Origin of the sequence: Rummeliibacillus pycnus (assembly GCF_044359855.1) — a bacterium.
Lineage (GTDB): Bacteria > Bacillota > Bacilli > Bacillales_A > Planococcaceae > Rummeliibacillus > Rummeliibacillus pycnus_A.
This window is the reverse complement of sequence record NZ_CP132291.1, coordinates 1,268,773-1,326,443: the sequence shown is the minus strand read 5'-3', so window position 1 is coordinate 1,326,443 and position 57,671 is coordinate 1,268,773. Positions and strand designations below refer to the sequence as shown.

Here is a 57,671-nt window from a genome sequence, read left to right as displayed (position 1 = left end):
AACAAAAAGGTATGCTTAATCGATACAGATATCGGTTTGCGTAACCTAGATGTAATTTTAGGTTTAGAAAACCGTATTATCTATGACTTAGTAGACACTGTTGAAGGGCGTTGTAAAGTCCAACAGGCTTTAGTGAAAGATAAACGATTTGATGATCTACTGTTCTTATTGCCTGCCGCTCAAACGTCTGATAAGAATGCTGTAACTCCACAGCAAATGGCAACGTTAGTTGAAGAATTAAAACTTGATTTTGACTATGTTTTAATTGATTGCCCTGCAGGAATTGAGCAAGGCTACAAAAACGCTGTTGCTGGTGCTGACAGAGCGATTGTTGTTACGACGCCTGAAATTTCAGCAGTACGTGATGCTGATCGTATTATTGGACTATTAGAACAGGAAGAAATCGAACCACCTAAATTAATTATCAATCGTATTCGTCCTCAATTGATGAAAAATGGGGATGCACTAGATGTAAATGAAATTACGACACATTTATCGATTGATTTATTGGGTATTATTCCAGACGATGAACAAGTAATTCGCTCTTCTAACAAAGGAGAACCGATTGTAATGGAGCCATCTACACAAGCTGCTATTGCATATCGTAATATAGTTCGTCGTATATTGGGTGAATCTGTACCACTTATGTCATTGGAAAATGAACATAAAGGTGTTTTCGCAAAAATTAAATCCTTGTTTGCTAAATAAATGTTTGGCTACATAGCAAAAGAGTCTCTAGAGAATTTTATCTCTAGGGACTCTTTTTTAGTAGGCTCTTTCATTATCCGTGGATTGATTAATATCCACGGTTTTTTGGATCATATCCGCGTTCTTGATTTGAGAGTGAAGCTGTCTAGATTATTGTACTGATTATTCTCCTTGCCTCATAAACTAATAGAAAATGGGATTTTGAGGTGGGTAGATAATGAATAAATGGAAATTGACTGTTGTAATTGCAGTACTGTTATTTACCGTTATAGTATTAGAAAAAAAGCAAATACTAAAGACTGATGTCACTGACTATGTGCTATCCAATGATGATTTACTTGTTCTCACAAATTGGACAAAGCAAGTATTTCACGAAGAAGAAAAGGTAGCCGTAATGGCACCTGTTGCTGACTCTCATATCGGAGAATATAATACCATGCAATCATTTTCGGACGGTGTGTTATTATCTTACGATGAGCCACTAACGATTTATGCAAAGCATGATGGTTTTGTTATTTTTACAGGGCATACAAAATCACTTGGTAAAACAATGACGATTACATATGATACAGGAGAACGTGTAACATATGGTTTTCTAAAATCTCTAGACTATTTACCATATACGTCTATAAAGGAAGGAGAACCTTTGGCTTCGATGAAGTCAGGTACATTCTATTTACAAGTAGAGCGAAAAGGTGGTATTTTAGATTCCGAATCATTAAAGGGCTGGCTTAAGTGATGGGGAAGTTGAAGCTTCATCCCACACTTTTACCATTGATTGTATGGTTAATCATCACAGGGCAGTTTTCTAATTATGCGCTACTATTCATTTCTTTATGCTGGCATGAATTTGGGCATTTAGTTGTAGCCAATATCCTTGGTGTAAAAGTGAAATCATGCATCATTATGCCATATGGTGGTGAAATTTTATATGAAACAAAATGGCAGATCACCAAAAGTCAACAATTCAAGATCGCTATTGCTGGGCCAATCGCGACATTATTGTTATTCGGTATAGCGGTTTTTTTTCCGGGAAATTTAAGTGGCCCATTACAAACTACTCAGGTTTTATTGCTACTGATCAATTTATTACCTATCTGGCCTTTAGATGGAGGAAGAATATTAGAAATAGTGTGGAGTGAGAAAAAGTCACTACAAGCTACTAAGACTTCTTTTTTACTATTATCTATGTCATGCTGTCTAACCTGTTTTATTTTTGCCATATGGTATATACCGCGTTCAATCTTCTTTATGTTAATTCTCATTTTACTTTTCTATCAGAATATCAAGGCTTTCCGCTACCGAAAATACGAACAAGCTTTTGAAAACGTTGTGTTAAATAGGTTGACGTCATAGTTTTAGTATGGTAATATTTCTAATGTTATGTAGCACCCGTGCTACAACCGCACTGAAAAGGTTATTAAGCATCTATGTGATCACCTATTGAGGGCGAGTCTGAGTCTAATTGAGGAGGTGCAGTTATGTACGCAATTATTGAAACTGGTGGTAAACAAGTTAAAGTAGAAGCTGGCCAAGCAATCTACGTTGAAAAAATCAACGCTGAAGCTGGTGAAACAGTTACTTTTGACAAAGTTCTTTTCGTTGGTGGCGAAGATGTTAAAGTTGGAGCTCCTTTCGTTGAAGGCGCAACAGTTACAGCTAAAGTTGAAAAACAAGGCCGTGCGAAAAAAGTTGTTGTTTTCAAATTAAAAGCTAAAAAGAACTACCGTCGTAAACAAGGTCACCGTCAACCATACACTAAAGTAGTTATTGAAGCTATCAACGCTTAATAGTGGGGTGATACTATGATCACTGTTGAAATTCAAAGCGATGAAAACCGCAAATCTTATGGATTTGAAATTTCAGGTCATGCCTATTCAGGAGACCCTGGTTACGATTTAGTATGTGCAGGCGCATCTGCCATTGCCTTTGGTACTGTCAATGCAATTGGACAAATTCTACAATTACAACCGGGTATCGAGCAGGGCGAGAACGGAGGATTTTTATCCTGTGTGATCGACCAAGCCGATCTTGACATTGAAACTGATGCAAAACTGCAAATTATTCTTCAAACAATGGTAACCCAGTATTATACGATGGTTGCTAGTTATGGAGATTTTATCGAATTAAAATATAAAATGATCTAGGAGGTGGAACATATGTTACTAGTATCTTTAGATTTACAATTCTTCTCTTCTAAAAAAGGTGTAGGTTCTACTAAGAACGGTCGTGACTCTCAAGCAAAACGTTTAGGTGCTAAACGTGCTGATGGTCAATTCGTAACTGGTGGCTCAATTTTATACCGTCAACGCGGTACTAAAATTTACCCAGGAGAAAACGTAGGTCGCGGTGGTGACGATACTTTATTCGCAAAAGTTGATGGCGTTGTTAAATTCGAACGCTACGGTCGCGATAAACGTAAAGTCAGCGTGTACCCAGTTGCTCAAGAAGCATAATGAAAAGTCAAAAGGACTGCATTCATTGCAGTCCTTTTTCTTTCTAAAGAATTCCTAAAATCATTTAGTAAGCTTAGTTCAAAATCGGCTTTCGCTACATTTTGCGGAAGCCGAATTTTTTCTAATAGAAGAAAAATTTTTTGAAAGTTGGTATACTGTAAGATGAACATCTCATCGAAGGAGAGTGAACCATGACGAACGATAAAACACTCACCGTAAATGAAGTGCTTCGTTTTGCAAACCATGATTTTTTAAATCAACTTCAACTAATTAAAATCAATCTTGATCTAGGTAGAACTGAAGCAGCAAAAGAATCTATTGAAGAAATTGCTGATCAATGTAAAACCTTTTTCAATATCAATAAATTAGGTTTACCTAAAACAATTGAATGGATCCATACATTAGGATGGCGTTGTCCAAACTTCAATGTTACGATTCAGAGTATGATTGAACATGAAGTGGATAAGGGATTAGATGAAGTGATTTATGATTATTTAGATCAATCTGTTTCGCATATCTATCCATCATTAGATCCGTTTGCTGAGCAGCAACTTTCATTGCAAATCTATTCAACAGAAAAGCAATTTGAGATTTCGTTTTATGCAAAAGGTCAGTGGAACCAAAAAGAAATTTTCGATCAATCAATGGAACATCCATTTTTAGCGATTGATGAGGATCAATATTCAGAACAAGAATGGCACTACGCCATTGTAAGTAAGAAGGAGGGTTTTTAATGTTTGTCGACCACGTAAAAGTTTATGTTAAAGGTGGAGATGGCGGCAATGGTATGGTAGCCTTCCGTCGTGAAAAATTCGTACCAAATGGTGGTCCAGCGGGTGGTGACGGTGGCCATGGCGGCGATGTAGTATTCGTAGTAGACGAAGGTTTACGTACACTGATGGATTTCCGTTATAAACGCCATTTCAAAGCTGAACGCGGTGAACATGGTATGAGTAAAAACCAACATGGTAAAAAAGCAGAACCTTTCTATGTTTCTGTGCCACCTGGTACGGTTGTGACCGAAGAAGAAACTGGCCGTGTCATTGCAGATTTAGTAGAACATGGTCAAAAAGCGGTCATCGCAAAAGGCGGTCGTGGAGGTCGTGGTAATTCGCGTTTTGCTACACCTGCAAATCCTGCGCCAGAACTTTCAGAAAAAGGGGAGCCAGGACAAGAACTTAATGTTATATTAGAATTAAAAGTATTAGCAGATGTAGGTCTAGTCGGATTCCCAAGTGTAGGGAAATCTACATTACTATCTGTTGTTACATCTGCAAAACCTAAGATTGGTGCCTATCACTTTACAACAATCGTACCAAATTTAGGGATGGTTCGTATTGATGATGGCCGAAGCTTTGCTATGGCTGACCTTCCAGGGCTTATTGAAGGCGCATCTGAAGGTGTTGGTCTAGGACATCAATTCCTACGTCATATCGAACGTACACGCGTAATTGTTCATGTGATTGATATGTCTGGTATGGAAGGTCGCGATCCATACGAAGATTATTTAACAATCAATAAAGAATTAGAACAATATAATATGCGACTTACAGAACGTCCGCAAATAATTGTAGCCAATAAAATGGACATGCCTGACGCTGAAGAGAACTTAAAAGTATTTAGAGACCAAATCAGTGAAGATGCTCAAATCTTCCCAATCTCAGCAATTTCACGTCAAGGTTTAAAAGAAATGCTATTTGCAGTTGCAGACTTATTGGAAGAAACACCAGAATTCCCACTTCATGAAATTGAAGATGAAGAAACAGATGCAACTGTTCTATATAAACATGAAGCAAAAGGTGAAGATTTTGTTATTAGTCGTGACGATGATGGTGCCTATGTATTATCAGGATATACAATCGAGCGTCTATTCAAAATGACGGACTTTAGCCGTGAAGAATCAGTTCGACGTTTCTCACGTCAATTACGTGGTATGGGTGTCGATGAAGCATTACGTGAACGAGGCGCCGAAAATGGTGATACCGTTCGTTTATTAGAATTTGAGTTTGATTTTGTAGAGTAGTATTCAGGGGGGAAAAAGATGAAAAATGTAGCAGATCAACGCTATTATTTAGTACGCGAAGATGTCTTAACAGATGCCATGCAAAAAACATTAGAAGCGAAGCACTTGTTGCAAACAGGTGCTGTCACTTCAATTTGGGATGCTGTTAAACAGGTCGATTTATCAAGAAGTGCGTTTTATAAGTATCGAGATGCTGTTTTCCCCTTTCACTCTATTGTACAAGAACGTATTTTAACAGTTTTTCTACAGCTGGAGGACCGCAAAGGGACACTAGCTCGACTTCTATCCACAGTTACAGATACACATTGTAATGTCTTGACAATCCATCAAACGATTCCGATTCAAGGCCGTGCCAATGTTACGCTTTCATTAGATGTTACAGCTATGGATGTGGAGTTGGACGAGTTAATTCAAAGTCTCAAAAAATTAGACTTCGTAGAATCAGCAGAGGTAATTAGTTCAGGCGCATTATAAGGGGGCTTTATCAAATTGGCATCCAAAGAATTGGAAAATCGAGTGGCTTTTTTAGGCCCAGAAGGTACATTTACACATGTAGCAGCACAAGAATTATTTCGGGATGAATGGATCATTCCGTATAAAACAATTCCAGAATGTATTGAAGCTGTGGCTGAAGGTCAAGTAGATTTAGCCATTGTTCCATTAGAAAACGCTTTAGAGGGCACTGTTCCACTAACTATTGACTATTTATTTCATGAGGTCAATTTATATGTCATAGGAGAAGTACTATCACCAATCGAGCAACATTTGATGGTACATAAAAAGCAAGTAGAGAATTGGGGGAACATCCAAGGTGTCTATTCGCATCCGCATGCTTTAGCACAATGTCATAAATACTTGTATTACCGTTTTAGAGGTATTCCATTACATCAAACAACATCTACTGCTGCAGCTGCACAGTTTGTTTTCGAGCATCCTGATGAGTGTATTGCGGCAATCGGTAACACGGCAGCAGCTAAAACCTATGACTTAGAAATTGTCCAACCCCAAATTCACGATTTCCATTTTAATCATACGCGTTTCTTCGTTCTTTCTAGAAGCAACCAACGTATTGATCTTGTAGAACGTGAAGAACAAATCAAAACAACGCTGATGGTAAAATTACCAAATGATCGCTCAGGTGCATTACATCAATTATTATCTGTTTTCGCTTGGCGTCAAATTAATTTAAGTAAAATTGAATCTCGGCCTTTAAAAACAGGTTTAGGTGATTATTTCTTTATATTGGATTTGTTAGAGGATGAAAATACGCCAATGATGAAAGGTGCAATGGAAGAACTTGCTGCATTAGGTTGCTCTGTGAAATCATTGGGAAGCTATTTTACATACAAGCAACATTCCAAGGAAGAAATAAAAAAAGTGTCCAAATGAGTTGGACACTTTTTTTTTTACTTAAAATTAATCCTTTTTAAGGAGGTACCCTTTTTCTATTAATAATTTTTCTGCTAAATCGAGTTGAGCTTCAGTTGGAGCCGAAATGGTGTGCAGATGTGCACCATCTGTTAAAGCCATCAATGGACTTGCGTTTGTTTCTTGCAACTTATTCATAAATTGTTGAACGTCATATCGATTTTTTACCATAATATTGGCTGTTATTTCGCCATAAACAGGGTGTTCGACGGTGACGTCTTTTACAGTAATTCCTGCATCTACCAATGTATTTAATTCCTCTTCTGTTTGATCTGATGTATGGTAAGCAGCAATTTGTCGTTCGAAAATTTGTACGCTGGCTTTTTGATTAAAATATATATAACCTTGACTCGTTGCAACAATCGGTTCATTTCGCGCTTTTAGTAAGGCAATATCATTGACGATTACTTGTCTAGAAACATTCGTTCTTTGTGCAAATTCAGTACCTGTAATGGCCTTACCTTCTGTTTTTAATAAATCTAATAAAAATGCTCTACGTTCTTCACCAAGTAATTTTTTCATAAATAACACCCCAAAATCCAAGCATAAATAGTACTTCTATATACATAGTGTAACATGAAAGGCGTAAACAAATAAGATTCGAGTGTCCAAATAACGATGCTTTTCATATTGTATAGAGACGGAAGGAGGAAAAGCTTGCGCGTTCATACTGTCAAAAAGGGCGAAACACTTTGGAAAATTGCAAGACAATATGGTATTTCTTTCGAGGATATGAAAAGATTAAACGCCCATTTAGCAAATCCTGATTACATCGTTCCAGGGATGGAATTATTTTTGCCTGATGCGCCAAAAAAGGAACAGCCTAAGAAAACACCAATAGAGCAGCATTTAGCGCATCCAAAAGAGCAACAGCCAGTTCATCAAGTACACCCTAAGGAACAGCCAGTACACCATGTGCAACCACAAGAACAACCGAGGATGGCACCAAAGGAGCATTCAAACACGCATCCAAATGAACACCATCAAATGGAGCATTCAAACACGCATTCAAAAGAACATCATCCGATGGAGCATTCAAACACGCATTCAAAAGAACATCATTCAATGGAGCATTCAAACACGCATTCAAAAGAACATCATCAAAAGGAGCATTCAAACGCACATTCAAAAGAACATCATCAAAAGGAGCATTCAAACATGCATCCAAAAGAACATCATTCAAAGGAGCATGCAATCACGCATCCAAAAGAACATCATCAAAAGGAGCATGCAATCACGCATCCAAAAGAACATCACCCAAAAGAGCACCCAATCGCACATCCCAAAGAGCAACCGAGGGTAATACCGAAGGAGCATCCAATTGCACATCCAAAAGAACAACCGAGGATAATACCGAAAGAGTACCCGATTGCACAACCGGTGCAGCCACCAGTAGCACCGCCTATCCCTGTCCCTATCCCAATTGTGCAACCAACGCCAATACCACATGTACATCCATTTGAAGAAGCCCGCCCCGTCAGAGCGAGAATTGAAATGATCGAACAACATGAGGAGGAATTCATTATTCAACCGCAAAAAGAATATCAACAACCTGCTTGCGCACCATGTCCACAGCCAATACCGATACCTATGCCAATACCGATGCCAATGCCAATGCCATGTCCATGTCCACAGGTTGTTTCACCAAAACAACATTGCGAATGCGGGGGACATCATATGGCACCAAAACACCATTGCGGATGCGGAGGACATCATATGGCACCAAAACACCATTGCGGATGCGGAGAACATCATATGGTACCAAAACACCATTGCAGATGCGGGGGACATCATATGGCACCGCAACACCATTGCGGATGCGGGGGGCATCATCATATGGTATCACCGTGGTTAGGACAAATGGCACCACAACATCATTGTGGATGCGGAGGCCACCATATGGTATCACCATGGTCAGGACAAATGGAGCCAATGCAAGAATCGTGGATGGGGCAAATGCCTGGGCCGATGATGGAGCCAATGCAAGAATCGTGGATGGGGCAAATGCCGGGGCAGATGATGGGACCAATGCCTGGGCCGATGATGGGGCCAATGCAAGAACCATGGATGGGGCAAATGCCTGGGCCGATGCCGGGACCAATGCAAGAGTCATGGATGGGCCAAATGCCTGGGCAAATGATGGAATCAATGACACCGCCACATTGGCAAATGCCAGAATCTACAAGAGAATGTGAATCATCATCTTTATATGAACATCAACCTCACCAAAATGTAGAGCCTTGGTATCATATGCCAGCAATGCAGCATCCACAGTTTAATGAACCACAATGGAATTATGGACCACAAATGCCCTTTATGCATCATCAAATGAAGGGGCCAGAACATTGTTGCTCATGCTCACCATTCCCACCAGCTCAACATTGGCCACAACCACAACCATACCCTATGCCGAACTTCCCGCAAGCAGGATGTGAGTCTTGTTAGGTGATCAATTTCGATTTAAAAAGGAAGATTAAATCGAATGTCTGGCATTGTCAGTTAAAAAAAGAAGAATTTGTAGTGAAAAAATATGATAATCCATTGGTTGCAAAAAAGGTTAAAGCAGTACATGAAAAACTTGCTGACATGCAATTCCCACATACGTTATCAAAAGTTACGTTAGAAGATCAAAATATACTTATACAACCATGGATAAAAAATGCTAGGTCGTTTAGTTATCAATCAAGAATGGACCGTACAAACTCCCTAGAACTTTTACATCAGCTACATCAAACTGGAAAAAAAGTAGACTGGTCAAAAGATGAATATCTTTTACCACCGTATGATTTGCGTCTAAAATGGCAAGAAAGGTTGCAAAAATTCATCATGCATTATGCACAAGTATCTGTATATCTTGGTGCAGACAACTGTAATCAGCTCATTCTATATGCACAGGAGGCATTAAAAGATTTTAATCAAATAGAACCTTTACAGAGTAAAAAGACATTACTTCATGGAGATGTAGTGCATCATAATTTTTTGAAAGACTCTAAAGGGAAGAATATTTTGATTGATTTTGACCTTGCTGCTTATGGACACCCAGAGGAAGAGTTTATTATGTGGATGCATCGAGTATTGCCACATGTGAATTATAACTTGAGTACCTTGCTGAATGAGCAACCTTTACTAAAACGAATACCACTTACTTATTTACAAACATTGCGTTTTCCTAATGAAATATTGCGTGAATGGATGTACGTAAAAACGGTTACTACTGAAAAACAGCAAGCGTTTGTGGAGGAATTAATACGCTTTACGGAAGTGGCACTCTCTTCTTGGTCAAAATTATGGTATGATTGTGGTAGGTGGAAATAGAATACATGTTTGCCTTTTGAGATAGGCCTCAATTATGGCCTATCTTTTTTCACTGTAATAGCAGGTTTGCATATCATCACTTATTTAAAATTATGCTATAATCGATAGCGTTGAACAAAAGGAGCAATGGTCATGTACGACTACATAATGGGAACTGTTACGCGTGTAACACCGGAATATATAGTGTTAGAGCAACAAGGGATTGGATGGCAATTATATACGCCAAATCCATTTGCTTTTCAGGTAAGTAAGGAACAAGTAAAAGTCTTTACACATTTACATGTACGTGAAGATGCAAATCTATTATTTGCCTTTAAAACATTAGAACAACGAGAATTATTTCGTAAGCTAATTCAAGTATCAGGGATTGGACCAAAAGGAGCACTAGCCATTTTAGCGAGTGGTAATCCAAGTCAAGTAATCTCTGCAATTGAGCAAGAGGATGAAAAATTCTTAGTGAAATTCCCTGGTGTCGGCAAAAAAACAGCGCGCCAAATGATTCTAGATTTAAAAGGAAAATTGGACAACTTACTTGAAAATATTGAATTACCAAGTGCAGAAGATGAATTACCACTATTTGGTGTGAATCCGAACAAGCATGAACTTGAAGAAGCCCTTTTGGCGCTTGCAGCACTTGGCTATTCTGAACGTGAATTGACAAAGATCCGTCCTCAATTGGATGAAAACGACCGTTTAATAACGACTGAGGATTATATGAAACAAGCGTTAAAGCTTTTATTAAAACAACAATAGTAGAAAGGAGGTAGTAGCTGTGGATGATCGTGTCGTATCAGGTGAGGCAACAAAGGATGATGATCAGTTTGAGCTATCATTAAGACCTCAAACCCTTATACAATATATAGGGCAACAAAAGGTTAAAGATAATTTAAAAATCTTCATCGAAGCAGCTAAAATGCGTGAGGAAAGCCTTGACCATGTTTTACTTTATGGTCCCCCTGGTCTTGGGAAAACGACGCTTGCAGCTGTTATCGCTAATGAAATGGGCGTCAATATACGTATGACAAGTGGTCCTGCAATCGAGCGCCCTGGTGATTTAGCTGCAATTGTTAGTTCACTAGAGCCTGGAGACGTCTTATTTATCGATGAAATACATCGATTACCTAGAGCTATTGAGGAAGTTCTTTATCCTGCAATGGAAGATTTCTGTTTAGATATTGTAGTAGGGAAAGGGCCACAAGCTCGTTCAGTCAGACTGGATTTACCTCCTTTTACATTAGTTGGTGCAACAACAAGAGCGGGAGCGCTATCTGCTCCACTAAGAGACCGTTTTGGTGTATTATTACGATTAGACTACTATGATGAATATTCATTGACTGAAATTGTTTGTAGAAGTGCAGAATTATTTGATGTCAGTACTGATAAAATTGCTGCAGGTGAAGTAGCTAGACGTTCTCGTGGAACACCGCGAATCGCCAATCGTCTGTTAAAACGGGTACGTGATTATGCACAAGTAATTGGAGATGGGGATATCACGCTAAAATTAGCCCAAGATGCTTTACAACTACTTCAAGTTGATCCACTGGGTTTAGATCATATCGATCATAAATTGATTGAGAATATGATTGAACGATTCCGTGGAGGTCCTGTAGGATTAGATACGATTGCTGCTAGTATAGGAGAAGAATCAATGACGATTGAAGATGTTTATGAGCCATACTTAATGCAAATAGGCTTTATCCAAAGAACTCCAAGAGGTCGTATTGTAACAGCACTTGCATATGAACATTTTGGTTATGCATATCCATCAGAATCATAAATAATAGGCTAAGTTACATTTGGATTGAAATGGAACTTTTCATTAACATAGCCAAATAATAAAAAGGAAGTTTACAATGAAATTAGAAGACTTTGATTACTATTTACCAGAAGAATTAATTGCACAAGTACCGCTTGAAGATCGTGCATCTAGTCGACTTATGGTATTAGATCGCGAAACTGGTGAAGTGTCACATCATCATTTCCGTGACATTTTAGGTGAAATACAAGAAGGTGACTGTTTAATTCTTAACAACACACGTGTATTACCAGCACGTTTAATTGGTGTTAAAGAAGAAACAGGCGCTCATGTTGAAGTATTATTATTAAAACAAACGAGTGATGATGAATGGGAAACACTTGTAAAACCAGCAAAACGTGTGAAAGTCGGTACTGAAATTACATTCGGTGATGGATTACTAAAAGCAACTTGTACTGGTGAATTAGAACATGGTGGCCGTATGTTCAAATTTAATTACGAAGGAATCTTCATTGAGATTCTAGAAAAACTTGGTACAATGCCATTACCACCGTATATTCATGAAAAACTAGATGACCAAGAACGCTATCAAACAGTGTATTCTAAAGAACTTGGTTCAGCTGCAGCCCCAACAGCTGGTCTTCACTTCACTGAAGAATTATTAGATCAAATCCGTGCAAAAGGCGTAAAAGTAGCATTCTTAACTTTACATGTTGGCATCGGTACATTCCGCCCAGTAAGTGTAGAGAATATCGAAGAACATGATATGCATGCTGAATTCTATAATTTATCGAAAGAAACTGCACAGATTATAAATGATACGAAAGCAAATGGTGGTCGTGTAATTTCGGTAGGTACAACTTCTACACGTACACTTGAAACAATTGCGCAACGCAATAACGGTCAAATCGTGGCAGAATCTGGTTGGACTACTATCTTTATCTATCCGGGTTTTGAATACCAAGCAATTGATGGTATGGTTACAAACTTCCATTTACCAAAATCAACACTAGTTATGATGATTAGTGCACTTGCAGGTCGTGAAAATGTTTTAAATGCATATAAAGTTGCTGTAGAAAACAAATATCGTTTCTTCAGTTTCGGCGATGCAATGTTCATCCGACCAAAAGCAAAGAAAGGAAACTAATACATGTCTCAAGCAATTCGATATGAGCTTATCAAGACAGATAAGCAAACAGGCGCAAGACTAGGAATCGTGCATACACCGCACGGTTCTTTCGAAACACCAGCTTTTATGCCAGTAGGCACACAAGCATCAGTCAAAACGATGGCCCCAGAAGAGGTAAAAGAAATGGGTGCCGGTATTATTTTAAGTAATACCTATCATTTATGGCTTCGTCCAGGTCACGAACTTATTCGTGAAGCAGGCGGATTACACAAATTTATGAACTGGGATCGTGCTATTTTAACTGATTCTGGTGGTTTCCAAGTTTTTAGTTTAAGTGATATTCGCCGAATTGAAGAAGAAGGCGTTCACTTCCGTAACCATTTAAATGGGGACAAGCTTTTCTTAAGCCCAGAAAAGGCAATGGAAATTCAAAACGCACTTGGATCAGACATCATGATGGCATTTGATGAATGTCCACCATTTCCAGCTACGTATGACTATATGAAAAATTCTGTAGAACGTACTTCACGCTGGGCTGAACGTTGTTTAGAAGCACATGCTCGTCCACAAGATCAAGGGCTATTCGGGATTGTACAAGGTGGGGAATTCGAAGCTCTTCGTAAACAATCTGCACAAGACTTAGTATCTTTAGACTTCCCTGGCTATGCAATTGGTGGTTTATCTGTAGGTGAGCCAAAGGATATTATGAATAGAATGCTCGAATATACAACACCTTTATTACCATCTAACAAACCACGTTACTTAATGGGAGTGGGTTCACCGGACTCATTAATTGATGGTGCAATCCGTGGTATTGATATGTTTGACTGTGTACTACCAACTCGTATTGCGCGTAATGGTACATGTATGACAAGCCAAGGACGATTAGTAGTGAAGAATGCAAAATTTGCTCGCGATTTCGGACCACTCGATCCAAACTGTGATTGCTATACATGTAAAAACTATTCACGTGCTTATATTCGCCACTTAATCAAAGCGGATGAAACATTTGGCATTCGATTAACTTCATATCATAATCTGTATTTCTTACAAGATTTAATGCGTAAAGTACGCCAAGCAATTCGCGAAGATCGTCTTGGTGATTTCCGTGAAGAATTCTTTGAACAATATGGATTCAACAAACCAAATGCAAAAAATTTCTGATTCTTGTATAATGAGTGCTAGAGATAGAAAGGGGGAGAACTAGATATGCCACAACAATTATCAGCAATTCTACCAATGATTGTTATTTTCGCTTTGATGTATTTTATGTTAATTCGTCCAGCACAAAAACAACGTAAAAACACTCAAAACATGCAAAGTAATTTAGCACGAGGCAATAAAATCGTGACTATTGGTGGTTTACACGGTGTAATCGATGCAATCGATGACTCATCAGTGCTAATCAAAGCTGAAGATGGTTCTAAATTACGTTTTGAACGTGCTGCTATAGGTAAAGTAGTAGAAGGAACAGAAACAGCAAAATAGTTTTAATTATAATTATTAGGCCTTGTTATATGATATTGTTGATTTTATTAATGCATCATGCTTGAGCGAAAGGCGGCGACTTCTGCAGGAAAGCGTACACCTGTAGCGAAACTGATGAAATATCAATAATATTGTTCTAAAGCCGATTATTAATAAAACGAGTAAATTTAGAATGAAATTTTTGCTATGGAAAATACTATCTAAACAAATTAAAGCCTTTATTTCGAATAGAAATAAAGGCTTTTTTGCGCTTTTGTAGAAATAATACAATGTTCATCTTGTTGAAAGGAAAACGATGGCGATGTCTAAAAAAAAACTGAATACAAAAAAGAAACTAGAGCAGTTAGGATATGACGATGATACCATCCATTCACGTTTAACAGCTAAACAACGAATGGCACAAAATCGAACGGGAAACAATCGCTTAAAAGTACATTCGAAGCCAAAATGGATTCGTTCCTTAGGCTACATTATTTTTATTCTACTCATGTGTGGTATAGCTGCTTTGGTAATTTACATTTTCTTGTAATGCATAATTTGTATAGTAACGACAAAGGCTAAAAATAAAAAAGGAGTCGTAATGTGAACGATTTATTAGTTATCGCTTTTCGTATGATCTTCCTATACTTTGTCATTTTAATTATCTTCAAACTTATGGGGAAACGTGAGGTTGGCGAATTAAGTGTTATGGACCTTGTCGTATTTGTATTGATTGCAGATGTAGCATCGTTTGCAGTTGATGAACCAGAACGAAACTTATTTGAGTCCATTTTACCTATGATCATCTTATTAATCATACAAGTAACAATTTCTTTTATTTCCTTAAAAAGTAAATCTATTCGTGATAAAATTGATGGTGATCCAACAACGATTATACGTGATGGCGTGCTTCTTGAAGATGAAATGAGAAAACAGCGTTATAATTTAGACGATTTGTTTCAACAACTAAGAGAGAAACAAATTGGGTCAATTCAAAAAGTGGCATACGCTTTTTTAGAACCATCAGGAAATCTTTCTATCTTCATGAAAGATAGTCTGCCCCCGATATTACCATTAGTGGTTGATGGCGATATTCAGAGAAGACACCTTCAATTAATTGATAAAGACGAACAATGGTTACTCGGAGAGCTAGCTAAAATTGGACATAAAGAAACTGACCGAATTTTCTATTGTTGTTATGAAGAGGGGAAAGTTCATGTCCAAATGAAATCATAATCTCTTTCTTAATGTCTTAGTCAAATAACGGAAATCAGTTATTCGAATTTGATCAGCAATCATAAGAATCACAAATAGCAAAGCAAGAGTAATGGATCCATTAATCCATATATTAAATTGCGACGTAGGTAAGATATACTGACGTACGATAACGACTAGAATGCAAACCCAGTATGGAATGATGAATAATTTAAAGCCAGTTTCAACGTATTTCTTTTTCCGAATCGTGGCAATATGCAAGAAAGAAGTTATCAAAACCCCAAAGCCGATTGCAATAACGGCACCTGTTTCAGCAATAAATGGCTGCGAAGCAAGAGCGAGCATGACCAGAAGTTTGCCAATCCCCCCATATACAGAATTCATCATTGCTGCCTTAGCTTCATCCAGTGCCTGAAGGATTGAGTTTAAGGGGCTTTGTATATAGTAAAAGAAGAAAATAGGAGCTAATAATTTCATGTACCCTCGATCTTCTGACAGATGGAAGAGTTTTGTGGCAAACTCGTCTCCGTATAAAAAAAAGAAAACGGCACTGAAACAACCGACGATTGTAGATAACCTTAGAGCGATATGGACACGTTCTCTTAAAAGAGCTTGCCTACCTCTCGCAACAGCGTCACTTACAGCGGGAATTAGTACTACAGCTAATGCATATGGGATAAATGAAGGGAAAAGTAGTAATGGAATATGAACACCTGATATGATCCCGTATTGTTTTGTTGCAGCTGCAGCAGTTAAACCAGCTAATGTTAACGCTTTTAAAAAAACAATTGGTTCTAAAAACCATGTAAAAGATCCAAATAAGCGACTGCCAGTAGAAGGTAAGGCAATATCTAAAATTGGCTTTGGAGAAGAATAACCTTTTGATGACAAAACAATCCCTTTACGTTTTGCATGTAAATATTTCCAGTATAAATAGGCTAGGGCTGCTATTTCGGCAAGACCTGTGATTACCATTGCGTATGTAGCTGTTGTAGCAGGGGAGTCTTGTACAACACCATAAGGCAATAACCAAGTAATCATGGCAATCCGTATAACTTGTTCAATTGTTTGTGACCAAGCCGTTTCTTCAATACGTGCAAGACCTTGGAATAATCCTTTTAATAAGGCGGAAGCCATAGATAAGGGTACAGTAAATAGTGAGACATATAGCAACATTCTAACCTGATTATCATGTAAAAGATTTTCAGCTAAATAAGGAATGAATAGTAATATTAAAGGGAAGAAAAGTAGGATAGATAGATAGCTTAATAGTCTCGAAGTGCGCATTACTTTACTAATTTCAACTCGTTTACCTTTTGCCTCTAATTCAGCGACGATTTTCGCTATGGCAATTGGTATACCTAGTTGAACAAGTGATAAAAAGAAGATAAATGCAGGGTAAGCTGTCATATAGACGCCTACAGCCTCTTCACCTGCAACGCGCATAAATTGCATTCGATATAAAAAACCTAATAATTTAGAGAGTAGAACAGCCCCCATTAACAAAAAGGTGCCATGGAAAAATGAAGTCATAAGGTCCCTTCTTTCTGTAAATACAATTTCTGTAAAATACTAAATCTTGTACGTTCAAAAAAGTGGAAAAGGACGTGAGTGAAGATGGTAATACAATATAAACAATTATTTACAAAAGTTTTACCTGTCCTAAAAATAAAAAAAGCAGATTTTAAAATGGAAGGTTTAAAAAGTATTACCGAACAGGATATTTGGCGCTTTTTAGTCGTGAAAAAATGGAAAAAGTTAAGTGAGGCCGAATTAGCTTTACATAAAGTGATCGCCGATATTTTTTCATTAACTGCTGCTCAGTATATGACTTTCACACAAGTAGAAGAACTAAAAAGTGCAAATTGGTTTGCTCCTATTAACGATGAAGAGTTACAAATTTTAATAGGAAATCAAAATTCACCTAAAATTCTTTCCTAAATAGTAAAAAAGTACATGGGATTGATTTGACAGCTTGGCAAACCTGTTTCATAATAAACGTGTTATGCAATTATAGTGACGAGATCGAATCAATAGAATATGAAACAATGGTATGAAAGAATTCTACTGCTTCATAAAGGCGATCAATGCTCGTGATTGAGAGATAGTTTTCTGGCTAGGACACCACTACAAAGTAGTGACAGGAGAACTAACTAGCACAGCGAACATCAAAATCGTCTACTGTCATTTAGTAATACAGTGGCATTTGTTTGAGGAGGAAGTTTTAATGAAATTAAAAAGCCGAATCGTCGCGTTTCTAATGATTGTCCTTGTAATTGGCGCACTCATGGGAACGACCGTAAAAGGCGTACTAAGTAACATTAACTTAGGCCTGGATCTACAAGGTGGCTTCGAAGTTCTTTATCAAGTTGAACCTTTAAAAGCTGGACAGAAAATTACCGAAAGTGATGTCAATGCAACGGCTGATGCCATTGGTAGACGTGTAAATGTTCTTGGTGTAAGCGAACCAAATATTCAAGTTGAAAGTGGTAACCGTATACGTGTTCAATTAGCAGGGGTTCAAGACCAAGAATCAGCACGTGATATCCTATCAAACCAAGCGAACCTTACATTCCGTGATGTCAATGACAAAGTGTTATTAGACGGTAAGGATCTACAACAAGGTGGAGCAAAAGCAGCTTTTGACCAACAAGGTCGTCCAATGGTTACACTTAAACTAAAGGACCCAAATAAATTTGCAAATGTAACAAGTAAAGTTGCTGCAATGGGGGCGCCAAATAATCTATTAGTTATTTGGTTAGACTTTAACGAAGGAAAAGACTCTTACAAAAAAGAAGTTTTGAAAACAAAACCTAAATTTGTTTCTAACCCGCAAGTTACTCAAACAATAAATTCAAAAGATGTCCAAATCACAGGTAACTTTACAGTTCAAGAAACAAAAGATTTAAAAGGTATTTTAAATGCTGGTGCACTTCCAGCGAAATTAACTGAAATATACTCAACTTCTGTTGGTGCACAATTCGGTGACCAAGCATTAAATAGTACAGTATTTGCTAGTATTGTTGGTGTAGCGTTAATTTTCATCTTCATGTTATTGGTATATCGCTTACCAGGTTTAGTGGCAGATATTACATTAACAATCTTTACATTTATTACGTTATTGATCTTTGACTGGATCCATGCTGTATTGACCCTACCGGGGATTGCCGCATTAGTGCTCGGGATAGGGATGGCAGTAGATGCCAACATCCTTATGTATGAGCGTATTAAAGAAGAATTGCGTGTAGGTAAATCTGTAAAAGCCGCATTTAAGTCGGGTTCTAAATCTTCATTTACTGCGATTTTCGATGCCAACATTACAACATTACTTGCAGCTGGTGTATTATTCTTATTAGGTCAAAGTTCTGTAAAAGGTTTCGCAACAACGTTAATCATTTCTATCTTAGTCAGCTTCTTAACTGCTGTTTGGGGTACTCGCGTACTTCTGGGATTACTTGTTAATAGTGGTTACTTGGATGGAAAAGTTGGATTATTCGGTGTGAAAAAATCTCGTGTTCACAAAATTGAAGAGGGGGTTGATACGCTTGATTTATCAACTCACTTCGATCGCTTCGATTTTGTTCACAACCGTAAAAAGTTCTTTGCACTATCGGCTGTCCTAATTATTGCTGGTATGATTATACTAGGTATCTTCAAATTGAATCTTGGAATAGACTTCACAAATGGTTCTCGTGTTGAAGTAACATCAAATCATGCGTTAACAAAAGAAGATGTAAAAACCTATGTTGATAAAATTGGTTTCTCTTCTGATGATATTGTTATTTCTGGAAATAAAAACGATCGAGCAGTCATCCGATATAAAGAAGACTTATCAAAAGATGATATCAAGAAGATAAAAACAGAGTTCAATAAAGAATATGGTCAAACACCATCAATTAGCACAGTTTCACCAACCGTTGGTAAAGAACTTGCTAGAAATGCGATTCAAGCGTTAATATATGCTTCAATTGGTATTATTATCTATGTTGCCTTCCGTTTTGAATGGCGCATGGGTGTTGGTGCAATCGTATCATTAATACATGACGTATTCTTCATGGTGGCGATTTTCAGTCTCTTCCGTATAGAAGTAGATATCACATTTATCGCAGCCGTATTAACAATCGTCGGATACTCAATTAATGACACTATTGTTACATTTGACCGTATTCGAGAAAATTTACATCGTGTTAATAAAATTAAAGACCCTGATGACTTAGCACATATTGTTAATAAATCACTTCGTCAAACATTAGGACGTTCTGTGAATACTGTAATGACAGTTATTATAGTAGTTGTTGCTTTATTAATCTTTGGTGCAAGCTCAATTTCAACCTTCTCACTTGCGTTATTAATTGGTTTAATAACAGGTATGTATTCTTCAATCTACATCGCTGCTCAAATCTGGTACGTATTGAAAGTACGAGAAATGAAGAAAAAAGGTCATGTAGATGTTGGCAAGAAGAAAAAACAATGGGGTTCAGACGAGCCTGTAGTTTAATCTATTCGGTTCATAGCAAAAAAGTGAAAATCCATTCTAAAGGTTTATTCCTTTAGAGTGGATTTTTTTTATAAATTCTTCCATACCAATGGTAGAAATTAAAAATTCTAAAAATTTTTATATAAGAAATCTAAAAAAGTAGCAAACTTATCAAAAAAGCATGATAAAATAATAGCGAATAAAGTAACGTTTAGGAGATGGATTTAAAGGTTATAAGTACTAGTTAATTAGAAAGTGTAAGGATTTAACTGGTGAGAAAGGAAAGTGCAAAAATATTTAGAAATTGGAGAAATAGAATGATGAACTATAAAAAATGGATGACTATACTTAGTACTACTTTTATCGCATCAATAACTTTTCCTTTTTTTGCTCATGCCACTAACAATCAATACGATGATGTGATGATTGTATATAAAAATAATGATGGTAAAGAACAGATCATGGAGCAAGCTGTTGATATCGAACATACATATGAAAATCTTAAAACAATTGAAGGAACTTTCACCCGTGAAAGCTTAACTGCTTTAAAAAGTTTACCTGATATAAAAGTAGTTGAAAAGAATCCAGGGATAGTAGAATCCTTAGATACAACTAGCTCTCAGTTAACTTCTCTTACTCAGAATTGGAGTTTGAATTCTATCAATATACAAAATGCGTGGTCTACAGGTCTCACAGGTGAGAATGTAAAAGTTGCAGTTGTTGATACTGGAGTAGCTTTAAATAATGCACTGCCAAATGTCAAACGATATTCTTTTGTAGATGATGATCCACGAACTCTGGTTGACGAAAGTACTCCCTATGATACGGATGGACACGGTACTTTTGTATCTGGAATAATAGCTGCAGGTGTTACGTCAAATAATCGCTATGGTAATATTACTGGAATTGCACCAGGTGTATCATTATACAGTCTTAAGGTGTTTCAAGAAGATGGTGCCACAATGGAGTCACTTTTAAAAGCTCTTGAATGGTCAATTAAGCATCATATAGATATTGTCAATATGTCTCTCGGTACTCCTGGCGATGATCCAATCCTAAGAAATGCGGTTGAAAAAGCATACAATGCCGGACTTATATTAGTCGCTGCAGCAGGTAATGATGGTATAGGAAAAGATGTAAGGTATCCTGCAAAATATGATCAAGTGATTGCAGTATCTTCTGTAGATCAAAATAATAAGATTTCCTATTTTTCAAATACCGGTTCAAAAGTAGAGTTCACTGCGCCAGGAAGTAATATCTATTCATTGGGATTACATAGTAACATTGTTCAAGATTCCGGAACTTCATTTTCGGCTCCACATGTTACAGGATTTCTAGCATTATTAAAACAACAATATCCTGACTACTCAAATGAACAGTTACGAAAGGTATTAAGAAATTATACAATTGATTTGGGTAGTAAAGGAAAAGATCCTTACTATGGATATGGCTTGGTTAATTATGTTCAAAGAACTCCAGATGACGTCAAAACACTTGTAGTAAATGATATTACAAAAACGTCTGCAATGATTTCTTACACACAAAGTGAAAATGCAGTTATACCAACTGAAAAATATTATATTTATGTAAATGATCATTTAATAGGCACGACAACTGATTTAAAATATTCCCTTTCTAATTTAAAAGGGGGTACTTCGTATAAAGTTCTGGTTGAAGCGGTAAGTGCAGAAAATGTTACAACGCAAGGAAAGGAAATTACCTTTAAAACAGTTCAACCTACTGAAGAAGAACAATATTTTGAAAGTAATTCATCTGCCATTGCAAGTTGGATGAATCTTTTGGATAAAGGAAAATTGCTAACATTTAAAACACAATTTGCACCATTATATTCGATATCTACCGGGTTAACAGCATCACAAAAAGCCACCATCACGAAATATAACAAGAAAATACATCTCGTAGCTATCTCAGCATCATCAACATCGAGTTATGTAAAGGCAACAAATTTAAACAGTATAAAGACAAAAAAATCAACGACTATAACATTCGGTACGGCGATCAAGCCTTCAACTCTAACTACTAGCAATGTCTATGTATTAAGTGCAGGTAAAAAAGTATCAGGATTTACTTTGAAGAAGGATTCAAAAGGTAAATCCATCAACATTTCAACGAGTAAAAACTTAGCAAAGGGAAACTATGTAATTTTCATAGATAATAAAGGTTTAAAAACTTCTAAAGGAAAAGCTGCTTCAAAACCGATAGCAATTGAATTTACAGTGAAATAGAAGAGAGGCCACAGTTTAGTTTGTAATCAACTGTGGTCTTTAAATTTGTTGGATTGAATTTAGCTGGTTAATATGATGGTGTTTTAAGTACTGTAATCATACTTTCGAGGTGCGTCTTTCTCATTGTTTATTGATTGTAGCGGAGGATTGCTCGACTCCCGCGGGAAAAGCGTGGCAGTTGAAACCCTGCACGTAGCGTTTAAGGAACGAAGTCTAAGAACGCCACGTCCTGTGGCAACGACTCCGTGACCAACATCCTGTTGCCCCGAAGCGGCTCAACGCACGCCCGCAGGAAAGCGAGCAATCCGTAGCGGGTAGCGGTTGATCATCTATTTACTATGGATAAAACTGGATATTAAACACGCGTGTTAATATAGTAAATTCCCTTCAATTTTTGTCCAACCCTTTTCAAAATTATACTTTTTACCATCCAATTCTAAATTACAAAAGTAACCTCATCCCCCCTTCAATAATCCCAATATTGTATTCTACTTTCAAAGTAACGCATATATTTTGTATAATGAAACTCATGAGGAAGTGACATAATGACAGCGACTGAAAAAAGATGGCGTATTAATCGCCCAGATGAACAGCTTGTTAAAGAACTACAAGATGGACTTAAAACTTCATCAATTACAGCTAAAATTTTAGTAGCACGTGGTTTCAATACAGTTGAGGCTGCTCGTGATTTTTTAACGATTGACGAAAATGCCATCCATGATCCATTTGAACTGCATGGCATGCAGGAAGCTGTTGAACGAATAAATAAAGCAATTCAAGATAAAGAAAAAATACTAGTATATGGTGATTACGACGCCGATGGTATTACTAGCACGACAGTCATGAAAACCGTTTTACAAGACATTGGTGCAGATGTATCTCATATGATTCCTAATCGTTTTACAGATGGCTATGGTCCAAGCGAACGACTTTTTAGACAGGCACATGATGAAGGTTTCCGACTCATTATTACAGTCGATAACGGTATTGCTGGTAATCATGAAGTTCAGGTTGCTAAAGATTTAGGAATGGACGTTATCATTACAGATCACCATGAACCAGGTGAAATATTACCTCCTGCAGATGTTATTATTCATCCGAGACACCCAGAAGGGCATTATCCATTTGGCGAATTAGCGGGCGTTGGAGTTGCCTTTAAAGTAGCACATGCATTATATGGTGAATTTCCTAAACATCTAGTGGAAATCGTTGCAATAGGTACGATTGCTGATTTAGTACCACTACTAGACGAAAATCGTTATCTTGTAAAAGCAGGAATTGAAGCATTACAACTTTCCACAAGACCTGCCGTTAAAGCATTATGTAAAGTATCTGGAACAAACCAACAAGAAATAAATGAAGAAACAATTGGCTTTGGCTTTGCGCCAAGACTAAATGCTCTAGGAAGACTTGGTGATGCAGCACCAGGTGTTGACTTCTTAATGGCTCAAGATACAAACGAAGCAATATCAATGGCGAATTACTTAAATGAACAGAATAAAGAACGCCAAGCCATCGTAACAGACATAACTGAACAAGCCATCGCTATGGTTGAAAATGATGAGGAAATTGGCAATTCACAAGTATTAGTCATTGCAGAAGAGGGTTGGAACCCAGGCGTAGTTGGAATTGTAGCATCGAGACTTGTAGAAAAATACTACCGCCCAACAATTATCCTTTCGATAGATGTAGAAAAGGGTACTGCAAAAGGATCTGCTCGTAGTATTGAAGGTTTTCACATGTACAAGGAACTTTCAAAAAACAAAGAGATTTTGCCAGCATTCGGGGGACATCCAATGGCTGCGGGGATGACACTTGCAATGGAAGATGTCGATGAATTGCGATATCGCTTGGATAAACAAGCCAGAGAGAGTTTAACAGAAGAAGATTTAATTCCTGTTTTAGAAGTTGATATTCCACTTACTATGGATGAAATTGATATCGAAGCAATCGAAGATGTTCGTACATTAGCTCCGTTTGGTACTAGTTTTGCAAAACCCATGTATGCTATTGAAGACGCCTCTGTTCAATCAATGCGCAAAATTGGAGCAAATGAGGATCATATTAAGCTACAAATAGGTTCAAATAATCAAGAATTAGATGCAGTAGGTTTTCATAAAGGCTATTTAGTAGATGAATTAACATATGGTATCAAGGTGTCCTTTGCTGGAGATCTTCAAATCAATGAATGGAATGGTCGTAAAAAGCCGCAACTCATGCTACAAGATGTCAAAACGGATGAATGGCAACTGTTTGACTTAAGAGGTATTCGTCAAGTAGCACGTTGGTTACAAACCATTCCTCTTGAGGAAGTTACTTTTTTAGCCTTTAGAGAAGCAACAATTAGCTACTATGAATCTCTAATTCCGAAAGAAATCCACGAGTTTTCGGAAAATATTTCAAATGAAAATTGTCGTCCATATGTCGTATTATTAGATTTGCCAAAGAATGTTCAAATACTAGAATCGCTATTAAAATGCGTAAAACCAACTCGAATATATGCACATTTTTATATGCCAGATTCTCACTATTTCGATGGTATGCCTACACGAGAGCAGTTTGTGTGGTATTATTCATTTTTGAGAAAAAGACAGATTTTTCACTTGCGCCAGCATTTAACTGATTTAGCAAAACATAAAGGCTGGAGCCGCGATATGCTTATTTTCATGACACAGGTGTTTTTTGAACTTGGATTTGTTACAATAGAAAATGGACTCGCGAAAATTGTAGATGATCCGCCTAAAAAAGATTTAACAAGCGCTAAAATCTATCAAGAACGCTCGCAACAAATGGATTTAGAACAAACCCTATTGTATGCGCCATATAAGGATTTAAGAGATTGGTTTGACCTCCGTTTAAATGGTCATACAGTTTCTGAGGAGGAACAATAATAATGGATTTAAAACAATATGTGACAATCGTAGAAAACTGGCCTAAAGAAGGCATTTCTTTCAAAGATATCACAACAATTATGGATAATGGTAAAGCCTATAAATATGCAACAGACCAAATCGTTGAATACGCTAAAAAAGTTGGTGCTGAATTAATCGTAGGACCAGAGGCTCGCGGTTTTATCACAGGATGCCCAGTAGCTTATGCGCTTGAAATTGGTTTTGCACCAGTACGTAAACCCGGTAAATTACCACGTGAAGTAATTACTGCTGACTACGGTCTCGAATATGGTAAAGATACATTAACAATGCACAAAGATGCAGTGAAACCAGGGCAAAAAGTTTTAATCGTAGATGACTTACTAGCTACTGGTGGTACTGTTGATGCTGCAATTCGTTTAATTGAACAACTGGGCGGAGAAGTAGTAGGCTGTGCCTTCTTAATCGAGCTCGAAGAATTACATGGCCGTGATAAAATAGAAGGCTATGATATCTTCACTTTAATGCAATACTAGTCTGTTTTATTGGACTAATGATGGAAGCCCTCATAGCATCAGCTTTGAGGGTTTGCATCATTTTAAAGCTTAATGCGCTTGTTTCCCCCGATAAGTGAATGTTCTATACACGAAGATGGGCTTTTTTCCTCGTAGGGTATAGAGTATTCGACCTCGAGGGGCTGGCACGCGAAGAGAGACGTAATTTGTCGAATTGTCGAATTTTTCGAGGAAATAGCCTTTACAAATAGGCTATTTTTTTTATACAATTAAAGTTATACCTAATCGGGAAAATTATGAAATAGGGTGGGCTAACATGGCGAAAGATCAAGTGATGACAGCAGAAGAAGTATTCGCAATTCTTACATCATATATGAATGACGAACACGTCGCATTTGTAAAAAAAGCATATGAACTAGCAAAAGACTCGCATAAAGAACAGTTCAGAAGTTCAGGAGAGCCATATATCTTACATCCTGTACAAGTAGCTGGTATTTTAGCTGATCTACAAATGGATCCAGAAACAGTAGCAGCAGGTTTCTTACATGATGTAGTAGAAGATACTTCTGTCACACGTGAAGACCTTGTAGAACAATTTAGTGAAGAAGTTGCAATGCTTGTAGATGGTGTAACAAAGCTTGGTAAGATTAAATATAAATCAAAAGCTGAACAACAGGCTGAAAATCATCGCAAAATGTTCGTAGCGATGGCACAGGATATCCGTGTCATTCTCATCAAATTAGCAGATAGATTACATAATATGAGAACGCTTAAACATTTGCCTGTTGAAAAACAACGTCGTATCTCAAAAGAAACACTTGAAATCTTTGCTCCGTTGGCACACCGACTAGGAATGTCAGCTATTAAATGGGAGTTAGAAGATACTGCGTTACGATATCTAAATCCACAGCAATATTATCGTATTGTGAACTTAATGAAACGAAAACGTGTAGAACGTGAAGATTATTTAAAATCAGTAATGGAAGAGGTTCACCTTCAACTTGATGATATCCATATTAATGCGGATTTATCTGGTCGTCCAAAGCATATTTATAGTATTTATCGCAAGATGGTTTTACAAAATAAGCAATTTAATGAAATCTACGACCTGCTAGCTGTTCGCGTAATAGTAGATAGTATTAAAGATTGCTACGCAGTACTTGGTATTGTGCATACACTTTGGAAACCAATGCCAGGTCGCTTCAAAGACTATATTGCAATGCCAAAGCAAAATCTTTATCAATCACTTCATACAACTGTAATCGGACCTTATGGGGATCCGCTAGAAGTGCAAATCCGTACCAAAGAAATGCATAAAATTGCAGAGTTCGGGGTTGCTGCTCACTGGGCATATAAAGAAGGCAAGAATGTTGAAAATAACAAATCAAATATTGACAATAAATTAACATGGTTCCGCGAAATATTAGAATTCCAGAACGAATCATCCAATGCGGAAGAATTCATGGAATCATTGAAATTCGATTTATTCTCTGACATGGTTTATGTATTTTCTCCTAAAGGTGATGTTATCGAGTTACCAGCTGGTTCTGTACCAATTGACTTTGCATATCGAGTCCACTCAGAAATTGGGAACAAAACAATCGGTGCAAAAGTAAATGGCAAAATGGTACCGTTAGACACCCCTTTAAAAACTGGCGATATTATAGAAATCATGACATCCAAACAATCATTTGGCCCGAGTCGAGATTGGTTGAATATTGCACAATCTTCACAAGCAAAGCATAAGATTAAGCAATTCTTTAAAAAGCAATTACGTGAAGACAATGTGAACAAAGGCCGTGAAATGATTGAAAAAGAAATCATTGAACAAGGCTATGATCCAAAAGAAATTTTAACGCCTGAAAACTTTAAACGAGTATGTGAAAAATTAAATTATGCGAATGAGGATGACTTAGTAGCAGCTGTTGGATTTAACGGTATGACAGCATTGCAAGTCGTGAATCGTCTTGCAGAACGTGTCAGAAAACAACGTTCTCAAGAAGAAGTGATAGAAAAAATTACGAAAGAGATGAAAACACCTACAAAACAAAAAGTAACTGAAACAGGTGTTGTTGTTAAAGGATTAGAAAATCTACTAATCCGTTTATCTCGTTGCTGTAATCCTGTACCAGGCGATGAAATCGTTGGCTTTATTACGAAAGGTCGAGGTGTATCTGTTCATCGTGCTGATTGTCCAAATATCCAAACATCAGAAGATCATGAACGATTAATCGATGTTGATTGGGGTCAAAATTTAGAACAGGAACAAAAATTATTTGACGTCGATATCGAAATCTCAGGCTTTGACCGTGTAGGAATGTTAAACGAAGTAATACAAGTTGTAACGGAAACAAAAACATCGATTAGTGGAATAAGTGCTCGCACAGATCGAGATAAAATCGCTACGATCAATCTGACATTAAAAATACGCCATATTCATCATTTATATAAAGTGGTAGAGCGGGTTAAACAAATTCCTGATATCTATTCAGTACAACGTGTTATGCACTAAGATAGGAGATTAAGCATGAGAGTAGTCTTACAACGAAGTAAAGAAGCATCTGTCACTGTAGATGGTAAGGTGACTGGGAAGATTGCCAAAGGCTATGTGTTACTAGTCGGAATAACACATGGTGATACAAAAGATGATGCAGACTATATTGCAAAAAAGATTGCAAAAATGCGTATTTGGGAAGATGAAGTAGGTAAGATGAATCACTCTATTAAAGAGCATGGAGGGGACATTTTATCAGTATCGCAATTTACTTTGTATGCTGATACCAGAAAGGGTAATCGTCCAAGCTTTACCAATGCGGCTCGTCCAGAAGACGCCTTACCATTATGGGAATACTTCAACAGTACACTTTGCGCACTGGGCTTACATGTTGAAACAGGAGTATTCGGTGCTATGATGGATGTAAAATTAATCAATGACGGACCAGTTACAATATTAATTGAATCAAAATAAGTACGAAAAAACCCCTGATCATTATTAAAGAATGATTAGGGGCTTTTTGCTGTAAATAAAAACAATCACGAGTTTTGGCTCCAACTTAATTAATCCAGCTAATCTTATTTGTACCAAAAGCGATAGTGTCAGGTACAGGAGCTTCGGTGCATTCACTTCTCCTTTATTTACAAAAAAGCAATCATATCAAATGATATGATTGCTCAATTTTGAGTATTTAGTCACGACCATAGTATGCAAGAAGTCCGTTTACAACGCCTTCAGCAACTGTTTCACGATAATGATCACTATTTACTAATTTAGCATCAGAAGAATTGGAAACGAATCCAAGTTCTAATAGTACGGATACTACAGAATTATATCTTACAACATAGTAATCCACTTTCTTTAATTTACGGTCACTGTAGCTTGGATATTCTTCTTCAATAGCATCCTTTATTCCTTCATGAATTGCTTCTGCGAATTTTGCGCTACTTACTCTATTAGAAGTTGAATAATAACTTTCATAGCCAGTAGCAGAAGAGGGACCTGAATTATGATGCACACTGATAAAGGCATTCGCACCTTTTTGCTTCGCATAACCAGCACGCTCATCTAGTGTTAAAAATTGAGTATCAGTTGTACGTGTCATGTACACAGTGCCGTCAACATTTTCAATTGCAGTTTGAATTGCTTTTGCAGCTTTTAAGTTCAATGTTTTTTCTACTACGCCATTACCTGATGCACCATTATCTTGTCTTCCGTGACCAGGGTCAATGACAATTTTAATACCGGCTAAGGATCCTTTTACACTATCCGATACTGTTGTTGTAGGTTTTTTGGTAGTAATTTTGCTGCTAGTTGTATTAGCTGAAATCCAGCCTTTTTGTTTTGAAGTATACTGAACTTCTACCCAATTGTTATTTGAAACACGTAATACTTTAAAGAAATTTCCTTTTGATACTTTGCCAAGGGATGGCGCATCAGTTGTAGGTAATGATCGAACATTTAAAGTACTAGATTGCATAACAAAGTATTGGGTTTTGGAAGGGGCACTTGCTGTAAATGAGATATTAGCTGTTGAAGCAAACCCGTAGTATGTACTACCATTAATCCAGCCTTCAACATCATTATAATTTACATAAATCCAACCATTACTTGCTTGTTTTAAAATTTGAACTTTTGATTCAAATGGTACGTCTTGTCCAAGTGATTCAGCACTTGCACTATAATTGTCACGTATTGTTAATCCGGTAGGTTCTGTTACATAATAGTAAGTTGTTTTTTCTGGCACTACTACAGTGATGGAACTAGTTGTGGGCTCTTTAACTTTTTGAGTACCGTATTTGCCAGATACCCATCCTTTTTTCCCTGTTTGATATGTAACTTCTACCCAACCATTACTTGCTGTACGTGAGATTAGCAAAGATTCATTTTTATATACGTAATCTAATTTTTTAGAACTTGATGAAGGTTCTGAACGTACAGATAATGAGTTTGCATTGACGATAAAGTATAAATTTTCTTTGGCTTTCGTAATTTTAGGTTTTGATGTTGTTGTTTTTTCGTTTGAAATCGTCACATAAGTGGCATTTACCCAACCAGTAATGCTTGCTGTTTTAATTTTAACCCAGCCATTCTTTTGTTGAATATATGTAGCTGTCTTTCCTTTGCTTAATTTTCCAAGAGACTTAGAAGTAGCGGAGTTTGTTTGACGAATATTCAAGTTGTCCATTTTAGAAGTAACGATTTTCGAAGTTAGAGAAGCGGTTGAAACGGTAGGTGTAACCGTCTTTAAATATTTAGCTGATGCCCAGCCTTTCACATTTTTATACTTCACTTGATACCAGTTACCACTTTTTGAGAGCTTTGTTACTGTCGTATTCTTCTTAACTGATAAAAGAACTTTTGAACTAGCGTTAGGCATACTTCTAATATTTAGTGCATTTGCTGTTACCTTCAAATTTGTCGTAGCTGCATTTGCTTTTGGAATTACTGCGAACATAGAAATGACTAATACTAGACAAATTGAGACAATAGTCGCTATATATAGTCTTTTTGTATTCATGATTTCCCTCCTTTCTTCCATTGTAAATTGAAAAGACATAAAAAACTATAGGTTTTTTTAAATAGTTGACATATTTCTTGGAAATGATATGATATGAAGTAATCTGTATGATTATTAAATACCTATGACCAAGAAAGTAACAATCAAGCAGTACTTTTAAGAGAGGAAAAGACGTGGCTGAAATCTTTTCTATTGTACCGATTAGTGAAAAACACTTGTGAGGTTTTTCTTCGAACGAGTAATCTAGTAGGGGAAAACGGAATCGGCCGTTATCCGATTTGAGAGGATTTAGTAAGTAAAAGCTAAATCAACTAGGGTGGAACCGCGGAAGCATATATAGCTCTCGTCCCTTGCGTTAAGCAAGGGACGAGAGCTTTTTTTATTAAATGCGGGAAATCTTACGTTGATGCTGTTCATGATAGAAAGGAGAATTGTGTATGAATTTTAAAGTACCTAGAGGCACACAAGATATTTTACCGGGCCAAACAGAAAAATGGCAAAAGGTTGAGGAAATTATCCGCCATCTTTGCCAAGTTTATCGTTACCAAGAAATTCGCACACCTATTTTTGAATCCACTGAGCTATTCCAACGTGGTGTAGGCGATACAACAGATATCGTGCAAAAGGAAATGTACACATTTAAAGACCGTGGCGATCGTTCACTTACTCTTCGTCCAGAAGGTACAGCAGCAGTTGTGCGTTCGTACGTTGAACATAAGATGTTCGGTCAACCAGATCAACCTGTTAAATTATCTTATATTGGACCAATGTTCCGCTATGAAAGACAACAAGCGGGGCGCTATCGCCAATTCGTACAATTTGGTGTAGAAGCAATTGGTAGTAAAGATCCAGCAATTGACGCAGAATGTATTGCACTTGCGATGAATGTTTATGAAGCAGCTGGTCTTAAAGATATAAAATTAGTGATTAATTCACTTGGAGACCATGATGTTCGTGCAAAACACCGTGAAGCTTTAGTGAAACACTTTGAACCACATATGCACGAATTTTGCTCAGACTGTCAATCACGTCTTGAAAAAAATCCACTTCGTATTTTAGATTGTAAAGTGGATCACGATCATCCGTTAATGGCAACAGCACCAGCCTTAACAGATTACTTAAATGAAGAATCTGCAAACTATTTCGAACAAGTGAAAAAGTATTTAGATGTACTTGGTATTTCTTATGAAGTAGATCCAAATCTTGTTCGTGGTTTAGATTACTATAACCATACTACTTTTGAAATTATGAGTACTGCTGAGGGATTAGGTGCCATCACAACATTATGTGGTGGAGGTCGTTATAACGGTCTTGTAGAAGAAATAGGTGGCCCTGAATCACCTGGTATTGGATTTGCCATGAGTATCGAACGTTTACTATTAGCTTTAGAAGCTGAAGGAAAAGAGTTGGATACCGAAAATCAATTAGATATGTACATTGTTGCTATGGATGATGAAGCTAAACTAAAAGCTGTAGAATTAGCAAGTTCTTTCCGTGCAAAAGGCATTTCTACTGAAATAGATTATTCAAATCGTAAAATGAAAGCACAAATGAAATCAGCTGATCGTCAAAAAGCTACATGGGTTATTGTACTTGGCGAATCAGAAATAGCTGAACAACAAGCAACTGTTAAACACATGGCAACAGGCAATCAAGAAATGGTTCCATTCCATGATTTAGTAAACTATTTAACGAAACAGAAAGAACAATAATTGGAGGAATTATACATGGCAACACGTACACATGAATGTGGAGTATTGCGCGCTGAAAACGTTGGCGAGCGCGTCGTATTAAAAGGTTGGGTACAATACCGTCGTGACTTCGGTGGATTGATCTTCATCGATTTACGTGACAGAACTGGTTTAACACAAGTTGTGTTCACACCAGAAAACTCTCAAGAAGCATTAGATCTTGCGGATACATTCCGTAGCGAATATGTTATCGAAATAGAAGGTGAAGTACGTCCTCGTACACCAGAAATGGTCAACCCGAACTTAGATACTGGTGCAATCGAAGTTTACGTTGATAAAGTTACGTTAATCAACAAAGCAAAAACACCACCATTCCAAATTGAGGACCGTATCCAAGTAAACGAAGATTTACGTTTAAAATACCGTTACCTAGACTTACGTCGTCCTGTAATGTACAACACATTCAAATTACGTTCTGACGTAACAAAAATCATTCGTAACTTTTTACAAGATGAAGGTTTCCTAGAAGTTGAAACACCAATCTTAACAAAGTCAACTCCAGAAGGCGCACGTGACTATCTTGTTCCATCACGTGTACACGAAGGCGAATTCTACGCACTACCACAATCACCACAATTGTTTAAACAATTATTAATGGTATCTGGATTTGAAAAGTATTTCCAAATCGCTCGTTGCTTCCGTGACGAAGACTTACGTGCTGACCGTCAACCAGAATTCACTCAAATCGATATGGAAATGAGCTTCTTAACACAAGAGGAAATTCTTGATATTAACGAACGTTTAATCCAAAAAGTAATGAAAGAAATCAAAGGAATCGATGTTCCACGTCCATTCCAACGTATGAAATATGACGAAGCAATGTCACGTTACGGTTCAGATAAACCAGATGTTCGCTTCGGCTTAGAATTAATCGAGCTTTCTGATGTAGTTGCTGGATGTAACTTCAAAGTATTCGCTCAAACTATTGAAGATGGTAAACAAGTAAAAGGTATTAACATCAAAGGTGCAAACGATAAGTACTCTCGTAAAGACTTAGATGAATTAACCAAATTCGTTGGTCGTTATGGTGCAAAAGGTCTTGCATGGATTAAAGTTACTGAAGAAGGTCTTACAGGCCCAATCGGTAAGTTCTTCCAAGATGAATTCGGTCAAAAATTAGTAGAACGTATGAAAGCTGAGCCAGGCGATACATTAGTATTCGTAGCAGATAAAAAGTCTGTTGTTGCTGATTCTCTTGGAGCTCTTCGTAAAAAATTAGGTAAAGAGCTAGGCTTAATCGATGAATCTCAATTCGCGTTCTTATGGATTACTGATTGGCCATTACTTGAATACTCAGAAGAAGAAGGTCGCTACACAGCAGCTCACCATCCATTCACTCGTCCATTCGATGAAGATCTTGAAAAAATGGACACAGCTCCTGGTGAAGTTCGTGCACAAGCTTATGATATGGTACTTAACGGTTACGAACTTGGTGGTGGTTCACTTCGTATTTACGAAAAAGACCTACAAGAAAAAATGTTCGAAGTACTAGGGTTCACTCAAGAACAAGCACAAGAACAATTTGGTTTCTTAATGGATGCCTTTGAATATGGTGTTCCGCCACATGGTGGTTTAGCATTCGGTCTTGACCGTTTCATTATGCTACTAGCTGGTCGTGACAACCTACGTGATACAATTGCTTTCCCTAAAACAGCATCTGCTAGTTGCTTGCTTACTGACGCTCCAAGCACAGTTGCAACAGCTCAATTAGATGACTTACACATCCGCACAAAAACACTAGCTGACGAAGACTAAAAGCTAGCCGCCTAAAGCTGGATAAGACTTAAAGCGGAACGAGTTTTTGGATAACTATTACAAACCCTTTGCCAATCAAGAACTGGCAAAGGGTCTATTTATTTTCATAAATTTATCCTTAAAATGCTTTTATTAATTTTTGATTTTTCTGAACATTCGTGTTAATATTAACTCAACAACAAATCCTGATGTGTTCGATGAAACTTAATCAGTTTTGACCGAACATAGTATCGTTGGGAGTTGGCATTTTGAAATGGCAAACACGCCCGTCATGGGACCTTTAAAGTTTCAAATACGACACCCACCTGCAAGAGAGCGGGTTCAAAGCGATTTGAAAAAAATCAACGGCACAATTGGGATTTGTTCCTTTAAGAGACTAATAACCTCTGATTCTTATAGAATCAGAGGTTTTATTTTTATATTTTTCTATAAAAAAAATTTAAAGAATAAGAATTGAAAAGAAACATAGAATATATGAAATCGCGATGTTACACAGAAATAGATGTTTCTTATATTCTTGTTAAATACAAGGGGGAATTGAATGCGTTACATAAAAACTTATTAAAAATCTATGAAAGCGCTTTATTATTGGTATAGACAACTATACCAATAGATTCAAAAACAAAGGGGAGTGTATTTCATGTTAGGATCTTTGCAAAAAATCGGTAGATCCTTAATGTTTCCGATTGCCATATTACCTGCAGCAGCATTACTCAAACGTTTAGGTTCAGATGATATGCTTGGAAGCTTCCATGGTGATTTCATGCAGATTATCGCTCATGTAATGGATGCATCAGGTGGTGCAATCTTAGGTAACTTACCACTTATTTTCGCAATTGGTATTGCAATGGGTTTGGCTTTTGATAATAGTGGTGGTGCTGCACTTGCGGGGGCAATTGCTCACTTAGTATTAACGGGAGTATTAGAAAAAATCAATGCCGATTTAAACATGGGGGTATTCGGTGGGATAATAGCAGGTGTAGTTGCAGGACTTTTATATAATAAATATTACAATGTTAAATTTCCTGAGTGGTTATCATTCTTTGGTGGGAAACGTTTTGTTCCAATAATAACATCGATTACAATGGCAATTCTTTCAGGTGTTCTAGCATATATATGGGGACCGGTACAAGGTGTCATTGATGGAGCAGGTAATTGGATGCTTGGCGCTGGTGCATTAGGAGTAGGTGCTTACGGTTTCTTAAATCGGTTATTAATCCCAGTTGGTTTACACCATGTGATCAATACAATTGTATGGCTTGACTTCGGGGAATTCAAAAATGCAGCAGGAGAAATTATAAAAGGTGACATTCCTCGTTTCTTAGCAGGTGATCCTACAGCAGGATTATTCCAAGCTGGATTCTTCCCAATTATGATGTTCGGTTTACCAGCAGCATGTCTTGCCATGTACTTTGCAGCAAAAAAAGAAAAACGTGCAGTTGTAGGTGGTATGTTTATATCAATTGCTTTAACAGCGTTCCTCACAGGGGTAACGGAGCCAATTGAATTTACATTTATGTTCTTATCACCCGTTTTATATGTTATTCATGCTGTTTTAACGGGTATTTCGTTAATGGTTGCTGCAGCACTAGGTATCCATGATGGTTTTGGTTTCTCAGCAGGTTTAATTGATTATTTATTGAACTTTGGTATCGCTCAAAAACCATTATTATTAATTGTTCTTGGCTTAGTATTTGCTGCTATCTATTTCGTTATTTTCTACTTCCTGATTATCAAGTTAAACCTACAAACTCCTGGTCGTGAAGATGATGATGAGGTATCTCCAGAAATTGATGGCACTGAAGATGAAGTACTGGATGCAAAAGCTTATCATACAATCGAAGGATTAGGTGGTAAAGAAAATATACAACAAGTTGATTACTGTACAACACGCCTTCGCTTAACAGTGAAAGACGCAGATCAAATTAACGAAAAAGAACTTAAAAAATACGGAGCACGGGGAACAATGCGTATTAGTAAAACGAATGTCCAAGTTATTATTGGTACATCAGTTGAATTTTTAGCTGAAGCGATGAAAAAAAGGCTGGCAAAAGGAAATCCAGCACCAAAAGTTTCAATCGCAGCTGAAGATTTAGAAAAAGCTAATGAAACAAGTGCAACCTTTAAGACAGAAGATTTCGAAATGCCTATAACAGGAGAAATTATCTCGCTATCAGAAGTTCCTGATCAAGCATTTGCTTCAGGTATGATGGGCCCTGGTTTTGGAATAATACCAAAAGACAATATGTTAAAATCACCTTTCGATGGTAAAGTAACGATGATTTTCCCAACTAAACATGCAATTGGTTTGGTCAGTGATACAGGTATTGAAATTCTAATTCATATTGGGCTAGATACAGTAAAATTAAATGGTGAAGGATTTGAAGTCCTAGTAGAACGAGATCAATTGATTCAACGTGGCGATGCGTTGATAAAAGTTGATTTAAATTATGTAAAAGCGAATGCTCCATCTATTGTAACACCTATCATTTTCACGAATTCTCAAGACAAAATAATTACTTTAGAAAAAACAGGTTATCAAAGAAGTGGAACTGCAAATATTGTTAATATGAAATAAAATCTCAATCGATGAAACAAACTATTCGATTATAGTGAAAACCATTAGTATTTTAAGCCAGGTTAACGCCTGGCTTATTCTTAGGAGATGTTCTGATTGACTCAATCATTACTAATTCAAAATGTAACAGTTGTAAACAACAACGAGATTAAAAAAAATCAAGATGTTTATATAAAAAATGGCAAAATTATTGAAATAGGAAAACAACTATACATTTCTTCTAATAAAAAAATAGATGGATCAAATAAGTATCTATTCCCTGGTTTTATTGATATGCATATCCATGGATGTGCTGGTAAAGATACGATGGATGCGACACCAGAAGCACTTCATACAATGGCTAAGTCATTAGTGAAAGAAGGAACAACAAGTTATTTAGCTACCACTATAACTCAGTCAAAAGATGCCATCGAAGCAGCACTAAGCAATTTAGCAAATTTCAAAAGTACTGAAGATGAAGCAGAAATCCTCGGTATTCATATAGAAGGACCATTCATATCCAAAAAACGTGCCGGTGCACAGCCTCTTCAACATATCGTTCCTCCTACAATTGAACAATTTGAGTATTGGCAACGATTAAGTGGTAATCGTATTAAAGAAATAACCGTGGCTCCTGAAGTTGAAGGTGGTTTTGCGTTTGTTGAGGCGCTTTCAAAACAAGGTATCGTTGTATCGATTGGACACTCTGATGCAACATTTGATGACATGCAAAAAGCTGTATCACTCGGTGCAAAACAAGGAACACATTTATATAATCAAATGAGACCTTTTCATCACCGCGAACCCGGAGTGGTTGGGGGAACCTTACTGTTACCAGAGATTAAAGCTGAAATTATAGTCGATTTTGTTCATGCTCACCCACAAGCTGTAAATCTTGCCTATAAGATGAAAGGTGCTGAAAATATCATCTTAATCACAGATGCTATGCGTGCTAAAGGAGTACCGTTTGGAGATTATGAGTTAGGTGGACAATTAGTACGCGTCTCAGAAAAAGGGGCTCATCTTACAAATGGAGCATTAGCAGGTAGTGTACTAACGATGGATGCTGCTGTACGTAATATGAAGAAAGCAACAAATTGTACTCTACAGGAACTTGTAGCGATGTCCTCTTCAAATGCTGCAAAACAACTAAATTTAAAAGGAAAAGGAAATATTAAAGAGCAGTATGATGCAGATTTAATACTCCTTGATCAAGATCTCGCTATACAAAAAACGATAAAAAACGGTAAAGTAATATTTGGATAAAATCATTATTATTGCAAAAGGTGTTGAATTAGTTGGTCGACAAGAATTCCCATGTACCTATTTATGTACAGATAGAAGAAATTTTAAAAGAGAAAATTTCACATGGCGAATATGCCATTGGTTGTGCAATCCCTTCAGAAAGAGAGTTTTCTGAGACATTTAATGTGAGCAGAATGACCGTAAGACAATCAATCACACAGTTGGTTAATGATGGTTTTCTTTATCGTGAGAAGGGACGAGGAACGTTCGTGGCCAGTCCTAAATTTGAACAGCCATTAAATGGATTAACGAGTTTTACAGAAGATATGCGGGCTAGAGGTATGGAACCAAGTAGTAATATTGTTACGTTTGAAAAACAATTACCTCCTTATGATATAAGAGAGGACTTTAAGCTTATGGATAATGAAGAAGTATTTTTCATCGCCCGAATTAGAAATGCAGATCATAAACCAATGGCGATTGAAAGAACTTATATACCAGTAAAACTTTTACCAGACTTAAGTGAAGAGGATCTTCAAGGATCATTATATAATCTTGTAGAAAATAAATTTGGATTTGAAATAAATAACGCCATTCAACAAATGGAAGCTACAATTGTCACGAAAGAGGATGCAAAATATTTAAATTTGGAAGCTACAGGAGTTGTTCTAATTTTTAAGAGAACGAGTTACTTAGCAAATGGGCAACCATTTGAAGTCGTTCGTAGTTCATATCGAGCAGATCGTTATAAATTTATAAGTGAAATTAAGAGGTGAGATCGTGCAAACTTTTTTCAGGAAGTTCAAAGACTAATTTAAAAAGTATCTGAAAAAGAGATGCCGGTGATCCGAAAGATACAAACATTATTGCAAAACAAAAACTACAAAGTGGAAAACTGTAGCTTTTTGGTCGTGGGAAAGTGGAAAATGCAGATAAAAATAATGATGCTTTAATAGAGCGATATCAACATCGCATAAATTTTTATTAAAAATGGAGGCGTTTTTCATGGAAAAACAATTTATCATAACAGCAGCAGAAGGATTACATGCAAGACCTTGTACATTACTAGTTCAAGCAGTAACTCCTTTTTCTACAGAAGTACAACTTTCTTATAAAGGAAGATCAGTGAATATGAAATCTATCATGGGTGTTATGTCTCTTGGTATTCCTTCTGGCTCAACGATTACTATTTCTTCAGAAGGAACAAATGCAGACAAACTATTAGCTAAAGTTGCATCGGTGATCACAACAGAAGGAATTGGAGAGGAATGCTAGAGTTAAAAGGAATTGCGGTTTCAAACGGTATTGCGATTGCAACTGCATATTGCATAATTGAGCCAGATCTATCCTTTGAGAAGAGTTCGATTCAAGATACTGATAAAGAAAAGGTACGTTTAAGAAATGCTATCGTTAATGCAAAGGTTGAACTTGAAGAAATTCGTAATCAAGCAAAAACAAAGTTAGGGGATGAAAAAGCAGCTATTTTCCAAGCACATCTTTTAGTTTTAGAAGATCCAGAAATGTTAGGAATGATTGAAAGTAAAATCGATGAAGGAATAAATGCAGAATCCGCTCTTGATGAAATTTCTACAATGTTTATCGGAATGTTTGAAACGATGAATAACGACTATATGAAGGAAAGAGCAGCAGACATTAGAGATGTATCCAAACGATTATTAGCAAAGCTATTGAATGTGGAATTTCCTGATTATAGCCACTTAAATGAGGAAGTCATAATTATTGCAGAAGATTTAACCCCTTCTATGACTGCGCAGTTGAACAAAACCTATGTAAAAGGATTTGTTACAAATATAGGTGGACGTACATCCCACTCTGCAATTTTAGCAAGAACAATGGATATACCAGCTGTCGTTGGCACGAAAACAGCGACAAATGATATTCTACATGGTGCATCTGTTATTTTAGATGGATCAAAAGGTGTAATAATAGTTGATGCATCAGATGAAATTACTGCTACCTATCAATTGGCGCAACAAGTTTATAACGATGAACGTAAATTGTTAGAACGCTATAAAGAATCACCAAGTGTAAGTGCAGATGGTTATCATGTTGAAATTGCTGGTAATATAGGTAAACCGGCTGATGTTGAAGCCGTACTTTCAAATGGTGGAGACGGAGTGGGTCTTTTCCGTACAGAGTTTTTATATATGGACCGTGAAGAATTACCAACTGAAGAAGAACAATTTATCGCATACAAAACAGTTCTTGAAAAAATGAAGGAAAAACCTACTGTTGTCCGTACTTTGGATATTGGTGGAGATAAAGAGTTGTCATACTTGAAGATGGATAAAGAGATGAATCCGTTTTTAGGTCACCGTGCTATTCGCCTATGCCTGGATGACACCAAAATGTTCCGTACCCAACTTCGTGCATTGCTTCGCGCAAGTGTTTATGGGAATTTGAAAATCATGTTCCCAATGATTGCTACACTTGAAGAGTTTAGACAAGCGAAAGAATTACTAGAAGAAGAGCGTCAAAATCTATTAGTAAGCGGCGTGAAAGTTAGTCATACCATCGAAATTGGCATGATGGTTGAAATTCCTTCATCAGCTGTTATTGCCGACAAGTTTGCTGAGGAGGCAGATTTCTTATCAATTGGAACAAATGATTTAATCCAGTATACACTTGCTGCAGACCGTATGAATGAAAAAGTTTCCTATTTATATCAACCATATCATCCAGCCATTTTACGTTTAGTAAAAATGGTTATCGAAGGAGCTCATAAGGAAGGTAAGTGGGTAGGGATGTGTGGTGAAATGGCAGGAGATGAAGTGGCAATCCCTATTTTACTAGCCCTAGGATTAGATGAATTTTCTATGAGTGCTTCGTCTATATTACATACACGAGCGCAGATTGCTCAATTATCTAAAGAGCAGCTAGCGCAACATCTAGATGAAATTTTCAAGCTTAAAACTGCTAATGAGGTTTCAAAATATGTGAAGTTACATTTATCCAGCATTAATAAGCAGCAGTAAGATCTCATTTCAAGATTCAAGCGATCTCAAGTGGATAAGTGGGTTCATGATAACTCCCCACTGCATGAAGTTTCACTTTATTGAATAACAACTAGGTTGTTTGCCGACACCTCAATATAGATTAGAGTGTCGGTATTTTTTGATTAACAGCTCGATAATAGGAAAATAAAAACTTCAAGTCCCTATTGTAAACATTATTATTCAAATTCTGATTGAAGAAATTATGAGGTGTAATATGACAATACAACTAGAATCTATTCAAAATTTAGATCAATTATATGACAGAGCTTTTTCGATTTTAAAAGAACAAAAAAATAATGGTGCAAAAACTTTTGGTCTTGCAACTGGTGGGACAATGTTACCTCTGTATGAGCGTATTCGAAATAGTTCTCTAGATTTTTCAAACTGCAAGAGCGTAAATTTGGATGAATATGTAGGGTTACCAAAAAAACACCAACAAAGTTACATTTCCTTTATGCAAAAGCAACTATTCAATACAAAACCATTTGAAGAATCCTATTTACCTAATGGTGAAGCTGAAAATCCAGAAATGGAAGCAGTATACTATGAGAATATATTAAAATCATTAGATCTTGATTTTCAATTATTAGGCGTTGGCGAAAACGGTCATATTGGTTTTAACGAACCTGGATCATCTTTTTTAAGTGAGACACATGTTGTAACATTAACAGAATCTACAAGACAAGCAAATGCTCGCTTCTTTAAATCAATTGATGAGGTGCCAAAACACGCAATAACAATGGGAATTGCTTCTATTATGCGTGCACATCAAATTCTACTCATCGCAGTAGGAGAGAAAAAAAGAGACTCAATCCAAGCCTTAATAGATGGTAACATGACTGAAGAGATACCCGTAACCGTATTAAAAGATCATGGTAACGTCATTATTCTAACTAATTTGAAGCTATAAAAAAATTGAAGGAAAAATAATATTCATAAACTAATGAGAAGATCCTTAATGTAAGAATACATTTTAGATCTTTTTTTCAAAAAAGCACGACGTTTATTGGAATATAACTCCATAATTTCCTTTTTGTCATGTATAATTAAAAGAAAATTCAGAAATGTTATATTGATAAAAGGCGGCGCATATAAAGCGAGTTAGCTCATATCTTTTAACTTAAGGAATGGAAAGCAATAAGAAATATTAATCAGAGAAAATTTATAAGAAAAGAGGAATAGGAATGATTCAGTTTGAAAAGCCAAATGTTACTCAGTTTTTTCAAAGTTTAACTGTCAGTGATTTTTCAGTTAGTCCTGATGAAAAGCAGATTGTATTAAGTACGAATTTAAACGGACATTTTAATCTATGGGGAATGGATGTAGAGAAAAAATTTCCGTATCCAATGACTTTTAATAATCAAGCCTCAGATTTTATTAGTTATTCGAAAACAGGTGAATTCCTTTTAGTTGGATTTGATAAAGACGGAGATGAAAATAGCCAAATTTATGCGATTGCACCTGAGGGTGGAAGCCTAGTACCAATCCGCAATATAGAGGGAGAGCGTCATTTCTACGCACATTTGTCTGAGGATGGGAGACGTCTTTATTATTCAACTACAGCTGGAAATGCGAAGTATTTAAATAGTCTCGTTTATGACATTGAGAACGGAAATGAAAAGCTACTTTTAGAGGGCTGTGTTGCGCCTTCTCATATTGCTGCAGTTAGTCCAGAGGAAAAATCATTTGTTTTTATTAAACAATTTGGTAATACATATTCCTTAGCATATGTTCAAGGTGATGTTGAGAGTGTATTGCTTACACCTCCAACAGATAAGCAGCATACAGTATCAGAGATTATCTATACTTCTGAAAACGAAATATATTTTTTAACAAACTACGATGACGATTTTAGCTATTTAGCAAAATTTGATATTCAGTCGAAACAATTTACAAAGTTGTTTCAATTAGAAAAAGAAGATTTTACAAGTATTTATTATTCGAAAAAAGAGCAAATACTATATATAGTTGGTTCCTATGGTGTAGCGGATCGGCTTTATCGTTATATAGTTGCAGATGGAAAATGTGAAAAAGTCGAAATACCTGTTGATATTATTGAGAAGGTGGTTATTATGCCAAGCGGACATTTATATTTGCTTGGAAAAACAGCTACGAAGCCTAATAATATTTTTATATCAAAGGAAATGGGAAGTTCTTGGTTGGAAATCACACACTATAGAGTACCAGGTGTTCGAGACGAGGATTTGATAGGACCTGAAGTGCTAAGTTATCCATCGTTTGATGGTTTAGAAATTGAAGCACTTTTATTTAAGGCGAAGGAAGAAAATTCGAATGGTTATGTTATTTTATGGCCACATGGTGGTCCACAATCAATTGAACGTAAATCATTTCGAGCAATGTTCCAATTCCTTGTCAACCAGGGTTATTCTATTTTTGCTCCTAACTTTAGAGGCTCATCGAATTACGGTTTAAACTTTATGAAAATGGTTGAGGGGGATTGGGGGCATGGCCCACGTCTTGATAATATTACTGGGGTTGAATGGCTTATTAAAAAGGGCTATGCAGACCGGGATAAAATTCTGCTTTTAGGTGGTAGCTATGGTGGCTATATGGCACTGCTCTTACACGGTCGCCATGCAGATTACTTTAATGCAGTTGTTGATATTTTTGGCCCAAGTAATTTATTTTCATTTATTGAGTCTGTTCCGGAGTTTTGGTCGTCATTTATGAAGCAATGGATAGGGGATCCGGAAACGGATAAGGAAAGATTAACAGCAGATTCGCCAATTACTTATTTAGATGGTATGACGAAGCCTATGTTAGTTATACAAGGAGCGAATGATCCACGTGTTGTTCAAAAGGAATCAGATCAAATCGTTGCTGCATTGAAGGGAAATGGGCAAGAAGTGGACTATATTGTACTAGAAGATGAGGGACATGGATTCACGAAAAAGGCAAATGAAATATACGTGTATGAGAAAATACTGGAATTCTTTAATGCGCACATAATGTTATAAAGTACTGAAGAAAAAAATGAATATTAAGTAGCTTTACAAACCTCCTATCAATTCAATTGATAGGAGGTTTGTATTTATAGATTTAAAATTAAACATCTTTATTTCTCTTTATATAAAGTCAAATTCATAATTCAAAAATTTGATAAAAAACACGAAAATTAAAAAGGCCATTGTTATATGCCATATCTATTAGAATATTGTCTATGAAGCGGAAGATGGCGACTCCTGAGGGAAAGCGAGGTGGCCACTGAAAAAGTGTAGTAATACAAATCTTTATAGTATATATCTGCTATTGAATGAAGTGGAATTAGCTCCGCTTTCCGTGGGCGAACTGACGAGCCTCCTCGCTGCGCTCCGGGGTCTCGTCTAGCTCGTTTTCCCACAGGAGTCTCCGCTAATTCCACTTCAACTAAGATGGTCACACAAGATTTTTATCATAAAAATCAAGCTACTTTTTCTTTTTCAGTGGCCTCAAAGCGAGACAGGTGAGACCCCGCAGTGAAGCACGGTACGGGCTTCCGAGGAGGCTCAACGATCGCTTAGCACGAAAGCGCCATCAGGAGCGGAAATACAAAGTATATACTGATACGAAATATTATCCGAATTATTGTGTTGTTTATTAGAAACTAATCGTATTTTTAATTAGAAAAGTATTTTGAAATTGACCAATAAGAAAAGGATTTCAAGATATGTATTATCTGAATTTCGAAGTCTATTTTCATATTGATTCATACGGAATATCATTTCATTAATTATGTAAATATAAATTCATATGTTGAAATGCTATTTCATATTAAATGTAATATCAGAGTGAAAGAATTAGAAAATTAATTTTTCTTATAAATGGGGTGGTATTTTGTTTGGATTATCGATGTATTTAAACAATGATTTAACAGAAAGTGATTACTATTATATTCGTGATATGAAGGAAATAGGATTTGAAGAAGTGTTTACCTCATTACATATACCAGAATACGATGGATCACTTTATAAAGAGCGTTTAAGTACTTTGGGCAATTTGTGTAAGAACACTGATTTGAGACTGACGGTGGATATTTCTCCATCAGCGCTTGAAGCAATCGGTCTGACTTTAGAAAATGCAGAAGAAATCCAGGGGATGGGTATTACAGGAATTCGTCTTGATTATGGTTTTACGATGGAGGAAATAGCCGCATTGTCTAAAAAAATGCTTGTTGCGCTAAATGCAAGTACAATCATTGCGGATGATGTTGAAGTATTAAAACAATATGATGCAAACTTTGAAAAAATTGAGGCGTGGCATAATTATTATCCAAGAAATGAAACAGGTCTAAGTAAGCAATTTTTAGAAGAAAAAAACAGTGCGTTAAAGAAGTGGGGCTTTACCACTATGGCGTTTGTTCCTGGAGATAACCAACTTCGTGGCCCAATATTCAGCGGCTTACCCACCCTTGAGAAGCACAGAGGTCGTCATTCTTTAAGCTCAGCAATAGAATTACTAAATGACACGTCGACTGACAAAATTTTTATTGGTGATCCACGAATAGGTAAAGAAACCATGAACCAGTATAAAGCATTTTTGAAGGGGAGATATTTCTTACTCTATGGTACTTTGTTTGATCATGCGCCAAACTACATCACAAATTCTTTTCATAATCGATTTGATGATGCAAGAGATGTAGTTCGGTTTGAGGAAGCAAGATCTTTAGTAAAGGGAACAATTAAACCGCAAAATACAGTTGCGCGTGGAAAAGGTTCAATCACCATTGATAATTTCAATTATGGTCGCTATATGGGAGAAATTCAAATTACAAGAAGTGACCTCCCTAGTGATAACAGAGTAAATGTAATTGGAGATATTCGGAAAGAAGATTTTGATTTATTGCTATTGATAGGTGCAGGGCAGAAAGTAATGATTAAAGAGGTGAATGGATGAATTTAGATAAGCTTACGACAGAAAAGAGAAATGAAAAAACTATGCATCTCGATGAAATGAGTATGGAGGAAATTCTCGTTTTAATGAACTATGAAGATCAAACAGTTCCCAAAAGTGTTGAAAAAGAAATACCGCAGATTAAAAAAGTAGCCGATGCTATTATTACAGCCTTTCAAAATGAAGGACGGCTAATTTATTTAGGGGCAGGGACGAGTGGTCGACTTGGTATATTAGATGCTGCAGAATGTGTACCAACTTTTGGAACATCCCCTGAAAAAGTAGTTGGCCTAATCGCTGGAGGTTTGTCTGCAATGACGGTTGCTGTAGAAGGGGCAGAGGATTCTGAAGAATTGGCAAAAAAAGACTTGAAAGACTTAAACCTAACAGATAAGGATATAGTCATTGGAATTGCAGCAAGTGGCCGTACGCCCTATGTTGTTGGTGGTTTGAAATATGCAAATGATGTTGGAGCATTAACGGCAAGTATTGCTTGTAATAGGAATGCAATTATTAGTACATACGCTACAATTCCGATTGAAGTAGAAGTGGGGCCGGAAATATTAACTGGTTCAACCCGATTAAAATCAGGAACCGCACAAAAATTAGTACTGAATATGTTATCTACCGTATCCATGATTGGGATTGGGAAAATATACAAAAATTTAATGGTAGACGTACAACCAACAAACGAAAAATTAGTAGAACGTTCGAAACGTATTATTATGCAAGCAACGGATTGTTCGTATGATAAGGCAAGTGAAAGCTTTGAAAAAGCAAATCGGGATGTCAAGTTAGCGATTGTAATGTTGTTAACGAATTTGGGGAAGGAAGAAGCAAAAGAGCGTTTGAAACAAGCGAAAGGTTTTGTAAGAAAAACACTTTAAGGGGGATTGGACATGGCTGAATCAAAAGAGCAACGGATGGCTAGAGAAATATACGATCAAGTCGGTGGTATGGGGAATGTATCTAAAATTATCCACTGTATGACTCGAGTTCGTATGACAATTAAAGATGAAGCAAAAGTAAATGTAGCGAGTTTAAAAAATGTTCAAGGTGTTTTAGGTATTGTGGAAGACGAAACGCTGCAAGTAGTTGTTGGACCAGGCATAGTTAATAAAGTAGCAAATGAGATGGTAGCAATGGCAGGAGTGAAGCTAGGAGAACCATTTCCAGATATGTTTAGTGCTTCAAATAATATAGAAAACTTGACTGATCGCCAACGTGTCGAAGCGAAGGCTGCAGAGGTTAAGGCAGCACATAAATCAAAACAAAAAAATACAAAATTTAAGAGAATATTAAAGTCAATCTCTAATATCTTCGTCCCATTAATCCCTGCATTTGTAGGTGCGGGTCTATTAGGCGGTATAGCTGCTATTTTATCTAATATGCTCGTGGCAGGGCAAATTGGTGATAACTGGTCACAAATTATTACGATCTTAAATATTATCAAAAATGGCGTATTTGCATATCTAGTAATTTATGTTGGTATTAATAGTGCCAACGAATTTGGAGCAACACCGGGATTAGGCGGAGTTGTCGGTGCAACAACCTTATTAACAGGAATGAATCCTGAAGTTCCATTAACCAATATCTTCAATGGAAACGCTTTATCTGCTGGGCAAGGTGGTATTTTAGGGGTTATTTTCGCTGTATGGATCTTATCTATTGTTGAAAAAAATGTTCGTAAATTTGTTCCAGATGCAGTGGATATTATCGTAACGCCTACAATAACATTACTGATTGTAGGATTAATCACAATCTTTATCGTCATGCCTGTTGCAGGTGTAATCTCCGCAAGCTTGGTAGGAGCAGTAAACTGGATATTAGATGTGGGCGGTGCATTCTCAGGATTTGTGCTTGGAGCTACTTTCCTTCCAATGGTCATGTTCGGATTGCATCAAATATTAACGCCACTCCATATTGAAATGATAAATAGCTCAGGTGTGACATTATTATTACCAGTATTAGCGATGGCCGGTGCAGGTCAAGTAGGTGCTGCAATCGCATTATGGGTAAGATGCCGTAAAAACAAAAAAATTACAAACTTAATTAAGGGTGCACTTCCTGTAGGGATTCTAGGAATTGGTGAACCGCTGATTTACGGGGTAACACTTCCATTAGGTCGTCCATTCATTACTGCTTGTATTGGTGGAGGAATTGGGGGTGCAGTAATAGCAGGGATAGGGGGTATTGGTTCAATTGCAATCGGGCCAAGTGGTATTTCATTAATTCCACTAATTGCGAATGGTCATATTATTGGTTATATTTTGGGGTTACTTTCAGCGTATGCTGGTGGTTTTGTTGCAACCTATTTCTTCGGCGTTCCAAAAGATGCTATCCAAGAAAACGAAAGTGAAGAATAATAAAATTTATCACCCCTTAACAAGTAAAGGATCTTTTCTAGAAAATTATTTGGTTGATAAAGCTGAAGTTTAAGTAGTAGTCGAGCTGTTTCAATTTATAATAAGTGATAACACAAGCCACATATTTCACTTTATCCTATAAAGCAGGGAATGTATTATGAAAAATCATCTATTATTTTCCATTCAAAATAAATTAGCGTCCTTATCATCTGCTGAAAGAAAGGTAGGGGCATTCATTTTAGAGCATGCAACTGAAGTAATTGCTATGAGTACAGAAGAAGTAGCTACAAAAGCAGGCGTTAGTCCAGCTACTGTCATTCGATTCTGCCAATCAGTCAGCAATAAGGGCTTTACTTCGTTTAAGTTAATATTATCAGCGGAATCAATGATTGATAAAAAATTGTACCAAGAGATTAATCCAAGTGATTCGACAAAACAAGTAAAAGAAAAGTTGTCTCTTCGTATTCAACATACGATTGAACAAACAAATCAAAAGCTTTTAGATAATAGCATTCAGAAAGCAGCGCAAATGTTAAAACATTCTGATCGAATATTTATTTATGGTATGGGTGCTTCAAATGTAGTTGCAGAGGATATGACTCAAAAGTTTATGCGAGTCGGAAAATCGGTTATCCATACTCTAGATCATCATCTAATTACTGCTTCGCTGTCAGCACAGCATGAGAATTCTGTTTTAGTATTGATATCAAACTCTGGGGAGAAGCAAGAGAGTATTAAACTAGCGAAGATTGCAAAAGAGTTAAATGTCTCAAGAATTGTCATGACACATAATGCTAATAGCACATTAGCAAAATTAAGTACTATCACACTTATTCATGATGCTAACGAAGAAAATAGGACAATTCGTAGTGCAGCTACGACATCTCTAATTGCACAACTCTATGCTTTAAATATTTTATATTACACTTACGTAGCGTTAGATTTTGACGAAAATATTGATAAACTTTCCGCTTCGCACAGTGTGGTAAGGGAATACTTTTGACAAATGGAACTTTTTATACATTAATTCTTTGAGAAGTGTTCAAAAAGTGAATAGAATGTATTGTCGATGCAATCCTATTAAATAGGTTGTATCGGCTTTTTTGTTATTAAAAGCTTAATCCAAAAAGCATCCTCAATTTTGCCGATATAATTCTCACAGCAAGTAATTCATGCTATAATTAATAATTGTTTTAGATGATTATCAAAGTAATTAACTTGGTTTACTAAAGAAATGAAATTTTTATAGATGGAGAGGGTTTTCATGTTACATCAATTTTCAAGAAATGAACTTGCAATAGGACAAGAAGGTTTAGATAAACTTAAAAATACTACAGTCGCTATATTAGGTGTCGGTGGCGTTGGATCTTTTGCAGCAGAAGCTTGTGCAAGAAGTGGCGTTGGTCGAATTATTTTAGTCGATAAAGATGATGTAGATATTACCAATATTAACCGCCAACTAGTCGCTTATCTATCTACAATTGGCAAGTCCAAATCAGCTGTAATGAAAGAACGTATTGCAGATATTAACCCAGAGTGCGAAGTAATTGATTTGCATATGTTCTACACAGAAGAAACCTACGAAAAATTCTTCAGCTATGAACCAGACTATGTAATCGATGCGTCCGATACAGTGATATATAAAATTCACATTATGAAAGAATGTTTAAAACGAAAAATTAAAATTATTTCTAGTATGGGTGCTGCCAATAAAATGGATCCAACACGCTTCCAAATTGCAGATATCTCTAAAACGCATACAGATCCACTTGCAAAAGTCATTCGCTTGAAACTGCGCAAGCAAGGCATTAAAAAAGGAATTCCCGTTATCTTCTCTGATGAAAGCCCAATCGTTATTCGTCCAGATGTTGCAGAAACAGTCGGCAAACCAGATGCTGCCATTCGTAAAGCGAAAATGCCGCCATCTTCAAATGCTTTTGCTCCATCTACAGCAGGTTTAATCGCTGCGAGCTGGGTAGTGCGAGAAATTTTAAAGGATATTAAGATTAACCGAGTTCAAGGTTAATTTTGTCAAAAAAAAGCTGTATTTACACAAAACGTGTGAATACGGCTTTTTTTTTACATTCTAAAAATAAGTATGTAGGTTTCTGTGTTGAATGAATCAAAATTAGATTTTATTTCCATTAATGGTTGACTCGATATATCGTCAGCTGATATATTATTTATATCGACAGACGATATATCAGTTGTTGATATGGGAGGTATTTTATGTCACAAGAACATACTCCATTGACTGAGGGGGTTTATTATATTTTATTAGCACTCTATGAGCCTAGACATGGTTACGGTATTATGCAGTTTGCAGAAGAAATGAGCAATGGACGTGTAAAACTAGGTGCGGGGACTATCTATGGGGCAATCAAATCATTATTAAAGAAAAAATGGATTAAAGCCTATGAAGAGGATGGCAGAAAGAAAGAATATATCATTACTGATTTAGGGAAAGAAATAGTCGAATTTGAAGTAGCAAGGTTAAAAGAGCTTTATATAAATGGACAGAATTTGCTTAATCGGGAGGAATTATAATGAAACGATATTTCCGAAATTTCATAGATTATGAAAAAGAAGAACAATGGATTAATGCACATAGCCTTAATGGATTGCATTTAAAGCGTTTTTCCCCTCTTTATTACCAATTTGAAGAAGGAAAGCCAGGAGAATACATATATCGTGTTGTGTTATTACCGAAGGATCGAGAAGAATATTTAGATTTTTTGGCTTCTACTGGTATTGAAATAGTTTGTAAATATTATAAATGGGCGTATGTTCGAAAAAAATCTGAAGAGGGACCATTTGAATTATATTCAGATCATACATCGAAAATTACTTATTATAAACAAATAATTTTATTTTATATGTTTATATTTATTATAAATTTCCTTTCAGTAATAATGAACTTTGGTATTTTCTTTTTTATCAAAGGTGAATCCGTTAATAATTTGAATGGATTAGTAGGGTTATTAAATGCTCTTGTAGTTATCCTTCTATTATTTCCACTGTTAAAAACATACAATAAAAAGAATACGTTACAAAAAGAACATGGAGTTTTTTTATGATTAACCATGTTGAGATTATTAATTAATAAATTTTATTAAAAATGAATACATTTGGAAGTTTAAAACGTATATGTATTGTGTTCAGAAATTTTGCATAAAAGGAGTAGAGTTATGGCATTAGTGATTGATCAAGTAACAAAAAGGTATCATGATTTCACAGCAGTCAATCAGCTATCTTTTACGATTGAAAAAGGTGAAATATTTGGTCTTATCGGCCAAAACGGAGCTGGTAAAACGACAACATTCCGAATGATTCTTGATTTGCAGGAATCAACAGAAGGGGATATTTCTTGGAATGGTGAGTCCATGCATAATGTAAACAGAGATGTGCTTGGTTATTTACCTGAGGAGAGAGGGATTTTTCCTACCATGACAGTTGAAGATCAATTGTATTTCTTTGGAGTTCTTCGAGGATGGACGAAAAAAGATTTAAAAAATGAAGTTGACTATTGGATTAAACGATTTGATTTGGAAGATAAGCGGAAATCAAAGGCGGAAACACTATCAAAAGGGAATCAACAAAAAGTTCAATTAATTGCAAGTTTTATTCATCAACCAGAATTTCTAATATTAGATGAACCATTCAGTGGTCTTGATCCTGTCAATCGAGAATTATTAATGCAGGCAATTTTGTATTTACGAGAAAAAGGAACAACGATATTATTTTCAAGTCATCAAATGGATAATGTAGAGGAACTATGTGATCATCTTTGTATATTAAAAAGAGGTGTCTCTCTGTTTACAGGTAGTTTGATAGATTTGAAGGAACAATATGGAAAAATAAAATTAAGCATCCGGACTGAATTAAACGAATCACAATTAAGCGAATTACCAGGTGTAAAAAGCGTTAAGATAACGAAGGATGGGTACACCTTATTATTAGAAAATGAATCTTATGGCGAACAGCTTCATAAGATACTTGGAAAAGGAAAGTACATGGAAAAATTCAGTATGGATTATTTATCACTAGATGAAATCTTCAAAGATTTGGTAGGTGGCGAACATGTCTAAATTCTGGATCTTAGCAACACAACTCTATAGGCAGAAGATTAAAGCAAAATCGTTTATATTTTCAATTGTTCTTTATGTAGCAATTATTAGTGTAGTAATGTTTTGGTCTGATATTAAAGCAGCGTTATTTTCTGATGAGCCATTAAAGATTGCTTTGATTAATGACACAAAACAAGATTTTAAAGAGGTATTCCAATCAGATAGTGATATGAAGTTTTCATTTCCTACAGATAACCAGAAAAAGATAGAACAAAAAGTAAAAGATGAAAAACTAGATGCAGTAGTTGTCCTAAAAGAAACGAATGGTAAATTAGGAGCGGAGATTGCTACATATAAACCTCTTGAATTTAATGATCAGACAAAGCTATCATCCTTAATTCAATATGCTGGGAAAATCTATTCAGTTCAACAATTAAATTTATCTGCAGAACAGGCAGCTCAAATTGTTGAATCTCAAACTCCAATCAATTTGAAAAATTTAAACGAGCAAACAAAAGACGGGAAGAGTGAAGATGAAAAAGCCGCGGGAATAGGTGCTTCTATTTTAGTAGGCTCATTGGTTTATTCACTTGTTATTTCATTTTTATCGATGATTACAACTGATGTAGCTTCTGAGAAGGGGTCTCGCGTGTTAGAGGTATTACTAGCAAGTGTCAAACCATCAACACATTTTTTAGCAAAATTAACAGGGACATATTTATTAGCTTTAACCCAAATTGGTATATTGTTAGCCGTACAAATTGTTTTGTTTTTAACGCTTGATGGTGGTTCAAAATGGCAGCGTGTAACAGATATTGTGGGGAATTTATCGATGAGCTATGTCTTTTATACACTAGCATATTTATTGTTATCTATTTTCTTATTCTTGGTGATGGGCGCATTATTCGGTTCACTAGTATCAAAAGTAGAAGAAGCAGGGCAAGCGATGATGCCAGTCATGCTCATTGGAGTGGCAGGTTTCTATGTCTTAATGTCAGGTTTATATAGTCCTGATACATTATTAATCAAAGTATTCTCATTCATCCCATTTACAACTGTTATGGTAATGCCGCTTAGAATGGGTGCAACAGATTTATCATCATTCGAACCTCTGATTGCACTTATTGTATTAATCATTACTGTTATGTTAGCATTCTTTGTTACGTTGTCATTCTATAAACGAAGTGTACTAACATATACTTCAGGTGGAGTTATCCAGAAAATTAAAACAGTACTTAAGGTTACTACGTAATAGGAGTTTACTGATTTCTTAGAATTAATCCGAAAAATTAATGATTTAATCAAAAAGAAAAAGGTAAGTAGAAATTATTCTACTTGTCTTTTTCTTTTGGTTTCGTTTAAGAATAATCTTTAAGTGAAAATAGGATACAGGGTTTCAAAAGGTTTAGTACTTATATTATCGAGAGATGCTTATACCCAATAACCGAAACGAACCGTTCTTTTGTACAAATGCAATTACCTAATTTACCTGAAGTGATCTTTAAAGAAAAAGACTATAGGCAAACTCACAATTATCGAGCTTTCCAATAGTCTTTGCTTACTGGTAATATTCTATTTTTTTTTATTATTTTTTAAACTATTTAAATGATCGTATATTCCTGCCATTCTTTTTTCCTGCCCTGCAATTACAGGATGGTAGAATTCGGTCCCTTCCAGTTCATCAGGCAAATACTGTTGATCAACCCAGCCACCGAATGTACCGATAGGTGTGTTATGTGGATATTGATACCCTTCTACTCCAAGAACTTTGGCTCCCGCATAATGTGCATCACGTAAATGCATGGGAATATCTCCGGTTTTGCCTGCATGAATGGCAGCAGTGGCAGCATCGATTGCAGAAATAGCTGAGTTTGATTTTTCGGCAAGACACATTTCAATTACTGCATGAGCCAAAGGGATGCGAGCTTCTGGCATCCCTAGTCGTTCAGCTGATTGAACGGCTGCAAGAACATGAGAACCAACTTCAGGTGCAGCTAATCCTACATCCTCAAAGCTCATCACTAATAACCGACGACTAACAGCAACTAAGTCCCCATTTTCTAAGCAGTTTGCTAAGTAATAAATCGCTGCATTGACATCGCTGCCTCGAACGGACTTTTGCAAGGCTGATAACAAGTTGTAAAAGTGACTTCCTTTTTTATCTCCATAGACACCGATACGTTCTGCTAGATTTTTGACAATAGAATCTTGTACAATCGTTTCATTATTCTCTTCATCTGAGGAATAGTAGACAGATTCTAAAAGTGTCAGTGCTTTTCTTGCATCACCATGTGAAGCTTGAACGATTAAAGCACGTTGATCATCTGTCATAAGGATTTTGTATCGACCAAGTCCGCGTTCTTTGTCTTCTAAAGCACGAAGGATGAGCGTGTTAATATCTTCATCTATCAATCTCTTAAGTTGTTTAATTTCTCCGCAGCGTGAGCGAATCGCAGGGTTTACATCATGAAATGGATTTTCAGTTGTAGCACCTATTAATATAATGGAGCCATTTTCAACATGAGGCAGTAAAGTATCTTGCTGTAATTTATTAAAACGATGAATTTCATCTAAAAATAAGATTACTTGTCCAGAAAGCTTTGCTTCGTTGACAACATCTTCTACATCTTTTTTACCTGCTCGCGTAGCATTTAAGGCGAAAAACGTCAATTTAGACGAACCGGCAATGGCAAATGCAATCGATGTTTTACCGATACCTGGTTCCCCATAAAGTAACATAGATGGGACATGACCGTTTTTTATCATTTTATATAACGTTGTATTTTGACCGATTATTTCTTGGTGACCGACAACTTCATCAAGGTTACGTGGTCGCATACGAAATGCGAGTGGTTCATTTGGCAAATTGGGCACCTCTTTCTTATTGGTACAGAGCTTAATAACTCGAAATTCGATAACTCGTAACAATAATACTAAATCATTCCCGAGTAGAATGAAAGGAAATATGCTATACTTTAAGCTAGACAAATAGCTAATTTTAGAGGTGTATATATGAAAATTTCAACAAAAGGGCGTTATGGCTTAACAATTATGATTGAATTGGCTAAAGAATATGGTCAAGGGCCGATTCCTCTTAGACAAATTGCATCAGAAAATAATTTATCAGAAGCATACTTAGAACAACTAGTTTCACCATTACGAAACTCAGGACTTGTCAAAAGTGTTCGTGGCGCTTATGGTGGCTATATGTTATCAAAACCACCACATTTAATTTCTTCAGCAGACGTTATAAAAGTGCTAGAAGGACCAATTCAGCCCGTAGAAGGTATTGAAGAAGAAGCACCACCACAACGAGAGCTTTGGCTTCGTGTTCGTGATGCAGTAAAAGATGTACTTGAAACAACAACTCTTGATGATTTAGCAAGCTACACAGAAGAACAAAAAGATGATGGGTATATGTTTTATATTTAAAAGGAGATTTTACCATGAAAGAAATATATCTTGACCATGCAGCAACTTCTCCCATGCATCCAGCTGTAATTGAGAAGATGGCAGAAGTGATGGGTGACGTATTTGGTAATCCATCAAGTATTCATAGCATTGGTCGTTATGCTCGAAAATATTTGGACGAAGCAAGATTCGTTTTATCAAGTGCTATTGGTGCAAAAGATCACGAGATCATTTTTACAGGTGGTGGTAGTGAAGCGGATAACTTAGCAATCATAGGTACAGCACATGCTAGAAGTGCAGAAGGTCGACATATTATTACAACACAAATCGAGCATCATGCAGTACTTCATACTTGTCAGCAACTAGAAAAAGAAGGTTTTGAAGTGACTTATCTTCCTGTTAATGACAAAGGAATGATTTCACTGGATGAATTAAAAAATGCGCTTCGTGATGATACCATTTTAGTAACAGTCATGTTTGGTAACAATGAAGTTGGTACTTTACAACCGATTAAAGAAATTGGTGCATTATTAAAAGACCATCAAGCAAGTTTCCATACAGATGCTGTTCAAGCGTTTGGCATACAAAAAATTAATGTAGATGAACTTCAAGTCGATCTACTTTCAGTGTCATCACATAAATTAAATGGGCCAAAAGGTTTAGGTTTCCTTTACCAACGCGAAAGTGCGAAAATCCAACCAATTATCTTTGGTGGTGAACAAGAACGAAAACGTCGTGCAGGTACTGAAAATGTACCAGCAGTTGTTGGTTTTGCAGAGGCTACTAAAATTGCTCAAGCAAGTTTTACAGAAAAACAACAGCAATTTATTGATTTCCGCAATACGTTCTTGAAGAAATTAGATCAGGCAGAAATTTCTTATCATGTAAATGGCGATGAAACTCACTATTTACCACATGTTTTAAATATTAGTTTTACAGGAATGGATGTTGAATCTTTCTTAGTCAATTTAGATATCGCAGGAATCGCTGCTTCCAGTGGTTCTGCATGTACAGCTGGTTCTATCGATCCTTCACATGTACTTGTTGCAATGTTTGGAAAACACGCCGATGAGCTACGCAACTCTATCCGCTTTAGCTTTGGCTATGGCTTAACATTAGAGGATATCCAAATAACTGCAGATAAAACAATTGAAATCGTAAAACGCTTAGTGAAATAACAGAAAAAAGGTGAACAATATGAACGCAACGAAAGACCCCTCACAAACACGTGTTGTTGTCGGAATGTCTGGAGGAGTCGATTCTTCTGTAACGGCTTATTTACTGAAAAAACAAGGCTACGACGTGATCGGTATCTTCATGAAAAACTGGGATGATACAGATGAATTTGGTGTTTGTACAGCTACAGAGGATTATGAAGATGTTATCAAAGTTTGTAACCAAATTGGTATTCCTTACTATGCGGTAAACTTTGAAAAACAATATTGGGATAAAGTATTTACTTACTTTTTAGAAGAATATAAAGCAGGTCGTACACCAAACCCAGATGTTATGTGTAATAAAGAAATCAAATTCAAAGCATTTTTAGAACATGCCATGAAACTTGGTGCTGATTATGTGGCAACAGGTCACTATGCACGAGTCGAGGTACGTGATGGTGAAACGAGAATGTTACGTGGTATCGATCAAAATAAAGACCAAACGTATTTCTTAAACCAACTAACACAAGAACAGTTATCTAAAGTAATGTTCCCAATCGGAGAATTAGAAAAACCGCGAGTTCGTGAAATTGCAGAAGAAGCAGGCCTAGCAACTGCTAAGAAAAAAGATTCAACAGGTATTTGCTTTATCGGTGAACGTAATTTTAAAGAATTTCTAAGCCAATACTTACCTGCTCAACCAGGTAATATGGAAACCTTTGATGGTAAAGTAATGGGCAAACATGATGGACTTATGTATTACACAATCGGTCAACGTCATGGGCTTGGTATTGGTGGAGACGGTGATCCTTGGTTTGTATTAGGAAAAGACTTA

The 57,671-nt window shown here is 36.5% G+C and carries 51 protein-coding genes, 1 other RNA gene and 2 other annotated features (2 of these 54 only partly in view); of the genes, 48 read left to right on the top strand and 4 right to left on the bottom strand.

Annotated features, from left to right (window positions below):
- The 10 genes from minD to pheA form a co-directional block, all read left to right on the top strand.
- Positions 1-708 carry the 3' portion of a septum site-determining protein MinD gene (gene minD / locus Q8X41_RS06605; RefSeq protein ID WP_397539461.1) on the top strand. Its footprint begins 90 nt before the window's first position, so only the last 708 of its 798 coding nucleotides appear in the window; the start codon falls outside the window, past its left edge; the stop codon is at positions 706-708.
- 217 nt (positions 709-925) lie between these two features.
- Positions 926-1,447, top strand: coding sequence for a peptidoglycan DD-metalloendopeptidase family protein (locus Q8X41_RS06600; protein WP_397539460.1), 522 nt, complete (start codon positions 926-928; stop codon positions 1,445-1,447).
- Complete coding sequence (locus Q8X41_RS06595; protein ID WP_397539459.1) at positions 1,447-2,064, top strand: site-2 protease family protein; 618 nt, start codon at positions 1,447-1,449, stop codon at positions 2,062-2,064. Before Q8X41_RS06600 ends, Q8X41_RS06595 begins: the two co-directional genes overlap by 1 nt.
- Before the next feature lie 35 nt (positions 2,065-2,099).
- Positions 2,100-2,175 (top strand) — a sequence feature (ribosomal protein L21 leader region).
- A gap of 14 nt (positions 2,176-2,189) precedes the next feature.
- Positions 2,190-2,498 carry a 50S ribosomal protein L21 gene (gene rplU, locus Q8X41_RS06590; protein ID WP_397539458.1) on the top strand — a complete coding sequence of 103 codons (309 nt, stop codon included), beginning with the start codon at positions 2,190-2,192 and terminating at the stop codon, positions 2,496-2,498.
- Between the two features lie 15 nt (positions 2,499-2,513).
- Positions 2,514-2,855 carry a ribosomal-processing cysteine protease Prp gene (locus Q8X41_RS06585; RefSeq protein WP_397539457.1) on the top strand — a complete coding sequence of 114 codons (342 nt, stop codon included), beginning with the start codon at positions 2,514-2,516 and terminating at the stop codon, positions 2,853-2,855.
- Positions 2,856-2,867: 12 nt separating this feature from the next.
- Positions 2,868-3,164: a 50S ribosomal protein L27 gene (gene rpmA, locus Q8X41_RS06580; protein WP_397539456.1), complete on the top strand. Its 297-nt coding sequence runs from the start codon at positions 2,868-2,870 to the stop codon at positions 3,162-3,164.
- A gap of 191 nt (positions 3,165-3,355) precedes the next feature.
- Positions 3,356-3,898 carry a Spo0B domain-containing protein gene (locus Q8X41_RS06575; protein WP_397539455.1) on the top strand — a complete coding sequence of 181 codons (543 nt, stop codon included), beginning with the start codon at positions 3,356-3,358 and terminating at the stop codon, positions 3,896-3,898.
- On the top strand, positions 3,898-5,187 hold the full coding sequence (gene obgE, locus Q8X41_RS06570) for a GTPase ObgE (protein WP_397539454.1): 1,290 nt from the start codon (positions 3,898-3,900) through the stop codon (positions 5,185-5,187). The genes Q8X41_RS06575 and obgE overlap by 1 nt, the downstream gene beginning before the upstream one ends.
- 18 nt (positions 5,188-5,205) lie before the next feature.
- Entirely contained in the window at positions 5,206-5,661 is a 456-nt protein-coding gene (locus tag Q8X41_RS06565) for an ACT domain-containing protein (RefSeq protein WP_397539453.1), read from the top strand.
- A gap of 15 nt (positions 5,662-5,676) precedes the next feature.
- A complete protein-coding gene (gene pheA / locus Q8X41_RS06560; protein WP_397539452.1) occupies positions 5,677-6,576 on the top strand; it encodes a prephenate dehydratase in 900 nt (299 codons plus the stop codon).
- Positions 6,577-6,603: 27 nt separating this feature from the next.
- Here the strand turns inward: pheA and Q8X41_RS06555 are convergent, their stop codons facing one another.
- On the bottom strand, positions 6,604-7,137 hold the full coding sequence (locus tag Q8X41_RS06555) for a transcription repressor NadR (RefSeq protein WP_397539451.1): 534 nt from the start codon (positions 7,135-7,137) through the stop codon (positions 6,604-6,606).
- A gap of 135 nt (positions 7,138-7,272) precedes the next feature.
- On the opposite strand from Q8X41_RS06555, the gene Q8X41_RS06550 reads away from it, so the two are divergent.
- The 9 genes from Q8X41_RS06550 (at position 7,273) to Q8X41_RS06510 (ending at position 15,518) form a co-directional block, all read left to right on the top strand.
- A complete protein-coding gene (locus Q8X41_RS06550) occupies positions 7,273-9,060 on the top strand; it encodes a LysM peptidoglycan-binding domain-containing protein (protein ID WP_397539450.1) in 1,788 nt (595 codons plus the stop codon).
- Positions 9,061-9,930 carry a phosphotransferase gene (locus Q8X41_RS06545; RefSeq protein ID WP_397539449.1) on the top strand — a complete coding sequence of 290 codons (870 nt, stop codon included), beginning with the start codon at positions 9,061-9,063 and terminating at the stop codon, positions 9,928-9,930.
- 132 nt (positions 9,931-10,062) lie between these two features.
- The gene (gene ruvA / locus Q8X41_RS06540; RefSeq protein WP_397539448.1) at positions 10,063-10,683 is read left to right on the top strand and encodes a Holliday junction branch migration protein RuvA; all 621 of its coding nucleotides are present in this window, start codon (positions 10,063-10,065) and stop codon (positions 10,681-10,683) included.
- A gap of 19 nt (positions 10,684-10,702) precedes the next feature.
- The gene (gene ruvB / locus Q8X41_RS06535) at positions 10,703-11,707 is read left to right on the top strand and encodes a Holliday junction branch migration DNA helicase RuvB (RefSeq protein WP_397539447.1); all 1,005 of its coding nucleotides are present in this window, start codon (positions 10,703-10,705) and stop codon (positions 11,705-11,707) included.
- A 76-nt stretch (positions 11,708-11,783) separates the two neighbouring features.
- On the top strand, positions 11,784-12,833 hold the full coding sequence (queA, locus tag Q8X41_RS06530; RefSeq protein ID WP_397539446.1) for a tRNA preQ1(34) S-adenosylmethionine ribosyltransferase-isomerase QueA: 1,050 nt from the start codon (positions 11,784-11,786) through the stop codon (positions 12,831-12,833).
- 3 nt (positions 12,834-12,836) lie between these two features.
- Positions 12,837-13,979: a tRNA guanosine(34) transglycosylase Tgt gene (gene tgt, locus Q8X41_RS06525; RefSeq protein WP_397539445.1), complete on the top strand. Its 1,143-nt coding sequence runs from the start codon at positions 12,837-12,839 to the stop codon at positions 13,977-13,979.
- A 45-nt stretch (positions 13,980-14,024) separates the two neighbouring features.
- Positions 14,025-14,303 carry a preprotein translocase subunit YajC gene (gene yajC / locus Q8X41_RS06520; protein ID WP_397539444.1) on the top strand — a complete coding sequence of 93 codons (279 nt, stop codon included), beginning with the start codon at positions 14,025-14,027 and terminating at the stop codon, positions 14,301-14,303.
- Positions 14,304-14,604: 301 nt separating this feature from the next.
- A complete protein-coding gene (locus tag Q8X41_RS06515; RefSeq protein ID WP_397539443.1) occupies positions 14,605-14,832 on the top strand; it encodes a hypothetical protein in 228 nt (75 codons plus the stop codon).
- Between the two features lie 53 nt (positions 14,833-14,885).
- Complete coding sequence (locus Q8X41_RS06510) at positions 14,886-15,518, top strand: DUF421 domain-containing protein (protein WP_397539442.1); 633 nt, start codon at positions 14,886-14,888, stop codon at positions 15,516-15,518.
- Here the strand turns inward: Q8X41_RS06510 and Q8X41_RS06505 are convergent.
- Positions 15,513-17,030 (bottom strand): oligosaccharide flippase family protein, encoded by a 1,518-nt coding sequence (locus Q8X41_RS06505; RefSeq protein WP_397539441.1) that lies wholly within the window; start codon positions 17,028-17,030, stop codon positions 15,513-15,515. The genes Q8X41_RS06510 and Q8X41_RS06505 overlap by 6 nt on opposite strands.
- A gap of 84 nt (positions 17,031-17,114) precedes the next feature.
- On the opposite strand from Q8X41_RS06505, the gene Q8X41_RS06500 reads away from it, so the two are divergent.
- From Q8X41_RS06500 to dtd, 7 genes are all read left to right on the top strand, one after another.
- The gene (locus Q8X41_RS06500) at positions 17,115-17,438 is read left to right on the top strand and encodes a post-transcriptional regulator (RefSeq protein ID WP_397539440.1); all 324 of its coding nucleotides are present in this window, start codon (positions 17,115-17,117) and stop codon (positions 17,436-17,438) included.
- Positions 17,439-17,724: 286 nt separating this feature from the next.
- Positions 17,725-19,995: a protein translocase subunit SecDF gene (gene secDF / locus Q8X41_RS06495; protein WP_397539439.1), complete on the top strand. Its 2,271-nt coding sequence runs from the start codon at positions 17,725-17,727 to the stop codon at positions 19,993-19,995.
- A 296-nt stretch (positions 19,996-20,291) separates the two neighbouring features.
- Entirely contained in the window at positions 20,292-22,220 is a 1,929-nt protein-coding gene (locus tag Q8X41_RS06490; RefSeq protein ID WP_397539438.1) for a S8 family serine peptidase, read from the top strand.
- A gap of 545 nt (positions 22,221-22,765) precedes the next feature.
- Entirely contained in the window at positions 22,766-25,111 is a 2,346-nt protein-coding gene (gene recJ / locus Q8X41_RS06485) for a single-stranded-DNA-specific exonuclease RecJ (RefSeq protein ID WP_397539437.1), read from the top strand.
- A gap of 2 nt (positions 25,112-25,113) precedes the next feature.
- The gene (locus Q8X41_RS06480; RefSeq protein ID WP_397539436.1) at positions 25,114-25,626 is read left to right on the top strand and encodes an adenine phosphoribosyltransferase; all 513 of its coding nucleotides are present in this window, start codon (positions 25,114-25,116) and stop codon (positions 25,624-25,626) included.
- A 295-nt stretch (positions 25,627-25,921) separates the two neighbouring features.
- Entirely contained in the window at positions 25,922-28,117 is a 2,196-nt protein-coding gene (locus Q8X41_RS06475) for a RelA/SpoT family protein (protein WP_397539435.1), read from the top strand.
- A 15-nt stretch (positions 28,118-28,132) separates the two neighbouring features.
- Positions 28,133-28,573: a D-aminoacyl-tRNA deacylase gene (gene dtd / locus Q8X41_RS06470; RefSeq protein WP_397539434.1), complete on the top strand. Its 441-nt coding sequence runs from the start codon at positions 28,133-28,135 to the stop codon at positions 28,571-28,573.
- Positions 28,574-28,790: 217 nt separating this feature from the next.
- Here the strand turns inward: dtd and Q8X41_RS06465 are convergent, their stop codons facing one another.
- On the bottom strand, positions 28,791-30,620 hold the full coding sequence (locus Q8X41_RS06465) for an SH3 domain-containing protein (RefSeq protein WP_397539433.1): 1,830 nt from the start codon (positions 30,618-30,620) through the stop codon (positions 28,791-28,793).
- A gap of 115 nt (positions 30,621-30,735) precedes the next feature.
- Positions 30,736-30,974, top strand: a binding site (T-box leader).
- Between the two features lie 83 nt (positions 30,975-31,057).
- On the opposite strand from Q8X41_RS06465, the gene hisS reads away from it, so the two are divergent.
- From hisS to Q8X41_RS06370, 19 genes are all read left to right on the top strand, one after another.
- Entirely contained in the window at positions 31,058-32,332 is a 1,275-nt protein-coding gene (hisS, locus tag Q8X41_RS06460) for a histidine--tRNA ligase (RefSeq protein WP_397539432.1), read from the top strand.
- Positions 32,333-32,347: 15 nt separating this feature from the next.
- Complete coding sequence (gene aspS / locus Q8X41_RS06455; RefSeq protein ID WP_397539431.1) at positions 32,348-34,126, top strand: aspartate--tRNA ligase; 1,779 nt, start codon at positions 32,348-32,350, stop codon at positions 34,124-34,126.
- Positions 34,127-34,305: 179 nt separating this feature from the next.
- Positions 34,306-34,490, top strand: a non-coding RNA gene (gene ssrS, locus Q8X41_RS06450) — 6S RNA.
- 276 nt (positions 34,491-34,766) lie between these two features.
- Positions 34,767-36,704 (top strand): N-acetylglucosamine-specific PTS transporter subunit IIBC, encoded by a 1,938-nt coding sequence (gene nagE, locus Q8X41_RS06445; RefSeq protein WP_397539430.1) that lies wholly within the window; start codon positions 34,767-34,769, stop codon positions 36,702-36,704.
- Between the two features lie 96 nt (positions 36,705-36,800).
- Positions 36,801-37,949 (top strand): N-acetylglucosamine-6-phosphate deacetylase, encoded by a 1,149-nt coding sequence (nagA, locus tag Q8X41_RS06440; protein ID WP_397539429.1) that lies wholly within the window; start codon positions 36,801-36,803, stop codon positions 37,947-37,949.
- A 32-nt stretch (positions 37,950-37,981) separates the two neighbouring features.
- Positions 37,982-38,704: a GntR family transcriptional regulator gene (locus Q8X41_RS06435; protein ID WP_397539428.1), complete on the top strand. Its 723-nt coding sequence runs from the start codon at positions 37,982-37,984 to the stop codon at positions 38,702-38,704.
- Between the two features lie 229 nt (positions 38,705-38,933).
- Positions 38,934-39,203 (top strand): HPr family phosphocarrier protein, encoded by a 270-nt coding sequence (locus tag Q8X41_RS06430; RefSeq protein ID WP_397539427.1) that lies wholly within the window; start codon positions 38,934-38,936, stop codon positions 39,201-39,203.
- The gene (gene ptsP / locus Q8X41_RS06425) at positions 39,197-40,924 is read left to right on the top strand and encodes a phosphoenolpyruvate--protein phosphotransferase (RefSeq protein WP_397539426.1); all 1,728 of its coding nucleotides are present in this window, start codon (positions 39,197-39,199) and stop codon (positions 40,922-40,924) included. Before Q8X41_RS06430 ends, ptsP begins: the two co-directional genes overlap by 7 nt.
- Before the next feature lie 235 nt (positions 40,925-41,159).
- Positions 41,160-41,855, top strand: coding sequence for a glucosamine-6-phosphate deaminase (locus Q8X41_RS06420; RefSeq protein ID WP_397539425.1), 696 nt, complete (start codon positions 41,160-41,162; stop codon positions 41,853-41,855).
- A 274-nt stretch (positions 41,856-42,129) separates the two neighbouring features.
- Positions 42,130-43,923, top strand: coding sequence for a S9 family peptidase (locus Q8X41_RS06415; protein ID WP_397539424.1), 1,794 nt, complete (start codon positions 42,130-42,132; stop codon positions 43,921-43,923).
- Positions 43,924-44,779: 856 nt separating this feature from the next.
- Positions 44,780-45,838 (top strand): MupG family TIM beta-alpha barrel fold protein, encoded by a 1,059-nt coding sequence (locus Q8X41_RS06410; RefSeq protein WP_397539423.1) that lies wholly within the window; start codon positions 44,780-44,782, stop codon positions 45,836-45,838.
- A complete protein-coding gene (gene murQ / locus Q8X41_RS06405; protein WP_397539422.1) occupies positions 45,835-46,722 on the top strand; it encodes an N-acetylmuramic acid 6-phosphate etherase in 888 nt (295 codons plus the stop codon). Before Q8X41_RS06410 ends, murQ begins: the two co-directional genes overlap by 4 nt.
- 12 nt (positions 46,723-46,734) lie before the next feature.
- The gene (locus Q8X41_RS06400) at positions 46,735-48,201 is read left to right on the top strand and encodes a PTS transporter subunit EIIC (RefSeq protein ID WP_397539421.1); all 1,467 of its coding nucleotides are present in this window, start codon (positions 46,735-46,737) and stop codon (positions 48,199-48,201) included.
- A 157-nt stretch (positions 48,202-48,358) separates the two neighbouring features.
- Entirely contained in the window at positions 48,359-49,204 is an 846-nt protein-coding gene (locus Q8X41_RS06395; protein ID WP_397539420.1) for a MurR/RpiR family transcriptional regulator, read from the top strand.
- A 261-nt stretch (positions 49,205-49,465) separates the two neighbouring features.
- On the top strand, positions 49,466-50,227 hold the full coding sequence (locus tag Q8X41_RS06390) for a ThiF family adenylyltransferase (RefSeq protein WP_397539419.1): 762 nt from the start codon (positions 49,466-49,468) through the stop codon (positions 50,225-50,227).
- Positions 50,228-50,430: 203 nt separating this feature from the next.
- A complete protein-coding gene (locus tag Q8X41_RS06385; protein ID WP_397539418.1) occupies positions 50,431-50,748 on the top strand; it encodes a PadR family transcriptional regulator in 318 nt (105 codons plus the stop codon).
- The gene (locus Q8X41_RS06380; protein ID WP_397539417.1) at positions 50,748-51,278 is read left to right on the top strand and encodes a DUF2812 domain-containing protein; all 531 of its coding nucleotides are present in this window, start codon (positions 50,748-50,750) and stop codon (positions 51,276-51,278) included. Before Q8X41_RS06385 ends, Q8X41_RS06380 begins: the two co-directional genes overlap by 1 nt.
- 111 nt (positions 51,279-51,389) lie before the next feature.
- Positions 51,390-52,289 carry an ABC transporter ATP-binding protein gene (locus Q8X41_RS06375; protein WP_397539416.1) on the top strand — a complete coding sequence of 300 codons (900 nt, stop codon included), beginning with the start codon at positions 51,390-51,392 and terminating at the stop codon, positions 52,287-52,289.
- Positions 52,282-53,520, top strand: a complete 1,239-nt coding sequence (locus Q8X41_RS06370) for an ABC transporter permease (protein WP_397539414.1) — start codon at positions 52,282-52,284, stop codon at positions 53,518-53,520. The genes Q8X41_RS06375 and Q8X41_RS06370 overlap by 8 nt, the downstream gene beginning before the upstream one ends.
- 320 nt (positions 53,521-53,840) lie before the next feature.
- Here Q8X41_RS06370 and Q8X41_RS06365 read toward each other — a convergent pair whose 3' ends face one another.
- Entirely contained in the window at positions 53,841-55,133 is a 1,293-nt protein-coding gene (locus Q8X41_RS06365) for a replication-associated recombination protein A (RefSeq protein ID WP_397539413.1), read from the bottom strand.
- A gap of 147 nt (positions 55,134-55,280) precedes the next feature.
- Between Q8X41_RS06365 and cymR the strand changes: the two genes are divergently transcribed.
- The 3 genes in view from cymR to mnmA are tightly spaced (at most 19 nt apart) and all read left to right on the top strand, a layout consistent with a single transcriptional unit that may run on beyond the window.
- The gene (cymR, locus tag Q8X41_RS06360) at positions 55,281-55,700 is read left to right on the top strand and encodes a cysteine metabolism transcriptional regulator CymR (protein ID WP_397539412.1); all 420 of its coding nucleotides are present in this window, start codon (positions 55,281-55,283) and stop codon (positions 55,698-55,700) included.
- 14 nt (positions 55,701-55,714) lie between these two features.
- The gene (locus Q8X41_RS06355) at positions 55,715-56,857 is read left to right on the top strand and encodes a cysteine desulfurase family protein (RefSeq protein ID WP_397539411.1); all 1,143 of its coding nucleotides are present in this window, start codon (positions 55,715-55,717) and stop codon (positions 56,855-56,857) included.
- A gap of 19 nt (positions 56,858-56,876) precedes the next feature.
- Positions 56,877-57,671: the 5' portion of a tRNA 2-thiouridine(34) synthase MnmA gene (mnmA, locus tag Q8X41_RS06350; RefSeq protein WP_397539410.1), read on the top strand. 327 nt of this gene lie beyond the right edge of the window; only the first 795 of its 1,122 coding nucleotides appear in the window; its start codon is at positions 56,877-56,879; its stop codon lies beyond the right edge, outside the window.

What these genes read in the sequence shown, in the direction of transcription:
- nagE (WP_397539430.1), top strand. Translation starts at nt 34,767, where the DNA reads ATGTTAGGATCTTTGCAAAAAATCGGTAGATCCTTAATGTTTCCGATT.
- Q8X41_RS06500 (WP_397539440.1), top strand. Translation starts at nt 17,115, where the DNA reads ATGGTAATACAATATAAACAATTATTTACAAAAGTTTTACCTGTCCTA.
- Q8X41_RS06505 (WP_397539441.1), bottom strand. Translation starts at nt 17,030, where the DNA reads ATGACTTCATTTTTCCATGGCACCTTTTTGTTAATGGGGGCTGTTCTA.
- rpmA (WP_397539456.1), top strand. Translation starts at nt 2,868, where the DNA reads ATGTTACTAGTATCTTTAGATTTACAATTCTTCTCTTCTAAAAAAGGT.
- Q8X41_RS06490 (WP_397539438.1), top strand. Translation starts at nt 20,292, where the DNA reads ATGATGAACTATAAAAAATGGATGACTATACTTAGTACTACTTTTATC.
- Q8X41_RS06395 (WP_397539420.1), top strand. Translation starts at nt 48,359, where the DNA reads ATGAAAAATCATCTATTATTTTCCATTCAAAATAAATTAGCGTCCTTA.
- aspS (WP_397539431.1), top strand. Translation starts at nt 32,348, where the DNA reads ATGGCAACACGTACACATGAATGTGGAGTATTGCGCGCTGAAAACGTT.
- Q8X41_RS06515 (WP_397539443.1), top strand. Translation starts at nt 14,605, where the DNA reads ATGTCTAAAAAAAAACTGAATACAAAAAAGAAACTAGAGCAGTTAGGA.
- Q8X41_RS06385 (WP_397539418.1), top strand. Translation starts at nt 50,431, where the DNA reads ATGTCACAAGAACATACTCCATTGACTGAGGGGGTTTATTATATTTTA.
- Q8X41_RS06370 (WP_397539414.1), top strand. Translation starts at nt 52,282, where the DNA reads ATGTCTAAATTCTGGATCTTAGCAACACAACTCTATAGGCAGAAGATT.
- Q8X41_RS06565 (WP_397539453.1), top strand. Translation starts at nt 5,206, where the DNA reads ATGAAAAATGTAGCAGATCAACGCTATTATTTAGTACGCGAAGATGTC.
- secDF (WP_397539439.1), top strand. Translation starts at nt 17,725, where the DNA reads ATGAAATTAAAAAGCCGAATCGTCGCGTTTCTAATGATTGTCCTTGTA.
- Q8X41_RS06465 (WP_397539433.1), bottom strand. Translation starts at nt 30,620, where the DNA reads ATGAATACAAAAAGACTATATATAGCGACTATTGTCTCAATTTGTCTA.
- ruvA (WP_397539448.1), top strand. Translation starts at nt 10,063, where the DNA reads ATGTACGACTACATAATGGGAACTGTTACGCGTGTAACACCGGAATAT.
- Q8X41_RS06585 (WP_397539457.1), top strand. Translation starts at nt 2,514, where the DNA reads ATGATCACTGTTGAAATTCAAAGCGATGAAAACCGCAAATCTTATGGA.
- Q8X41_RS06400 (WP_397539421.1), top strand. Translation starts at nt 46,735, where the DNA reads ATGGCTGAATCAAAAGAGCAACGGATGGCTAGAGAAATATACGATCAA.
- dtd (WP_397539434.1), top strand. Translation starts at nt 28,133, where the DNA reads ATGAGAGTAGTCTTACAACGAAGTAAAGAAGCATCTGTCACTGTAGAT.
- Q8X41_RS06555 (WP_397539451.1), bottom strand. Translation starts at nt 7,137, where the DNA reads ATGAAAAAATTACTTGGTGAAGAACGTAGAGCATTTTTATTAGATTTA.
- Q8X41_RS06475 (WP_397539435.1), top strand. Translation starts at nt 25,922, where the DNA reads ATGGCGAAAGATCAAGTGATGACAGCAGAAGAAGTATTCGCAATTCTT.
- Q8X41_RS06380 (WP_397539417.1), top strand. Translation starts at nt 50,748, where the DNA reads ATGAAACGATATTTCCGAAATTTCATAGATTATGAAAAAGAAGAACAA.
- Q8X41_RS06415 (WP_397539424.1), top strand. Translation starts at nt 42,130, where the DNA reads ATGATTCAGTTTGAAAAGCCAAATGTTACTCAGTTTTTTCAAAGTTTA.
- Q8X41_RS06355 (WP_397539411.1), top strand. Translation starts at nt 55,715, where the DNA reads ATGAAAGAAATATATCTTGACCATGCAGCAACTTCTCCCATGCATCCA.
- hisS (WP_397539432.1), top strand. Translation starts at nt 31,058, where the DNA reads ATGAATTTTAAAGTACCTAGAGGCACACAAGATATTTTACCGGGCCAA.
- recJ (WP_397539437.1), top strand. Translation starts at nt 22,766, where the DNA reads ATGACAGCGACTGAAAAAAGATGGCGTATTAATCGCCCAGATGAACAG.
- ptsP (WP_397539426.1), top strand. Translation starts at nt 39,197, where the DNA reads ATGCTAGAGTTAAAAGGAATTGCGGTTTCAAACGGTATTGCGATTGCA.
- tgt (WP_397539445.1), top strand. Translation starts at nt 12,837, where the DNA reads ATGTCTCAAGCAATTCGATATGAGCTTATCAAGACAGATAAGCAAACA.
- Q8X41_RS06480 (WP_397539436.1), top strand. Translation starts at nt 25,114, where the DNA reads ATGGATTTAAAACAATATGTGACAATCGTAGAAAACTGGCCTAAAGAA.
- obgE (WP_397539454.1), top strand. Translation starts at nt 3,898, where the DNA reads ATGTTTGTCGACCACGTAAAAGTTTATGTTAAAGGTGGAGATGGCGGC.
- Q8X41_RS06600 (WP_397539460.1), top strand. Translation starts at nt 926, where the DNA reads ATGAATAAATGGAAATTGACTGTTGTAATTGCAGTACTGTTATTTACC.
- murQ (WP_397539422.1), top strand. Translation starts at nt 45,835, where the DNA reads ATGAATTTAGATAAGCTTACGACAGAAAAGAGAAATGAAAAAACTATG.
- queA (WP_397539446.1), top strand. Translation starts at nt 11,784, where the DNA reads ATGAAATTAGAAGACTTTGATTACTATTTACCAGAAGAATTAATTGCA.
- Q8X41_RS06420 (WP_397539425.1), top strand. Translation starts at nt 41,160, where the DNA reads ATGACAATACAACTAGAATCTATTCAAAATTTAGATCAATTATATGAC.
- Q8X41_RS06390 (WP_397539419.1), top strand. Translation starts at nt 49,466, where the DNA reads ATGTTACATCAATTTTCAAGAAATGAACTTGCAATAGGACAAGAAGGT.
- cymR (WP_397539412.1), top strand. Translation starts at nt 55,281, where the DNA reads ATGAAAATTTCAACAAAAGGGCGTTATGGCTTAACAATTATGATTGAA.
- yajC (WP_397539444.1), top strand. Translation starts at nt 14,025, where the DNA reads ATGCCACAACAATTATCAGCAATTCTACCAATGATTGTTATTTTCGCT.
- Q8X41_RS06430 (WP_397539427.1), top strand. Translation starts at nt 38,934, where the DNA reads ATGGAAAAACAATTTATCATAACAGCAGCAGAAGGATTACATGCAAGA.
- Q8X41_RS06375 (WP_397539416.1), top strand. Translation starts at nt 51,390, where the DNA reads ATGGCATTAGTGATTGATCAAGTAACAAAAAGGTATCATGATTTCACA.
- Q8X41_RS06595 (WP_397539459.1), top strand. Translation starts at nt 1,447, where the DNA reads ATGGGGAAGTTGAAGCTTCATCCCACACTTTTACCATTGATTGTATGG.
- Q8X41_RS06575 (WP_397539455.1), top strand. Translation starts at nt 3,356, where the DNA reads ATGACGAACGATAAAACACTCACCGTAAATGAAGTGCTTCGTTTTGCA.
- rplU (WP_397539458.1), top strand. Translation starts at nt 2,190, where the DNA reads ATGTACGCAATTATTGAAACTGGTGGTAAACAAGTTAAAGTAGAAGCT.